General features: G+C 63.7%; 42 protein-coding genes. 18 read left to right on the top strand and 24 right to left on the bottom strand.

Features of this window, described 5'->3' with window-relative positions; genetic code table 11:
• Positions 1-1566: flavin-containing monooxygenase (locus tag AC0L2P_RS29385; RefSeq protein ID WP_473506388.1), on the top strand; the 1566-nt coding region annotated here is incomplete at its 5' end.
• 134 nt (positions 1567-1700) lie between these two features.
• Here AC0L2P_RS29385 and AC0L2P_RS29380 read toward each other — a convergent pair.
• From AC0L2P_RS29380 to AC0L2P_RS29370, 3 genes are all read right to left on the bottom strand, one after another.
• Positions 1701-2930 carry an amidohydrolase/deacetylase family metallohydrolase gene (locus tag AC0L2P_RS29380; RefSeq protein ID WP_473506386.1) on the bottom strand — a complete coding sequence of 410 codons (1230 nt, stop codon included), beginning with the start codon at positions 2928-2930 and terminating at the stop codon, positions 1701-1703.
• Between the two features lie 22 nt (positions 2931-2952).
• The gene (locus AC0L2P_RS29375) at positions 2953-3318 is read right to left on the bottom strand and encodes a RidA family protein (protein WP_254817935.1); all 366 of its coding nucleotides are present in this window, start codon (positions 3316-3318) and stop codon (positions 2953-2955) included.
• 312 nt (positions 3319-3630) lie between these two features.
• Positions 3631-4059, bottom strand: a complete 429-nt coding sequence (locus tag AC0L2P_RS29370; protein WP_473506384.1) for an Lrp/AsnC family transcriptional regulator — start codon at positions 4057-4059, stop codon at positions 3631-3633.
• A 123-nt stretch (positions 4060-4182) separates the two neighbouring features.
• On the opposite strand from AC0L2P_RS29370, the gene AC0L2P_RS29365 reads away from it, so the two are divergent.
• Positions 4183-5286: a saccharopine dehydrogenase family protein gene (locus AC0L2P_RS29365; RefSeq protein WP_473506383.1), complete on the top strand. Its 1104-nt coding sequence runs from the start codon at positions 4183-4185 to the stop codon at positions 5284-5286.
• Between the two features lie 169 nt (positions 5287-5455).
• Here the strand turns inward: AC0L2P_RS29365 and lpdA are convergent, their stop codons facing one another.
• The 4 genes from lpdA to AC0L2P_RS29345 all read right to left on the bottom strand — a co-directional run bounded on the left by lpdA (position 5456) and on the right by AC0L2P_RS29345 (position 10733).
• Positions 5456-6850, bottom strand: coding sequence for a dihydrolipoyl dehydrogenase (gene lpdA, locus AC0L2P_RS29360; protein ID WP_473506381.1), 1395 nt, complete (start codon positions 6848-6850; stop codon positions 5456-5458).
• Positions 6851-7101: 251 nt separating this feature from the next.
• Positions 7102-8475 carry a dihydrolipoamide acetyltransferase family protein gene (locus tag AC0L2P_RS29355; protein WP_473506379.1) on the bottom strand — a complete coding sequence of 458 codons (1374 nt, stop codon included), beginning with the start codon at positions 8473-8475 and terminating at the stop codon, positions 7102-7104.
• 9 nt (positions 8476-8484) lie between these two features.
• Complete coding sequence (locus AC0L2P_RS29350) at positions 8485-9498, bottom strand: alpha-ketoacid dehydrogenase subunit beta (RefSeq protein ID WP_473506378.1); 1014 nt, start codon at positions 9496-9498, stop codon at positions 8485-8487.
• A 2-nt stretch (positions 9499-9500) separates the two neighbouring features.
• Positions 9501-10733: a thiamine pyrophosphate-dependent enzyme gene (locus AC0L2P_RS29345; protein ID WP_473506376.1), complete on the bottom strand. Its 1233-nt coding sequence runs from the start codon at positions 10731-10733 to the stop codon at positions 9501-9503.
• A gap of 648 nt (positions 10734-11381) precedes the next feature.
• On the opposite strand from AC0L2P_RS29345, the gene holA reads away from it, so the two are divergent.
• Positions 11382-12428 (top strand): DNA polymerase III subunit delta, encoded by a 1047-nt coding sequence (gene holA / locus AC0L2P_RS29340; protein ID WP_473506374.1) that lies wholly within the window; start codon positions 11382-11384, stop codon positions 12426-12428.
• 237 nt (positions 12429-12665) lie between these two features.
• Here holA and AC0L2P_RS29335 read toward each other — a convergent pair whose 3' ends face one another.
• The 5 genes from AC0L2P_RS29335 to mnmE form a co-directional block, all read right to left on the bottom strand.
• The gene (locus tag AC0L2P_RS29335; RefSeq protein WP_473506372.1) at positions 12666-13547 is read right to left on the bottom strand and encodes a ParB/RepB/Spo0J family partition protein; all 882 of its coding nucleotides are present in this window, start codon (positions 13545-13547) and stop codon (positions 12666-12668) included.
• A 46-nt stretch (positions 13548-13593) separates the two neighbouring features.
• Positions 13594-14394, bottom strand: a complete 801-nt coding sequence (locus AC0L2P_RS29330) for a ParA family protein (protein WP_084642633.1) — start codon at positions 14392-14394, stop codon at positions 13594-13596.
• A 34-nt stretch (positions 14395-14428) separates the two neighbouring features.
• On the bottom strand, positions 14429-15070 hold the full coding sequence (gene rsmG, locus AC0L2P_RS29325) for a 16S rRNA (guanine(527)-N(7))-methyltransferase RsmG (RefSeq protein WP_473506371.1): 642 nt from the start codon (positions 15068-15070) through the stop codon (positions 14429-14431).
• Positions 15067-16941, bottom strand: coding sequence for a tRNA uridine-5-carboxymethylaminomethyl(34) synthesis enzyme MnmG (gene mnmG / locus AC0L2P_RS29320; protein ID WP_473506369.1), 1875 nt, complete (start codon positions 16939-16941; stop codon positions 15067-15069). The genes rsmG and mnmG overlap by 4 nt, the downstream gene beginning before the upstream one ends.
• Positions 16942-17248: 307 nt before the next feature.
• Complete coding sequence (gene mnmE / locus AC0L2P_RS29315) at positions 17249-18577, bottom strand: tRNA uridine-5-carboxymethylaminomethyl(34) synthesis GTPase MnmE (protein ID WP_473506367.1); 1329 nt, start codon at positions 18575-18577, stop codon at positions 17249-17251.
• Between the two features lie 59 nt (positions 18578-18636).
• Here mnmE and AC0L2P_RS29310 point away from each other — a divergent pair, with 59 nt between their 5' ends.
• Positions 18637-20655, top strand: coding sequence for a thioredoxin domain-containing protein (locus AC0L2P_RS29310; protein ID WP_473506365.1), 2019 nt, complete (start codon positions 18637-18639; stop codon positions 20653-20655).
• Between the two features lie 220 nt (positions 20656-20875).
• On the opposite strand, the gene rho is transcribed toward AC0L2P_RS29310, so the two are convergent.
• The 3 genes from rho to hemE all read right to left on the bottom strand — a co-directional run bounded on the left by rho (position 20876) and on the right by hemE (position 23881).
• Positions 20876-22141 carry a transcription termination factor Rho gene (gene rho, locus AC0L2P_RS29305; protein ID WP_473506363.1) on the bottom strand — a complete coding sequence of 422 codons (1266 nt, stop codon included), beginning with the start codon at positions 22139-22141 and terminating at the stop codon, positions 20876-20878.
• 163 nt (positions 22142-22304) lie between these two features.
• Positions 22305-22850, bottom strand: coding sequence for a protoporphyrinogen oxidase HemJ (gene hemJ / locus AC0L2P_RS29300; protein WP_473506392.1), 546 nt, complete (start codon positions 22848-22850; stop codon positions 22305-22307).
• Between the two features lie 2 nt (positions 22851-22852).
• On the bottom strand, positions 22853-23881 hold the full coding sequence (gene hemE, locus AC0L2P_RS29295) for a uroporphyrinogen decarboxylase (protein WP_473506361.1): 1029 nt from the start codon (positions 23879-23881) through the stop codon (positions 22853-22855).
• Between the two features lie 401 nt (positions 23882-24282).
• Here hemE and AC0L2P_RS29290 point away from each other — a divergent pair, with 401 nt between their 5' ends.
• From AC0L2P_RS29290 to dnaQ, 5 genes are all read left to right on the top strand, one after another.
• Entirely contained in the window at positions 24283-25101 is an 819-nt protein-coding gene (locus tag AC0L2P_RS29290) for a pyruvate, water dikinase regulatory protein (RefSeq protein ID WP_352869666.1), read from the top strand.
• Between the two features lie 171 nt (positions 25102-25272).
• The gene (locus tag AC0L2P_RS29285; RefSeq protein ID WP_473506359.1) at positions 25273-25872 is read left to right on the top strand and encodes a Maf-like protein; all 600 of its coding nucleotides are present in this window, start codon (positions 25273-25275) and stop codon (positions 25870-25872) included.
• Positions 25865-26707 carry a shikimate dehydrogenase gene (locus tag AC0L2P_RS29280; RefSeq protein ID WP_473506357.1) on the top strand — a complete coding sequence of 281 codons (843 nt, stop codon included), beginning with the start codon at positions 25865-25867 and terminating at the stop codon, positions 26705-26707. The genes AC0L2P_RS29285 and AC0L2P_RS29280 overlap by 8 nt, the downstream gene beginning before the upstream one ends.
• Positions 26704-27306: a dephospho-CoA kinase gene (gene coaE / locus AC0L2P_RS29275; RefSeq protein WP_473506355.1), complete on the top strand. Its 603-nt coding sequence runs from the start codon at positions 26704-26706 to the stop codon at positions 27304-27306. Before AC0L2P_RS29280 ends, coaE begins: the two co-directional genes overlap by 4 nt.
• 87 nt (positions 27307-27393) lie before the next feature.
• Entirely contained in the window at positions 27394-28113 is a 720-nt protein-coding gene (gene dnaQ / locus AC0L2P_RS29270; RefSeq protein ID WP_473506353.1) for a DNA polymerase III subunit epsilon, read from the top strand.
• A gap of 87 nt (positions 28114-28200) precedes the next feature.
• On the opposite strand, the gene secB is transcribed toward dnaQ, so the two are convergent.
• Both secB and AC0L2P_RS29260 read right to left on the bottom strand, forming a co-directional pair.
• Positions 28201-28701 carry a protein-export chaperone SecB gene (gene secB / locus AC0L2P_RS29265; protein ID WP_254817954.1) on the bottom strand — a complete coding sequence of 167 codons (501 nt, stop codon included), beginning with the start codon at positions 28699-28701 and terminating at the stop codon, positions 28201-28203.
• Positions 28702-28813: 112 nt separating this feature from the next.
• A complete protein-coding gene (locus AC0L2P_RS29260; protein ID WP_473506352.1) occupies positions 28814-29305 on the bottom strand; it encodes an FxsA family protein in 492 nt (163 codons plus the stop codon).
• Positions 29306-29503: 198 nt separating this feature from the next.
• Here AC0L2P_RS29260 and AC0L2P_RS29255 point away from each other — a divergent pair, with 198 nt between their 5' ends.
• The 4 genes from AC0L2P_RS29255 to AC0L2P_RS29240 are packed head-to-tail and all read left to right on the top strand — an operon-like array spanning position 29504 to position 32267.
• Complete coding sequence (locus AC0L2P_RS29255) at positions 29504-30211, top strand: Tim44/TimA family putative adaptor protein (protein WP_473506390.1); 708 nt, start codon at positions 29504-29506, stop codon at positions 30209-30211.
• 23 nt (positions 30212-30234) lie between these two features.
• Positions 30235-31341, top strand: a complete 1107-nt coding sequence (gene mltA / locus AC0L2P_RS29250) for a murein transglycosylase A (protein WP_473506349.1) — start codon at positions 30235-30237, stop codon at positions 31339-31341.
• Positions 31338-31874 (top strand): Smr/MutS family protein, encoded by a 537-nt coding sequence (locus AC0L2P_RS29245; protein ID WP_473506347.1) that lies wholly within the window; start codon positions 31338-31340, stop codon positions 31872-31874. Before mltA ends, AC0L2P_RS29245 begins: the two co-directional genes overlap by 4 nt.
• Positions 31875-31898: 24 nt before the next feature.
• On the top strand, positions 31899-32267 hold the full coding sequence (locus tag AC0L2P_RS29240; protein ID WP_473506345.1) for a helix-turn-helix domain-containing protein: 369 nt from the start codon (positions 31899-31901) through the stop codon (positions 32265-32267).
• A 9-nt stretch (positions 32268-32276) separates the two neighbouring features.
• Here AC0L2P_RS29240 and AC0L2P_RS29235 read toward each other — a convergent pair whose 3' ends face one another.
• The 3 genes from AC0L2P_RS29235 to AC0L2P_RS29225 all read right to left on the bottom strand — a co-directional run bounded on the left by AC0L2P_RS29235 (position 32277) and on the right by AC0L2P_RS29225 (position 35100).
• Positions 32277-32894: a transglutaminase-like cysteine peptidase gene (locus tag AC0L2P_RS29235; RefSeq protein WP_473506343.1), complete on the bottom strand. Its 618-nt coding sequence runs from the start codon at positions 32892-32894 to the stop codon at positions 32277-32279.
• A gap of 212 nt (positions 32895-33106) precedes the next feature.
• Entirely contained in the window at positions 33107-34384 is a 1278-nt protein-coding gene (locus AC0L2P_RS29230; protein ID WP_473506341.1) for a polyhydroxyalkanoate depolymerase, read from the bottom strand.
• 356 nt (positions 34385-34740) lie between these two features.
• Positions 34741-35100: a septal ring lytic transglycosylase RlpA family protein gene (locus AC0L2P_RS29225; RefSeq protein WP_473506339.1), complete on the bottom strand. Its 360-nt coding sequence runs from the start codon at positions 35098-35100 to the stop codon at positions 34741-34743.
• Between the two features lie 306 nt (positions 35101-35406).
• Here AC0L2P_RS29225 and AC0L2P_RS29220 point away from each other — a divergent pair, with 306 nt between their 5' ends.
• A complete protein-coding gene (locus AC0L2P_RS29220) occupies positions 35407-35592 on the top strand; it encodes a hypothetical protein (protein WP_473506337.1) in 186 nt (61 codons plus the stop codon).
• Between the two features lie 59 nt (positions 35593-35651).
• On the opposite strand, the gene AC0L2P_RS29215 is transcribed toward AC0L2P_RS29220, so the two are convergent.
• From AC0L2P_RS29215 to tauA, 4 genes are all read right to left on the bottom strand, one after another.
• Complete coding sequence (locus AC0L2P_RS29215; RefSeq protein ID WP_473506335.1) at positions 35652-35840, bottom strand: hypothetical protein; 189 nt, start codon at positions 35838-35840, stop codon at positions 35652-35654.
• A 6-nt stretch (positions 35841-35846) separates the two neighbouring features.
• Positions 35847-36713, bottom strand: a complete 867-nt coding sequence (locus tag AC0L2P_RS29210) for an ABC transporter permease subunit (RefSeq protein ID WP_473506333.1) — start codon at positions 36711-36713, stop codon at positions 35847-35849.
• Positions 36710-37483 (bottom strand): taurine ABC transporter ATP-binding protein, encoded by a 774-nt coding sequence (locus tag AC0L2P_RS29205; protein WP_473506331.1) that lies wholly within the window; start codon positions 37481-37483, stop codon positions 36710-36712. Before AC0L2P_RS29205 ends, AC0L2P_RS29210 begins: the two co-directional genes overlap by 4 nt.
• Positions 37484-37593: 110 nt before the next feature.
• Positions 37594-38607, bottom strand: a complete 1014-nt coding sequence (gene tauA, locus AC0L2P_RS29200; RefSeq protein ID WP_473506329.1) for a taurine ABC transporter substrate-binding protein — start codon at positions 38605-38607, stop codon at positions 37594-37596.
• 339 nt (positions 38608-38946) lie between these two features.
• Here tauA and AC0L2P_RS29195 point away from each other — a divergent pair, with 339 nt between their 5' ends.
• From AC0L2P_RS29195 to AC0L2P_RS29180, 4 genes are all read left to right on the top strand, one after another.
• Positions 38947-39138 carry a hypothetical protein gene (locus AC0L2P_RS29195; RefSeq protein WP_473506328.1) on the top strand — a complete coding sequence of 64 codons (192 nt, stop codon included), beginning with the start codon at positions 38947-38949 and terminating at the stop codon, positions 39136-39138.
• 147 nt (positions 39139-39285) lie between these two features.
• A complete protein-coding gene (locus AC0L2P_RS29190; protein WP_023675902.1) occupies positions 39286-39738 on the top strand; it encodes an RrF2 family transcriptional regulator in 453 nt (150 codons plus the stop codon).
• A gap of 49 nt (positions 39739-39787) precedes the next feature.
• Positions 39788-41128: an FAD/NAD(P)-binding protein gene (locus AC0L2P_RS29185; RefSeq protein ID WP_473506326.1), complete on the top strand. Its 1341-nt coding sequence runs from the start codon at positions 39788-39790 to the stop codon at positions 41126-41128.
• Positions 41129-41332: 204 nt separating this feature from the next.
• Entirely contained in the window at positions 41333-41686 is a 354-nt protein-coding gene (locus AC0L2P_RS29180) for a winged helix-turn-helix transcriptional regulator (RefSeq protein ID WP_473506324.1), read from the top strand.
• Positions 41687-41758 lie beyond the last annotated feature (72 nt).

Genomic DNA, 41758 nt, shown 5'->3' with positions numbered 1-41758 from the left:
GAAGCGACTTCGGACGAAGGCACGATCGAAGCCTGGTTTTCTTTCGAGACGTCATCGGCGTGGGGCCAAGGCATCATGCGCCTCAGGGACGGCAAGTGCCGGACGCTGTTTACGGCAATGACCGATCTCAAGGGGTTTGAAGAGCGCAAGGGCCCGGCGCGGCCGCTGGGCGTCCGCCACAAGGCCGATCCCGAGCGCGAAACCTGGCTGGAGGCGAGGCGCCGCGAGGCGCACGAACTCGGCGTCACCGAGCAGCCCTATTGCCTGGTCATCGGTGGCGGCCAGGGCGGCATCATGCTGGGTGCGCGGCTCAGGCAGCTCGGCGTGCCGGCCATCGTCATCGAGAAGAACGCCCAGGCCGGCGATTCCTGGCGCAATCGCTACCGCTCGCTCGTGCTGCACGACCCGGTCTGGTACGACCATCTGCCCTACATCCCATTTCCCGAGAACTGGCCGGTGTTCACGCCAAAGGACAAGATGGGCGACTGGCTGGAGATGTACACGCGTGTCATGGAGCTCAACTACTGGACCTCCACGACATGCATCGGGGCCAGCTATGACGAGGCCGAAAAGGTCTGGACGGTCGAGTTCGACCGCGCCGGCGAGCGCATCACGCTAAAGCCGAAGCACATCGTCTTCGCAACAGGTGCTTATGGCCCGCCCAGGCGCATCGACTTGCCGGGCGCCGAGGTCTTTCAGGGCGAGATCCTGCATTCCAGCCAGTATTCCAGCGGCGAGAAATTCCGCGGCAAAAAGGTCGCCGTCATCGGCGCGGCAAGTTCCGGCCATGACGTCAGCGTCGATCTCTGGGAGAGCGGCGCCGAGGTGACGATGGTCCAGCGCTCGCCGACGACGGTGGTCAAATCGGACACGCTGATGGAGATCGGGTTCGAGATCTTTTCGGAGAAGGCGCTTGCCCGCGGCATCACCACTGAGAAGGCCGACATGATCGTCGCCTCGACGCCGTTCGCGCTGCTGCCGCAAGGCCAGCGGGCGCTTTACGACATCATCAAGGCGCGCGACGCGGCTTTCTACGACCGCTTGCGCGGCGCCGGCTTCGCCATCGATTTCGGCGATGACGAGACCGGGCTCCTGATGAAGGCCTACCGCACCGGCTCGGGCTTCTACATCGACGTCGGCGCCTGCGATCTGATCATCGACGGCAAGATCGGCGTCCGCAGCGGCGTCGGGATCAAGTCGCTGACGCCGACAGGCATCCTCTTCGACGACGGCACGGAGCTGGCAGCCGACGCGATCATCGCCTGCACCGGCTATCTCTCGATGAACGAGACAGTGGCGGCGATCGTTTCGCGCGAAGTCGCCGACAAGGTCGGGCCGTGCTGGGGGATTGGCTCGGGCGTGAAAGGCGACCCGGGTCCGTGGCAGGGCGAATTGCGCAACATGTGGAAGCCGACGGCGCAGGAAGCGCTGTGGTTCCATGGCGGCAATCTGGCGCTGTCGCGCTTCTATTCGAAGTACGTCGCGCTGCAGATCAAGGCGCGCATGGAAGGCATTGCGACGCCGGTTTATGGAGCGCCGGGGCGAAGCGGTGATCTCCCCTCTTGAGGGGGAGATGGCCGGCAGGCCAGAGGGGGTCGCCGCGCGTGGAGCGCCAACCTCCATCCGTTGCAGGAAGGCGAGCCTGGTCGAACCGACCCCCTCTGTCGCCTTCGGCGACATCTCCCCCTCAAGGGGGGAGATCACCCACGCCCGAAATGCCGGCTCGCCACCTCGACATGCGTGTCATGCGCATGCGCCTCGAAGCGCTCGGTTTCGCCGAGATCATCCGCCGTTTCGTTCGGCCACCAGGTCCCGCCGACCACGATTCCATCCGAGACCAGCCTTTGCTCGGCGACCAGCGAGGCGCCGACCGAGTCGACAAAGGTGAAGTGGCCTGGACGCAGACGCAGCACCGCGACGTCACCGACCGCGCCAACTGCCAGCGTGCCGAGATCTGGCCTGGCGATCGCTTCCGCCGGCCGCTGCGTTGCGGCGCGCAGCACCGCGACCAGTGGCATACCGAGCGCCAGCAGTTTCGACATGCAGACCAGAATGTCGAAGGCCGGCCCGTCGACACAGTAGAGATGCACGTCGCTGCTGATCACGTCCGGCGCCAGACCTTCGCTCAGCATTGCTTTGGCCACCTCGAAATCGAACGAGCCCATGCCGTGGCCGATGTCGAAGATGACGCCGCGCTCGCGCGCCAGCCGCATGTCCGGCCGCACCGCCCCCGAGGCGAAGACCGGCGCGTTGGGGAACGGCCGGAAGCAGTGGGTGAGAATGTCGCCCTTGCGCAGCCGCGGCAGCACTTCCGAGCGGCCGGGCGGCGGCTCGTCTATATGCGCCATCAGCGGCAGGCCGGCCTTGTCGGCGGCCTCGAGCGCGAGATCGACCGGCGCGATGCCGCTGGTGCCGCCGGCATGGCGACCCGAGCGGACCTTCACGCCGACGACCACGTCGGCGTGTTCGCGCACCGCCGCCACCGTTTCCCGCGGTTCGCAGAGCCGGAGGTCGCTGCACTCGCCGACCGCCACGGTCTGCGAAAAGCCGAAAATGCCGGCAAACGAAATGTTCACATAGGCCAGGATGCGGACTTTCGAGCGCTCGATGACGTGGCGGCGAAAGCCGAGGAAATTGCCGGCGCCGGCACTTCCGGCGTCGATGAACGTGGTGGTGCCGCTCTTTGCGGCGAGCCGGTCGGCATCGACGCCGAGCGAGGTGCCGCCCCAATAGACATGACTATGCAGGTCGATCAGGCCCGGCGCGACGATGGAGCCCGTGGCGTCGATGACGCGGGCGGCACGTTCGAAGGGGATTTCGGCGTCGATCGCGGCGATACGGCGGTCGGCAATCGCCAGATCGCGTTGTGCGTTAAGGCCGGATGCCGGATCGATGAGGCGGCCGCCTTTTATCAGCAGATCGAATTGCATCGCGCCTGTCTCCGCTTTCCCGTCAGGCCGGCCTGTAGGCGACGGCCTCGACCTCGATCTTGATGTCGATCATCAGCCGCGACTCCACCGTCGTGCGCGCCGGGGGGTCTTTCGGAAAGTGCCTGGCATAGACGGTGTTGAAGATGCCGAAATCGCGCGCGTCCTCCAGCCAGACCGTCGTCTTGACCACATCATCCAGCGTGCAGCCGGCCAGCGCCAGTGCCGCCTTGACATTGGACAGCACCTGTTCGGTCTGTTCCGCGATGCCGCCCTTGACCACCAGCCCGTCGCTGCCGACCGGCACCTGGCCTGAGACATAGACGAAATCGCCGGCCCTGACGGCCGGCGACAACGGCACATGGGATTTTCCGAAACACTGCTTGGGCAAGGAGGCCTCCTCTAGAAATCTTTGCGTGACCGTCCTTATGCCTGCCACAGCGATTTTCATCCAGCGCTTTGCTACAGGAGGGTCAGCTTAGCCACCACGCTCGGTGATTCTTCGCGCCCCCCTCTGTCCTGCCGGACATCTCCCCCACGAGGGGGGAGATTGAATGTCACCGCGGCTTTTCACCTATCTCCAAGATGGCTGAATGGAGGCTGTCAGCGAAGCTGCCGATCTCCCCCCCCAGTGGGGGAGACGCCCGGCAGGGCAGAGGGGGGGCGCTGTCCCGCCGGCATCTCTGGCCGCGCGCCAAGCCGCTCAGCGGTCGATGCGCGTCGACAGGATGATCGACGACGACGTGCGCTCGACCCCGTCCATAGCGCCGATCTGGTCGAGAAGCGTGTCGAGATCCCTGATCGACGGCGCCTCGACGATGACGATCATGTCGAAATTGCCGCTGACCGAGTGCAGCGTGCGAACCGGCGCCAGCGCCCGCAGGCTGCGCACCACCTTGTCGGCAAGCTTGGGGGTGACGGTGAGCAGGACATGCGCCCTGACCAGCCCCTGTTCGTAATCCGGCGAAAGCCTGACGCCGTAGCCGGCGATGATGCCGCGCTGTTCCAGCCGCTCGATCCGGCTTTGCACCGTCGTTCGTGAGACGCCGAGCCGCCGCGCCAGTTCGGCGGTCGAGGCGCGCGCATTGATGCGCAGCAGGGAAAGCAGAGCCTGGTCGGCATCGCTGAGCATTTCGACGAACCTTGTCGGCACATTGCGCAAAGAGAGGCTGCGTTTCGTACAATCTCACGCTTCCTTTCGACAGGCAAGCTGCGAATCTAGCCGTCAATCTAACGTTGGTGCGAGGGGCCGGTCATGAAGGAAATCATCGTCGTCGGCGCCGGCAAGATCGGCTCGACCATAGCCGAGATGCTGGCTTTCACGGGCGACTACCGTGTCACCCTCGTCGACCGCTCGGCGGCGCAACTTGGCGCGGCCGAACTGCCTGAAACGGTCGAGACGCTGGAACTCGACATCGAAGCCGCCGGCAACCTCGAAGCCGCCTTGGCGGGCAAGTTCGCGGTGCTCAGCGCCGCGCCCTTCCATCTGACGACGCGTATCGCCGAAGCGGCGGCGAATACCGGCGTGCATTATCTCGATCTGACCGAGGACGTCGTCGCGACCCGACGCGTCAAGGGACTGGCGCGCTCCGGTAGCAGCGCCTTCATTCCGCAATGCGGCCTGGCGCCGGGCTTCATCTCGATCGTCGCCAACGACCTCGCCAGCCGCTTCGACACGCTGGAGAGCGTGCGCATGCGGGTTGGCGCGCTGCCGCAATACCCGTCGAACGCGCTGAACTACAACCTGACCTGGAGCACCGACGGCGTCATCAACGAATATTGCGAGCCTTGCGAGGCGATCGTCGAAGGCGAGCTGGTCGAAGTGCCGCCGCTCGAGGAGCGCGAGGAATTCTCGCTCGACGGCGTCACCTACGAGGCGTTCAACACCTCGGGCGGGCTGGGCACGCTGGCCGAAACGCTGAAAGGCAAGGTGCGCACGCTGAACTACCGCACCATCCGCTATCCCGGCCATGCCGCGATCATGAAGGCGCTGCTCAACGACCTCGGCCTGCGCCACCGCCGCGACGTGCTGAAGGACATCTTTGAAAGCGCCCTGCCGGCGACGCTGCAGGACGTCGTTATCGTCTTCGTCACCGTCAGCGGCCGCAAGAACGGCCGCCTCCTGCAGGAGACGTACGCCAACAAGATCTACGCCAGGCGCGTCGGCGAAACGGTGCGCAGCGCTATCCAGATCACCACCGCCTCCGCCATCTGCGCCGTGCTCGACATGCTCGCCGACGGCACCTTGCCGGCAACAGGTTTCATCAAGCAGGAGGACATCGCGCTCGACGCGTTCCTAGCCAACCGCTTCGGCCGCGCCTATGCGCAGCATGAGATGGTTAGCCGGCTTGCAGGGTGAGCTGCGTAATCTCCCCCCCTTGAGGGGGAGATGTCGCCGAAGGCGACAGAGGGGGTCGCCTCGCGTAGAGCGCTAACCTCCATCTGTCGCAAGGGAGGTCGCATCCAGCCGAACCGACCCCCTCTGGCCTGCCGGCCATCTCCCCCTCAAGGGGGGAGATCACCTGCCCTCAAACATGCACCGCCCGCCCCAGCGCCTTCAGCGCCGCTTCCTGAAAACCCTCGCCCTGTGTCGGATGGGCGTGGATCGTTCCCGCGATATCCTCCAGCGTCGCGCCCATCTCCAGCGCCAGCCCAAACGCCGTCGACAGTTCCGAAACGCCTTGGCCGACGGCCTGGATGCCGAGCACCAGATGGTTGTCGGCGCGGGCAACGACCCGGACGAATCCGTCCTCGCCCAACTTCGTCATCGCCCGGCCATTGGCGGCGAAGGGAAACAGTCCGACCTTGACCTCGCCACGGGCCTTGGCCTCCTCCGGCGGCAGGCCCGCGGTGACCAGCTCCGGATCGGTGAAACAGACAGCCGGGATCGCTCGTCTGTCCCAGCTGCGCTTGTGGCCGGCGACGATCTCGGCGACCATTTCGCCTTGCGCCATCGCCCGGTGCGCCAGCATCGGCTCGCCGGTGACGTCGCCAATGGCAAAGATACCGCGCATCGAGCTGCGGCACTGGTCGTCGATGCGGATGAAGGGTCCGGCCATGTCGAGGTCGATCTGCTCCAACCCCCAGCCTTCGGTCACCGGCTTGCGACCGACCGTGACCAGCACCTTGTCGGCGGCAATCTTGCCGTTCTTGCCGCCATTCGTCTCGACCAGCAGCGCGTCGCGCTTGGTCGACAGCCCCTTGGCCTTGGCGTTCACGAGCACCTCGATGCCGAGTTCGGCCAGCCGCTTCACCACCGGCCGGGTCAGTTCCGCATCGTATTGTGCCAAAACGCGCGGCAACGCTTCGACCACGGTCACCTTGGCGCCCAGCTTGGCAAAGGCGATGCCGAGTTCCAGCCCGATATAGCCGCCGCCGACCACCGCCAGCCTCTCCGGAACTTCGCTCAGCGCCAGCGCCTCGGTCGATGAAATGACCGACCCGCCGAACGGCAGCGACGGCAACTCGACCGGCGCCGAGCCGGTCGCGATCACCACCGTTTCGGCGCGGATCACCTGCATGCCGATCTCGGTCTCGACGGCAACGGTCTTGCCGTCGCGAAATGTCGCCCAGCCATGCACCGTCTTCACGCCGGCTTTCTTAAGCAGGCCGGCGACACCGTTGTTCAGCCGGCTAACGATGCCATCTTTCCAAGCAATGGTCGCGGCGAGATCAAGCGATGGTGCGGCGATCGCAATGCCGAGCGGGCTTTTGCCACCGGCCATCTGCGAGAGCTTCTCGAATTCCTCGGCGGCATGGATCAGCGCCTTGGACGGGATGCAGCCGACATTGAGGCAAGTGCCGCCGGGCTTGCCGGCCTCGACAATCACCGTGTCGATGCCAAGCTGCCCGGCGCGGATGGCGCAGACATAGCCACCCGGACCGGCGCCGATGACCAGCAGCTTGCAGGAGATTTCCTTCATGTCAGCTGCATCCTTTTGGCGATGGCCGCGGCGCGGCTCCTCTTCTCCCCTGGTGGGAGAAGGTGTCGCCGAAGGCGACGGATGAGGGGTGTTCCAGCGGAGTGAGACGTTGGCGTTCCATGGAACACCCCTCCGTCTCGGCGCTATCGCGCCGATCCACCTTCTCCCACAAGGGGAGAAGGGGGAGCCCGCATTCCAACGCCGGCACTTTCCGACGATTTTCCTCGTGCTTCGCGATCAATTGCATCCCCTCAATCCACAAAAATCAGCGCCGGCGTCTCCAGCAACACCTTTATCCGCTGGATGAACACCGCCGCGTCCCAGCCGTCGATGACGCGGTGGTCGAAGCTGGAGGACAAGTTCATCATCTTGCGCGGGATGAACTGGGTGCCGTCCCATACCGGCCGCACCATCATCTTGTTGACCCCGACAATCGCCACTTCCGGATGATTGATCACCGGCGTCGTTGCCAGGCCGCCCATGGCGCCGAGCGAGGTGATGGTGATGGTCGATCCCGAAAGCTCGTCGCGCGTCGCCGTGCCGGATTTTGCCGCCTCGGCCAGCCTGACAACCTCGGCTGCACAGTCCCAGATGTCGCGCGCCTCGGCGTGTCTTACCACCGGCACCATCAGCCCCGACGGCGTCTGCGCGGCGATGCCGATATGGACGCCGCCATGCTGGTGGACGATGCCGGCTTCGTCGTCGAACAGCGCGTTGACATTGGGCTGGTCGGCGATTGCCTTGACCATCGCCCGCATCAGGAACGGCAGCAGCGTCAGCTTCGGCCTGTCCGCGCCCGGCCGTTTCTCCTTGTTGAGCGCGGCGCGCAGATCCTCGAGCGCGGTGACGTCGATCTCCTCGACATAGGTGATGTGCGGGATGCGCGACTTGGCCAGCGTCATCTTCTCGGCGATCTTTCGCCTGAGCCCGACGATCTTGATGTCCTCGACCGCCTCGTTGCGGGCGAGGCCAGGGGCCTTCGCGAGCTGCGGTCCGCGTGCCAGGAACGCGTCGATGTCCTCGTGCCGGATGCGGCCGGCCGGACCGGTTCCCGGGACCTGCCGGAGGTCGATGCCGGCCTCTTTCGCCCTGAGGCGGACGGCCGGCGAGGCCAGCGGCTTTTCGCCCTCCGGACGCGGCGCGCTGTTGACCTTGGACCTGGCGCCGTCATCCTCGGGCTTGTCCCGAGGATCTACCGACCTCTCGGAACTGATCGCGTCATGTCCGTGTGGGACGGCAGATCCTCGGGACAAGCCCGAGGATGACGGCGCCAAATTGGGTGATGACGGCTCCAAGCCTGAGGACGGGCGAGCCCGCGTATCGTCAGGGGTACCCTTCGCCGTAACGTCTGCAAGCGTCGCGCCAACCCTGACGTTACCCTCGCCCGCCACCTTCAGCCTGACAATCGGCGAGCCGATCGCCACCGTGTCGCCGATCTCGGCGCCCAACCAGACGATTTCGCCATCGACGGGCGAAGGAATTTCGACCGTCGCCTTGTCGGTCATGACAGCGGCAAGCACGGCATCCTCTCGCACGAGATCGCCGACCTTGACCTGCCATTCGACGAGCTCGGCCTCGGCGACACCTTCGCCGACATCGGGCAGCTTGATGACATATTCGCCCATCGTTCCCCCTCAGGCTTCCATCGTTTCGACCAGCGCGCGGCCTAGCCGGGCAGGACCGGGAAAATAGTCCCACTCCTGCGCATGCGGATAGGGCGTGTCCCAGCCGGTGACCCGCGCCACCGGCGCTTCCAGATGGTAGAAGCAGTTCTCCTGAACCAGCGCTGAAAGTTCGGCGCCGAACCCGGATGTCAGCGTCGCCTCATGCACGATTACGCAGCGCCCGGTCTTATTGACCGAGGCGACGATCGTCTCGAGATCCAGCGGCAGCAGTGTCCTCAAATCGATGATCTCGGCATCGATGCCGGTCTCCTCGGCCGCCGCCTGGGCGACATAGACCATCGTGCCGTAGGCAAGCACGGTGACTGCCGCACCCTGCCGCCGGATCACCGCCTTGCCGAGCGGGACCGTGTAGTGGCCATCGGCGACTTCGCCGAGATCATGTTTCGACCATGGCGTTACCGGCCGCTCGTGATGACCGTCGAAGGGGCCGTTGTAAAGCCGCTTCGGCTCCAGGAAGATCACCGGGTCGGGATCCTCGATTGCCGCGATCAGCAGGCCCTTGGCATCATGCGGATTGGACGGGACCACGACCTTCAGGCCGGAGACGTGGGTGAACAGCGCCTCCGGGCTCTGGCTGTGGGTCTGGCCGCCGAAAATGCCGCCGCCGGTCGGCATTCTCACGACGATCGGGCAGGTGAAATCGCCATTCGACCGGTAGCGCAGCCGCGCCGCTTCCGAGACGATCTGGTCATAGGCCGGATAAACATAGTCGGCAAACTGCACCTCGACGCAAGGCTTCAGCCCGTAGGCGGCCATGCCGATAGCAGCGCCGACGATGCCGGATTCGCTGATCGGCGCATCGAAGCAGCGGCTCTTGCCGTATTTCGCCTGCAGGCCCTGCGTGCAGCGGAAGACGCCGCCAAAGAAGCCGACATCCTCGCCGAACACGATGACGCGTTCGTCGCGCGCCATCGACACGTCCATGGCGTCGCGGATTGCCTCGATCATGGTCCGCCGCGGCATGGTCAGACCCCTGCCTGCTGGCGCTGGCGCCTGAGATGCGGCGGCATCTCGGCATAGACGCCCTCGAACATGTCGCGCGCCGAGGGCTTGCCGCCGGCATGCAGCGTGCCGTGACGCTCGGCCTCCCGCTGCGCCGAAATCACCGTGTCGAGGATTTCCGCCTCGGCCTGGGCGTGGCGTTCGTCCGACCAGACGCCGCGCTGGATGAGATGGTTCTTCAGCCTGACGATCGGGTCGCCTAGCGGCCAGGCATCGGACTCGGCTTTCGGCCGGTAAGCCGACGGGTCGTCGGAGCTCGAATGCGCGCCGACGCGGTAGGTGACGTATTCGACCAGCGTCGGCCCGAGATTGCTGCGCGCCCGTTCCGCCGCCCATTTGGCCACGGCATGGACGGCGAGATAGTCGTTGCCGTCGACGCGCAGCGACGGGATGCCGAAGCCGAGGCCACGGGCGGCAAACGTACCGGAGCCGCCGCGGGCGATGCCCTGGAACGTCGAAATCGCCCACTGGTTGTTGACGACGTTGAGCACGACCGGCGCCTTGTAGGTCGAGGCGAAGACCAGCGCCGAGTGGAAGTCGGATTCGGCGGTCGAGCCGTCGCCGATCCAGGCGGCGGCGATCTTTGAATCGTTGCTGATCGCCGAGGCCATCGCCCAGCCGACCGCCTGGATGTACTGCGTCGCCAAATTGCCGGAGATCGAGAAGAAGCCGTGCTCCTTCGACGAATACATGATCGGCAATTGCCGCCCTTTCAGCGGATCGGCCTCGTTGGAATAGATCTGGTTCATCATCGTGACCATCGGGTAGCCGTCGGCGATGAGCAGGCCGGCCTGCCGATAGGTCGGAAAATTCATGTCGCCCGGTGACAGCGCCTTGCGGAAGGCGCAGCTCACCGCCTCTTCGCCGAGATGCTGCATGTAGAACGAGGTCTTGCTCTGGCGCTGCGCCATCTGCATGCGCGCATCGAAGCTGCGCAGCGTCATCATATGGCGCAGCCCCTCCAGCAACTCCTCGTCCGAAAGCAGCCCGGCCCACGGGCCGACCGCCTCGCCGGCGCGGTTGAGCACACGGATGATCGAGAAGGCCAGATCGCGGATGTCGCGTGGGTCGACGTCGATCTTCGGGCGCGGCACCGAGCCAGCCTTGGGAATGCTCACATTGGAGAAATCCGGCGTCCCGCCCGGCCGCACTTCCGGTTCCGGAACATGGAAGCGCAGCATTCCGGCATCGGCCATGATTTCGGTTCCTCCACTGTTGCCTGGCCAGGATATTTGCACACCGCCGGACCAGTGCCAATTCGTCGGGTAGGGCTTCGCTGCCGCCGACGTTGGCTACCCCGGCAGACAAGATGCAGATATGTCGGCGAAATTTCTTGTCGATCTTCCGCACCGGCGCGCAATTTGGCGAATGGTCCGGCCTGATTTGGCGCAAAAGGAGTGAATTCCTGCGGCAAGATTCCTCTGTCGAGTTTCTTCTTATCCCCCTCTGTCCTGCCGAAGATCGCGGCATCATTTCAGCTTGGGTTCCTCGCCCCCACGAAAGTGGGGGAGAGGTGGCTCGGCGAAGCCGAGACGGAGAGGGGGAGCCGCGCTCTACGAAGAGGCCCCCTCTCCGGGGGGGGGGGGGGCCCCCCCCCCCCCCCGGGGGGGGGGGGGGGGGGCCCCCCCCCCCCCCCCCCCCCCGGGGCGCCCCCCCCGCGCTCTACGAAGAGGCCCCCTCTCCGGCCGCTTCGCGGCCACCTCTCCCCCGCTTTGCGGTGGGCGAGGAACCCAAGCCTTGAGAGGCCGGCCCCTTCTTTCGCGCCCCGTCTGCCCAGCCGACGGTCTTGAAACAATACGCTGTCCCTCGTTCACCCCGCGCCCGCGCCATGCTAACCAACACCCATGGCACAGAAGAAAGCTTATGAGGTCGATTCATGGCTCGCGAAGCCGGATCCGCGCGTCTCGATCGTGCTGCTTTACGGACCCGATCGCGGCCTTGTCGCCGAGCGCGCGAAAGCCTTTGCCGTCAAGTCCGGCCTGCCGCTCGACGATCCGTTCTCGGTGGTCAAGCTGGACGGTTCGGAAGTCGACCGCGACGAAGGCCGCCTGCTCGACGAAGCGCGCACCGTGCCGATGTTTTCCGAGCGGCGTCTGCTTTGGGTGCGCAATGCCTCAGGCCAGAAGGCGCTTGCCGACGACGTCAAGGCGCTGACAGCAGAGCCCGCTCGGGACGCCATCATACTCATTGAAGCCGGTGACCTGAAGAAAGGCGTCGGGCTGCGTTCCATCGTGGAGGCGGCGGACACTGCCATGGCCCTGCCTTGCTATGCCGACGAAGCCAGGGACATCGATACGGTCATCGACGACGAGTTGCGCAAGGTCGGCATGTCGATGACGATGGAAGCGCGGCAGGCGCTGCGCCGCAATCTCGGCGGCGACCGGCTGGCCTCGCGCGGCGAGATCGAAAAGCTGGTGCTCTATGCGCACGGCCAGAAGGAGATCGGCCTCGACGACGTCAAGGCGATGTCCGGCGACGTTTCCGGCCTCTCTTTCGACGCGGCAGTCGACGCCCTGCTTGAAGGCAGGATCGGCGACTTCGACAGCGCTTTCACCCGTCATTGCCAGTCCGGCGGCCAGCCGTTCCTGGTGCTTTCATCGGCAATGCGGCAGTTGCAGGCGATCCAGGCCATGCGCGGCCAGATGGACGCCGGCGGCCGCAATGCCGCTTCGGTCGTTGCCGCGGCGCGCCCGCCGGTTTTTTTCTCGCGGCGCAAGCTGGTGGAGAAAGCCCTCGAACGGTGGAGCAGCGAAGCGCTCGGCCGCGCACTCAACCGTCTGCAGACGGCGATCCTGCAGACACGCCGGCGGCCGGATCTGTCGGTCGCGCTGGCACGCCAGGCGCTGCTCGGCATTGCCGCGGAGAGCGCAAGGCTGGCGCAGCGCACCTGATCTCCCCCTCGAGGGGGAGATGTCGCCGAAGGCGACAGACGGGGTCGCAGCGCGTGGAACACCAGCCCCTTCCGCGACGACAGACGGCTTGGGCGCTTGATGTGATACGACCCCTTCTGGCCTGCCGGCCATCTCCCCCACAAGGAGGGAGATGAACTACTTCGACGATTTCGCCAATGACCGGCGCCGCAGAAAAAACGTTGTTTGCCGGCTAAAGACCTCGACGTTTTGGCAACCCTACTCCCGCTTCAGCCTTCGGCAAAGCTCGTCGAGCTGCTCCAGCGTCCGATAGGCGACGCTGATCACGCCGCCGCGCTGGTTGTGCTCGATCGTGACGATCATGCCGATAGTATTGGTCATCAGCTTTTCCAGCGCCAGCGTGTCGGCATCCTTTTGCGGCGGGGGCGCAGGCTGGCGCTTTGCCGTCGGCGCGCCGACCGGCATCTGCGCCAAAGCTTCGGCCTGGCGCACCGAAAGCCCCTCGTCGATGATCCGCTTGGCAAGCCCGGCCGGGTCGTCGGCCGTCACCAGGGTGCGGGCGTGGCCGGCCGAGAGCGCGCCGTCGACCAGCATGTCGCGAATGACGTCGGGCAGCTTGAGCAGTCTCAGCGTATTGGCGACGTGGCTGCGGCTTTTGCCGATCACCTGGCCGAGATCGGCCTGGGTATAGCCGTGATCGTCGATCAGTTGCTGATAGCCGAGCGCCTCCTCGACCGGGTTGAGGTCGGTGCGCTGGACGTTTTCGATGATCGCCAGCTCTAGCGCCGTGCGATCGTTGACGTCGCGCACGATGATCGGGATTTCGGTCAGCCCGGCGCGTTGCGCCGCGCGCCAACGACGCTCGCCGGCGATGATCTCGTAGCGGCCCGACTGCGTTTTCGACGGCCGCGCCACCACCGGCTGCACCACGCCATGCTCGCGGATCGACTGGGCGAGGTCGGTGAGGTCGGCGTCGCCAAAATGCCGGCGCGGGTTCTTCGGGTTGGGGCTGAGGAACTCGATCGGCACCTTGCCGTCTGCCGCCAGGCCCGGCTTTTCCGGCGCCGCCGGGCGATCGATTTCGCCAATCAGCGCCGCCAGTCCCCGGCCCAGTCTTTTTCTCGAAGGGTCTTCGTTCATAGTCCGTCCAGATCGTTTCGGTGTCGAATCGGCTTGTCGTTAACTGTCAGGCGGCACGTAATTTGCGCTCGCGGCGGATCACTTCCGAAGCAAGCTGCAGATAGGCCTGGCTGCCCGAGCATTTGAGGTCGTAGAGAATCGCCGGCTTACCATAGGACGGGGCTTCCGAGACCCGAACGTTGCGCGGGATGACGGTCTCGTAGACCTTGTCGCCCATATGCGCCCGGACATCCTGAACCACCTGGTTGGCGAGATTGTTGCGCCCGTCGAACATGGTCAGCACGATGCCCTGGATCGTCAGGTCGGGGTTGATCGAACGGCGCACCTGCTCGACCGTCTCCAAAAGCTGGCTCAGGCCCTCCAGCGCGAAAAACTCGCACTGCAGCGGCACCAGCACCGAATCGGCGGCAGCCATCGAATTCAGTGTCAGCAGGTTGAGCGATGGCGGGCAGTCGATCAGTACATAGCCGAAATTGGCCGAGCGCTCGGCCGAAGCCCGCAGCGCGTTGCGCAGCCGCAGCACCCGATCCGGCGCCGAGGCGATTTCCATCTCGATTCCGAGCAGGTCGAGCGTCGACGGCACGATCGACAGGCCTGGCACCGCCGTCGGGATCGCCGCTGCTTCGAGATCGAGTTCGCCGGTCAAAACATCATAGGAGGATACGGTGCGGTCGCGCCGGTCGATGCCAAGCCCGGTGCTGGCATTGCCCTGCGGGTCGAGATCGACGATCAGCACCTGTTCGCCTATGGCGGCCAGTGCGGTGGCCAGATTGATTGCCGTCGTCGTCTTGCCGACGCCGCCCTTCTGGTTGGCGACGGTGATGATTCGGGGGCCGTTCTTCATCATGGGTCTATGCCAGAAATTCATTTGGGGTCGCCGGTCACAAGCCAGGGTGCTGTCGCAAGTCGGATATTTCGAGAATGACGCCTTGCGCGTCGGTTGCACTGGCATGTTCTACCAGATCGAAAGACCATCGTTGAGCGCTTTCTGCCAGTTCGGCGCGGTAATCCCGGCCTTTGTGAAACAGGCCGTGCGACCCCTTGGTCAGCCACGGTGCCGCCAGGTCGAGCAAGGCCGGCAGCGAGGCGAGTGCCCTGGCTGTGACGATTTGCGGTGCAGGAACAAGAGGATAGCTGTCATCGATGCGGCGCGCGATGACCTTGGCAGGCAGGTTGAACTGGCCGACGACCGCTTGCAGGAACGATGCTTTTTTTCGGTTGCTTTCAACCAGGTCGATGCCGGCGCCTTCCCGCTCGGCAAGCAGAAAGGCCAGCACGAGGCCGGGAAACCCGCCGCCGGAGCCGAGGTCGACCCAGCGATTCGCCTCCGGTTTGATTCGCGCCAGCTGCGCGCTGTCGAGGATGTGGCGACGCCAGACATCGTCCTGCGTCGATTGCGCGGCCAGATTGATCCGGCGATTCCATTTTTGGAAGACGGCCTCGAACTCGACCAGACGACTGAATGTTTCACGTGAAACCGGGCCTGCCGCCGCTTGCAGGTTTGCCCAGGACGCAGCGCTCACGCGACCTGCTTTCGCGCGGGCGCCTCGGCATTGCGCACATGTGCGACAATAATCGCCAGCGCGGCCGGCGTCATGCCTTCCATACGCTGCGCGTCAGCGATGGAACGCGGCTGGCGTGCCAGCATCTTCTGCTTCAACTCGTTCGACAGGCCGGGAACAGAAGCAAAGTCGAGCGACTCGGGAATGAGCCGGCTCTCCTCGTGCCTGATCTGCGAAACATCGGCCTGCTGGCGGTCGAGATAGACAGAATATTTGGCTTCCGTTTCAAGACGTTCGGCCGTTTTGCTGTCTATCGCGGCGAAAGCCGGCTCGATGCGCGCCAGCCAGGCGATGTCAACGCCGGGATAGGCCAGCAACTCATAGGCCGAGCGACGGATGCCGTCCCGGTTGATCTCGAGCCCATGGCGCGCCACCTCATTGGGAGTCATCGTGGTGCCGAGGGCGAGCTGTCGCGCTTTCTCAAGGTGTTGTACGACATTGTTGAACCGCTCCATTCGCTCCGGCGAGGCAATCCCCAGTCTCATCGCCATCGGCGTCAGCCGCTCATCGGCGTTGTCGGCTCGCAGCGATAGCCGGAACTCGGCCCGCGAGGTGAACATGCGGTACGGTTCGGCGATGCCGCGGCTGGTCAGATCGTCGACCATCACGCCGATATAGGCTTCGGTGCGGCTGAGCACGATTTCGTCGCTCGCCGACGCCTTGCGCGCTGAATTCAAGCCGGCAAGCAGCCCTTGCGCGCCGGCCTCCTCGTAGCCGGTTGTGCCGTTGATCTGGCCGGCGAGGAAAAGCCCGGCGATCCGCTTGGTTTCCAGCGTCGGCTTGAGCTCGCGCGGGTCGACATGGTCATACTCGATGGCATAACCCGGCTGCAACATGGTTGCCCGCTCCAGCCCCGGAATGGTCTTCAGGATGTCGAGCTGCACGTCCTCCGGCAGCGAGGTTGAAATGCCGTTCGGGTAGACCGTATCGTCGTCGAGCCCTTCCGGCTCCAGAAAAATCTGGTGGCCTTCGCGGTCACCGAACTTGACGATCTTGTCTTCGATCGACGGGCAATAACGCGGCCCGACGCCCTCGATCGACCCCGAATACATGGCCGAGCGGCCAAGATTGGCGCGAATCAGCTCGTGCGTCGCATTGGTCGTTCGGGTGATGCCGCAATGGATCTGCGGGTTTTCGATGCGCTCGGTCAGCAGCGAGAACGGCTCGGGATCTTCGTCCGCGGCCTGGCTCTCCAGTGACGCCCAATCGATCGTCTTGCCGTCCAGCCGCGGCGGCGTGCCGGTTTTCAACCGTCCGAGCTTGAAGCCGGCGCGGCTCATCGTCGCCGACAGGCCGATGCTCGCCTGCTCGTTCATGCGGCCGGCGACAATTTTTTTCTCGCCGATATGGATCAGCCCGCGCAAGAAGGTGCCGGTTGTCAGCACCACGGCGCCGCAGGCGAGCCGGCTCCCATCCGCCAGCAGGACAGCCGCCACGCGTCCATTGTCGATCTCGAAATCCAGAACCTCGCCCTCGATCACGTCGAGACCGGCCTGTTGGCGAATCGCCGCTTGCATGGCGAGCCGATAGAGTTTTCTGTCGGCTTGCGTCCGAGGACCGCGCACAGCCGGCCCTTTGCGGCGGTTGAGCAGGCGGAACTGGATGCCGGCCGCGTCGGCAATGCGTCCCATCAGCCCGTCCATGGCGTCGATCTCGCGAACCAGATGGCCCTTGCCGAGGCCGCCAATCGCCGGATTGCAGGACATCACGCCAATCGTGTCGAAGCGCAGCGTCACCAGTGCCGTTCTGGCGCCAGCCCGCGCGGCGGCACTGGCCGCCTCGCACCCAGCATGGCCGCCACCCACCACAACCACATCATAGTGATTGGTCATCTCAGAATCCCGAATTAAGGTGGACCGACACATGTCGCCGAGAACGCCTGCTGTCAAGGACGCAGGGGCAGAGTCGTTTCACGTGAAACAGTCCAAGCGACGCGACAACCCCGGACCTCGTCATCCTCGGGCTTGACCCGAGGATCCGTGCCGTCTCCTTGGAATGGAATAGCGATGCCGGTCTTGCTCCATGGTATTTCGCGCGGACGGCACGGCATGGGAACCTCGGGTCAAGCCCGAGGATGACGAAACGACTATGTTTCACGTGAGTCACCTATCAGGCCGCCGGCCCAATGTTTCACGTGAGTCATTTGCCGATGCAGAATTGCGCGAAGATGACCTCCAGCATGTCCTCGACGTCGACGGCGCCGATAATACGCCCAAGGCGGTCCGCCGCCAGGCGCAATTCCTCGGCCCGCAGCTCCTGCCCGCGCTCGCCACCCGCGACTGCCGCAACCAGGAACCGTCTCGTCTCGTTTAGCAACTCGACGTGCCGCAGCCGCGACGGTAGGATATCGCCGGCGTTGCCGATTTGCGCCGCGGCACGACGCCCGATCTCGTCCAGCAGTTGGGCCAGACCCGTTCCGTCCCGCGTCGAGATGGCGAAATCATAATGGACGGGGGGCGAGGGTGATTTGCCCCTCAACAGGTCAATTTTTGTTCCGACCCTCAGTGCCGGGATGTCGCTAGTCAGCACACCGATCGTGATTGGATCCGCCATATCCTCCAGCAGCAACAGCAGATCAGCGCTGTGCGCCTTGGTCCTGGCCTTCTCGATGCCGATCGCCTCGATCACGCCGGGCGCCTCGCGCAGGCCGGCGGTGTCGGTCACCCTGACCCGCATTCCTTCCAGATCCAGCACCACCTCGAGCAGGTCGCGGGTCGTGCCGGGCTCGTCGGTGACGATTGCCGCATCGCGCCGCGCCAGGGCGTTGAACAGGCTGGACTTGCCGGCGTTCGGCGCGCCGAGGATCACGACTTCGAACCCGTCGCGTATAATTTCGGCAGCGCGGAAGCCGGCGACATGGCGCTCTATTTCCTCGATCATGGCCCGGACATCCGACCAGACCGTATCGGCGACCGAGCCCGGCACGTCATCCTCGTCAGCAAAATCGATTTCGGCTTCGATCATCGCCCGGGCGTGGATCAGCCGTCGGCGCCAGCCCAGATAGAGTTCACTCTGCGCACCTTGGGCATTGTGCACGGCGAAGCGCCGCTGCGCCTCGGTTTCAGCGTTGATGAGATCGGCCAACGCCTCGGTTTCGACCAGGTCGAGTTTGCCGTTGAGAAAGGCGCGGCGGGTGAATTCGCCCGGCTCGGCATGCCTGACGCCGTCGAGCGAGGCGATGGTTTGCAGCATTCTCGCCACGACGGCGCGTCCACCATGGACGTGGAACTCTACAATGTCCTCGCCGGTGAAACTGTCCGGACCGGCAAAGAAGACGATCAGGCCGCTGTCCAGCACCGATCCGTCCGGCGCCCGGAGCTTGCGATAGCTGGCAATGCGGTTCGGCAACGTAGATCCGGAAATCGTTTCGGCCGCGAATCGACTCTGCGGCCCGGAAATCCGGATCACCGCAATGCCGGCTGGCAGGCGCCCGCTCGACAGCGCCACGATGGAGTCTTTTGAAATCATTTGCCCGCTCTGCCGAAGCGCCCTAGCTATGCCTGTTCAATCCGCCATCGAGTTGCGCCGTGACATTGCCTGCACAAAACCTGCTTGCCGAAGAGGCCAGTCCGTATCTGCAGCAGCACAGCGGCAATCCGGTGCACTGGCGACCATGGTCACCCGCCGCTCTGGCCGAAGCAAAGGCGCTGCAGCGTCCGATCCTGCTCTCTGTCGGCTACGCCGCTTGCCACTGGTGCCACGTCATGGCGCATGAGAGCTTCGAGGATGACGGCGTCGCCGCTGTCATGAACCGTCTCTTCGTCAATATCAAGGTCGACCGCGAGGAGCGGCCCGACATCGACCAGATCTACGTGGCGGCGCTATCCTCGATGGGCGAGCAAGGCGGCTGGCCGCTGACCATGTTCCTGACCCCGGACGGCAAGCCGTTCTGGGGCGGCACTTACTTTCCGCGCGAAGCCCGCTACGGCCGCCCAGGCTTCGTCCAGGTGCTGGAGGCGGTCGACAAGGCTTGGCGGGAGAAGAAAGAAAGCGTTAACCAAAGTGCCGACGGCTTGACCGCGCATGTCGAGGCGCGGCTGGCCGGCAGCCATGCCAAGGCCGTGCTCGACCGAGGCATGCTAGCGAAGCTCGCCAACGGCATTGACGGCATGATCGACCGCGATTTGGGCGGCTTGCGCGGCGCGCCGAAATTCCCCAACGCGCCGTTCATGCAGAGCCTCTGGCTGTCCTGGCTACGCGACGGCACCACATCCCACCGCGACGCCGTTCTCCTCAGCCTCGAAAAGATGCTGGCCGGCGGCATCTACGACCATAGTGGCGGCGGCCTCAGCCGCTATTCCACCGACGCCGAATGGCTGGTGCCGCATTTCGAAAAAATGCTCTACGACAACGCCCAGCTCGTGCGGCTATGCAACTGGGCCTGTGCGGCGACCGGCAAGGAATTGTTTCGGCTGCGAATCGAAGAGACGATTGCCTGGCTGTTGCGCGAAATGCGGGTCGGGAGCGGTGCCTTTGCCGCCAGCCTCGATGCTGACAGCGAAGGCGAAGAAGGGTTGTTCTACACCTGGAGCAGGGATGAACTCGAAGCAGCCCTTGGAGACGAATCAGTCTTGTTTTTCAAGTACTTCACGCTTGCCGCCCCGCATGGCTGGGAAGGCAAGCCGATCATCCACCAAACCGAAGCCCAGCAAACACAAAGCGCCGTCGATCGTGCCCGGCTGGTTCCGCTCAAGCAGAGGCTGCTGGTAGCGAGGGAACAGCGCGTGCGGCCCGGACGTGACGGCAAGGCCCTGACCGACTGGAACGGCTTGATGATCGCAGCCCTTGCCGAGGCCGGGCGGTCGCTTGGCCGATCCGACTGGATCGAAGCGGCGGCAGCGGCCTTTGCCGCAATTGCGGGCGCCGGACGTGACGGCCGCCTGCCGCATTCGATGCTCGGCGCAAAGAGGCTGTTCCCGGCTCTGTCGAGCGACTATGCGGCCATGGCCAACGCCGCCATCTCACTGTTCGAGGCGACCGGCAATCCCGACTATATCGATCGCGCCGGGAACTTCATTGAGCAACTCGATCTTTGGCACCGCGACAGCGACAAGACCGGCTACTATCTGACCGCATCGGACAGCGCGGATGTGCCGATCCGCATCCGCGGCGATGTCGATGAAGCCATTCCTTCCGCTACCGGCCAGATCATCGAAGCGCTGGTCCGATTGTCGTCGCTGACCGGCGATCTCGAACTCTGGGAAAAAGCCTGGATGGTCGCAGAGCATGCGGCCGGGCGGGCCGAGCACCAGGGCTATGGCCAGGCGGGCATAGTCAATGCCTGTTCCCTGGCGCTTGAGCCGCTGAAGCTGGTGATCGTCGATATGCCGAAGAATCCAAGGCTTGTTCCCGTTGCGAATCGAAATCCAGACCCCCGTCGGGTGGACATCGTCGTGCCGGCGGGCGCTGCCGAAAACCTGCCGGCCCTTCCGGGCGGCGTCCTGCCGCCAACCGACAAGCCGGGCGCCTGGTTGTGCACCGGGCAGGTTTGCCTGCCGGTGGTAACGGAAGCTGAAGAGTTGGAGCGGCATTTGCGTCCTCAGTAGGCGCAAGGTGCGCAGAACCGGGGAGCGTTGGAGGGACAGCGCCCCCCTCTGTCCTGCCGGACATCTCCCCCACAAGGAGGGAGATTGGCCGTCATCACGGATTTCGCCAACCACCAAGGTTTCAAAAGCGACGCTGTCGGCGAAGCTGCCGATCTCCCCCCAAGTGGGGGAGATGTCCGGCAGGACAGAGGGGGGCGCGAAGGATCGCCGGCCTCTGGTCCTACGTATTCATCGAATCGAAGAAATCCGCATTCGTCTTGGTCTGCTTGAGCTTGTCGATGAGGAACTCGATGGCGTCAGTTGTTCCCATCGGCGCCAGGATGCGGCGCAGCACGAAGATCTTCTGCAGGTCCTGGCGCGGAACCAGAAGGTCCTCCTTGCGGGTGCCGGATTTGAGGATGTCCATGGCCGGGTAGATGCGCTTGTCCGCCACCTTGCGGTCGAGCTGGATTTCGCAGTTGCCGGTGCCCTTGAACTCTTCGAAGATGACCTCGTCCATGCGGCTGCCGGTATCGATCAGCGCGGTGGCGATGATGGTCAGCGAGCCGCCCTCCTCGATGTTGCGGGCGGCGCCAAAGAAGCGCTTCGGCCGCTGCAATGCGTTCGCGTCGACACCGCCGGTCAGCACCTTACCGGATGACGGCACGACGGTGTTGTAGGCGCGGCCGAGGCGGGTGATCGAATCCAGCAGGATGACGACGTCGCGGCCGTGCTCGACCAGGCGCTTGGCCTTTTCGATCACCATTTCGGCGACCTGTACGTGGCGCACCGCCGGCTCGTCGAAGGTCGAGGAAATCACCTCGCCTTTCACCGAGCGCTGCATGTCGGTCACTTCCTCCGGCCGCTCGTCGATCAGCAGCACGATCAAATAGCATTCAGGATGGTTGGCGGTAATCGAGTGCGCGATGTTCTGCATCAGTACGGTTTTGCCGGTACGCGGCTGCGCGTTGATCAACGCGCGCTGGCCCTTGCCGATCGGTGCCACCAGGTCGATGACGCGCGCCGAGATGTCCTTGCCGGTCGGATTGTCGATCTCCATCCTAAGCCGCGAGGTCGGATAGAGCGGCGTCAGATTGTCGAAGTGGATCTTGTGGCGGATCTTCTCCGGATCGTCGAAATTGATCGTGTTGACCTTGAGCAGGGCGAAATAGCGCTCACCCTCCTTTGGGCTGCGGATCGGCCCTTCGACCGTATCGCCGGTCTTCAGCGAAAACCGCCGGATCTGCGAGGGCGAAATATAGATATCGTCCGGGCCGGGCAGGTAGTTGGCATTGGCCGAGCGCAGGAAGCCGAAGCCGTCCTGCAGCACTTCGACGACACCGTCGCCGATGATCTCGATATCCTGCGCCGCCAGCTTTTTCAGGATCGCGAACATCAGCTCCTGCTTGCGCATGACGCTGGCGTTCTCGACCTCGAGCGATTCGGCGTAAGCGATCAGCTCTGGTGGTTTCTTGTTCTTGAACTCGGTGAGTTTCATTTCTTGCATAGACGGACTCTGAATGAGCTTTGGGAGAAATATCGGCGGGATGCGACAAATGCCGGGCGCGGCCGAAAGCGAAAAAGGGGCGGCGCATGACGGGAAGGAAGACCCGTCTTTTATCGTCGGTCGGTTGAAAGAGCAAGCCGCCTTTTGCGGGCAACCGAAGACGTCAGAACGGTTTTACGATAACCAGGACGACGATGACGATCATCAGCAATGTAGGGATCTCATTGACGATCCGCCAGTGCCTTGCCGATTTTTCATTGCGGTCTTCGGAAAATTTGCGGACGGCGCCGGCGAGATAGCCGTGCACGGCCGACAGGCCAATCACTGCGGCGATCTTGGCATGCAGCCAGCCGCCCTGAAAACCAAAGCCTTTCCAGGCGAGCCACAGGCCGAATGCCCAGGTAATCACCATTGCCGGATTGATGATGCCGCGCAGCAGGCGGCGCTCCATCACCTTGAAAGTCTCCGACTGGACGGAGCCTTTCTCGGCATCGGCATGATAGACCAGCAAGCGCGGCAGATAGAGCATGCCCGCCATCCAGGAGATGACGGCAATCACATGGATCGCCTTCGCCCAGGGATAGAAATCATCGGGACCGAAGAGAAACAGCAGCCCGGCCAGCACGAGAAAAATGGCGATCGCAATTGCCGCGCGGCGCATCGCGCTCATGCCGGTGTTGGTGCCGTTCGCATTGTCTGCGCCCATCATCGTCACGATGCGCTCCGCACCAGTCTCACCATCTGCTCGACATGCGCCAGCGGCGTCTCCGGCGTGATGCCGTGGCCAAGGTTGAAGATCAGCGGCCCGTCGCCCAGCGCCTTCAGGATCGCCGCCACGCCGTCGGCAAGCGCCCTGCCGCCGGCTACAAGCCGCAGCGGATCGAGATTGCCCTGCACGGCACCGTCACGCTGCAAATCCTTCGCCGTCGACAAGGGCACGGTCCAGTCCAGGCCCAGCCCAGTCACGCCGGTCTTTTGGCGATAGCTTCGATAGTGATCTCCAGCACCTTTGGGAAAGCCGATGATCGGAACATTGGGATGGGCAGCCTTCACTTGCCGGACGATCTCAGCCACCGGCTCGACGCAGAACGATTCGAAAGATGCTTCGTCGAGCACGCCTGACCACGAATCGAAGATCTGCACCACGTCGGCGCCGGCTTCGATCTGGCGGATAAGATAGGCAGCCGAATGATCGGCGAGCACCTTCAGCAGCCGAAGAAAGGCCGCCGGCTCGCGATAGGCGAACAGCCTGGCCGGCGCCTGGTCGGGCGTGCCGTGGCCGGCAATCATGTAGGTCGCTACCGTCCAGGGCGCACCGCAGAAGCCGATCAGCGTCGTTTCATCAGGCAGTCTGGCGCGCAACCGCCGCACCGTCTCGTAGACCGGCTCGAGATTCACGTGAAACGTTTCGCCGTCGAGAGCAGTGATCTCCACAGCCGAGATCGGCGTCAGCAGCGGGCCGCGGCCTTCCTCGAAGCGCACGTCGCGGCCCAGCGCATGAGGCACGACAAGGATATCGGAAAACAGGATCGATGCGTCGAAGCCGAAGCGTTCGATCGGCTGCAGCGTCACTTCGACAGCGAGATCCGGGTCATAGCAAAGATCGAGGAACGATCCGGCCCTTCTCCTCGTCTCCCGGTATTCCGGCAGATAGCGGCCAGCCTGGCGCATCATCCAGAGCGGCGGCGGAAACACTGCCTTGCCTCCCAATACGTCCAGCACGATCCGGTCTTGAGGCATTGAGCGCTCGCCTTTCAAGGCTTCCCTATAATTAAATATTCTATTTCTAGGAATCTTATGATTCTAAGAGTCTGTTGGTTGTGGTGGTTGTCTCCTGTCCCGCTTTGCCCTCGGAAAGACCAGCCAGCATATTGTCGCGCGCTTCTCCAACGGGATTGCAGGTCTTTGTGGAAAGTCGGGAATTTACGACTGGAGTCAATGCGTTGCCACCAGGCCAGGGAAATTGCCCCTGTGGATGACGCAAAGGCAAAAAGCTCCGTCCCCGGACTTGTCCCCAACCGCCCGGAGAAGCCGACAGCACATCGAATTGTGGACAAACCGACATCTGATACAGTCGCTTCGCGGTGGCTGAGTTTTCCGCTCGGCTTATCCACATCGGCCCACAGCCTGGAACGTATCCTGTGAACAAACCGCAGAGCTTCTTTCACCTTCACCTGATTTCCGACGCCACCGGCGAAACGCTGCTGGCCGCCGGCCGCGCGGCTTCCGCGCAATACAAGGACGCGCGCGCCATCGAACACATCTACCCGCTGATCCGCACCGAAAAGCAGGTGACGAAGGTGTTCGAGGACATCGAGGAGGAGCCCGGCATCATCCTCTACACGGTGGTCGACCAGAAGCTTGCCCGTGGCATCGACGAACGCTGCGCGGCGATGGGCCTGCCTTGCGTCTCGGTGCTGGAGCCGGTGCTGACGGTGTTCCAGTCCTATCTCGGAACGCCGGCCGGCCGCCGCGTCGGCGCCCAGCATGTGCTGGACGCTGAATATTTTCGCCGCATCGACGCGCTCAATTTCACCATGGAGCATGATGACGGCCAGCTGCCGGCCAATATGGACGATGCCGACATCGTGCTTGTCGGCATTTCCCGCACCTCGAAGACGCCGACCAGTATCTATCTCGCCAATCGCGGCATTAAGACCGCCAACATTCCGATCGTGCTTGGCGTGCCGGTGCCCGAAAGCCTGGTCAATGCCAGGAGGCCGCTGATCGTCGGCCTGGTCGCCACCGCCGAACGCATCTCACAAGTCCGGCAGAACCGCATTCTCGGCACCAGCGCCTATGAGCCGACCGACTATGTCGACCGTGCCGCGATCGCCGAAGAGCTCGCCTATGCCCGCCAGATATGCACCCGGCATGGCTGGCCGATGATCGACGTCAGCCGCCGCTCGATCGAGGAGACCGCGGCGGCGATCGTTGCCCTGCGCGGCAAGACGCGCTAGGGCGTGTGATATTCAGGTGATGCCGGCTTGCAAACGGCGGCTTCCTGGCATCCGGCGCTTACGTACGAAAAAGTACGCTCCGCTCCGGTTCTCGGAAGCCATCATTTTTTCGGCTCGGCCTGACCTGAATCTCGACACACCCTAGTGAGCGCCAGGAAACGGGCGAAAAAAATGGCCGAAAAAATCATCCTTGCCTCGGGCAGCCCGTTCCGCAAGGCGCTGCTCGTCAATGCCGGTGTCACTGTCGAAGCGGTTCCGGCTTCTGTCGATGAGCGCGCGCTCGAGGCGCCGCTGCAGAATAGTGGCGTGTCGCCGGAGGACGTCGCCCTGGTGCTTGCCGAAGCCAAGGCCACCGAAGTCAGTGAGCGCAAGCCCGACGCCCTGGTGCTCGGCTGCGACCAGACGCTGTCGCTCGGCGACGAGCTGTTCCACAAGCCGGCCGACATGGAAGGGGCGCGCCGTCATCTGCTGGCGCTGTCGGGCAAGACGCATCATCTCAACAGCGCCGTCGTGCTCGCCCGTGACGGCCAGGTTCTGTGGCGGCATGTCGGCATCGCCAGTCTGACCATGCGCAAGCTCGATCCGGCCTTTATCGGCCGCCATCTGGCGCGCGTCGGCGCCAAGACGTTGTCCAGCGTCGGCGCCTATCAGATCGAAGGCGAAGGCATCCAGCTGTTCGAAAAAATCGAAGGCGACTATTTTACCATTGTCGGCCTGCCGCTTTTGCCAGTGCTGGCCAAGCTGCGCGAGCTCGGGGCGATCGATGGCTGAGGCCCCGAAAAAAGCCTTCGTAACCGGCCACCCAATCGCGCATTCCAGGTCCCCGAAGATCCACGGCTACTGGCTGGGGAAATACGGCGTCGACGGCGTCTACGAGGCCATCGACGTTGCGCCGGAAGCATTTGCCGAATTCCTGCAGACGCTGCAGGCACAAGGCTACCGCGGCGGCAACGTCACCATCCCGCACAAGGAAGCCGCCTTCGCACTGGTGGCGCACCGCGACGACGCGGCCGAACAAATCGGTGCGGTCAACACGCTGTGGTTCGAGGACGGCGAATTGTGGGGCGGCAATACCGACGCGCATGGCTTTGCCGCCAATCTGGACGAGTATGTAGTGGGCTGGGCGGCCAACGGCCCGGCCGTGGTGGTGGGCGCCGGTGGCGCCGCTCGCGCGGTCATTCATGCGCTGAAGCAGCGCGGCATCAGCGACATCCGCATCGTCAACCGGACGCTTGCGAGGGCGCAGGAGCTGCGCGACCGCTTCGGTACAGGCGTTTCCGCTCATGGCATGACGGCGACCGGCGAATTGCTTGGGGATGCCGGCCTGCTGGTCAACACCTCAGCGCTCGGCATGCATGGCAATGAAGGCCTGTCCGCCGATCCGGACAGACTGCCGGACCGCGCCATCGTCACCGACATCGTCTACGTGCCGCTGGAGACGCCGCTGCTTGCCGCGGCCAAGGCGCGCGGCCTGAGGACCGTCGATGGGCTCGGCATGCTGCTGCACCAGGCGGTGCCCGGTTTCGAACGCTGGTTCGGCACCAAGCCACAGGTCACCACCGAACTGCGCCAGCTGATCATTGCCCATATCGGTGCGATAAAATGATCGTGCTCGGCCTCACCGGATCGATCGGCATGGGCAAGTCGACCACGGCCAAGATGTTTGCCGAAGCCGGCGTGCCGGTCCATGATTCCGACGAAGCGGTGCATCGGCTTTATGCCGGCAAGGCCGCGCCCTTGATCGAGGCGGCCTTTCCCGGGACCACCAGATCCGGTGCGGTCGATCGCCCAAAGCTGGCGGAACGGGTGCTCGGCGACGCAACCGCGCTGAAACGGCTGGAAGCGATCATCCACCCGCTGGTCCGTGCCGATGCCGATGCGTTCCTGGCTGAAAATCGCGCCGCCGGCGCGCCGCTTGCCGTGCTCGATATCCCGCTGCTGTTCGAGACCGGCGGCCGCAACCGCGTCGACAAGGTCGTGGTCGTCACCGCGCCGCCTGAAGTCCAGCGCGCCCGCGTGCTGGCGCGGCCGGGCATGAACGAGGAGAAACTGGCGTCGATCCTGGCCAGGCAGGTTCCCGATGCCGAAAAGCGCCGGCGCGCCGACTTCGTCATCGACACCGGTCAGGGCTTTGACGCCGCTCGCGCCGCCGTCAAGGCCATCATCGCCGAACTAGTCGGGGATAAGCCTGCCAGGCCTGCGTAAAAGGCTTGCAGCCCACTTTTATCTGTTGCCATTTTGTTCCGGGTGTGATTCGGCTTAGAATGTCGCCGGAACCAATGGACTGATTCGATGCGCGAGATCATCTTCGACACGGAAACCACCGGCCTCGACACGCGCGAGGACCGCGTCATCGAGCTTGGCGGCGTCGAGTTGGTCAACCGTTTCCCGACCGGCCGCACCTTCCACAAATACATCAACCCGCAAGGCCGCCAGATCCATCACGAGGCGCAGGCCGTGCACGGCATCAGCGCCGCCGATCTTCAGGGCAAGCCCACTTTCATGCAGATCGCTGAGGAGTTTCTGGCTTTCATCGACGGCGCCAAGCTGGTCGCGCACAATGCCGGCTTCGACATCGGCTTCCTCAATCTCGAATTCGGCCGGCTTGGCCAGCCGGCGATCGATCCGGGGCGGATCGTCGACACGCTGGCGCTGGCGCGCCGCAAGCATCCGATGGGTCCCAATTCGCTCGACGCGCTCTGCCGCCGCTACGGCATCGACAACGGCCGCCGCACCAAGCACGGCGCGCTGCTCGATTCGGAATTGCTGGCCGAGGTCTACATCGAGCTTATCGGCGGCAAGCAGGCAAGCCTCATCCTCGACAGCATCACGGCGCCGGCGGGCGGGAGGCAGAATGTCGACGACATCGACATTTCGATCGGTGTGCGGGCAATCGCCTTACCCCCGCGCCTGACCGATGCCGAGCGCGCAGCACACACAGGCATGGTTGGCACATTGGGCGAAAAGGCGCTTTGGTTGCGCGTCGCCCAGGAAGCGAGTTCCGCAGCGTAATATTTTGACGGTAGCGTTCCTTCGCCGGCATCCAAACAAAAAAACCCGGCGCAAGGCCGGGTTTTCCACTCTATCGAGACAACCGCTTCAGCTCACCTTGACCTTGGCGGCAGCCTGGTCCTCGGCCAGCTTCTGCTGGAACATCTGCGCGAAATCGATTGGGTCGAGCATCAGCGGCGGGAAGCCGCCATTGCGTGTTGCCTCGGCAATGATCTGCCGGGCGAACGGGAACAGCAGCCGCGGGCATTCGATGAACAGGATCGGCAGCATGTGCTCCTGCGGGAAGCCACTGATGGCGAAGACGCCGCCATAGACCAGTTCGACGTTGAACAGCACTTCCTGGTCGAACGACGCTTTTGCGTTCAGCGTCAAATTGACGTCGAACTGCTTGTCCGAAAGCGGGTTGGCGTTGACGTTGACGTTGATGGCGATGCCGGGAGCCTTGTCGCGGCCGCGCAACGAGTTCGGTGCGCCGGGGCTTTCGAAGGACAGGTCCTTCACATATTGCGCAAGCACGTTGAGCGAAGGCTGCGCCGCATTTCCATTACCGTTGGCCGCGCCGGTCGGCGCGTCGTCGTTGCTGGCCATAAGCTGTGATCCTTTTGCCTCGGCAGCGTTGCTGACCGGATTGAAATTCGGGCGTTCGCTATCATGGCCGGCCCGACAAGACAAGTTTGCAAAAGACGCCGATTGCCTTGGACTACTCGTCCTTGAGGCGGCGCCAAGGGGAATCCGGTCCGCGCGTATGGTCGTCGGCGCGCGAATAGTCGCCGTCGCCGAGATCGATGGTCTTGCCGCGTTGCCTTGCCCGCAAGCCACCGCTGAAATCGGTTGCCAGTACGATGCGGCCTTTCAGCATTCGCCAGGCAAGATCGCGCACCGGTGGCAGGAACAGCAGAATGCCGAAAATGTCCGAGATGAAGCCGGGGATGATCAAAAGGATTGCGGCCAGCACGATCATGGCGCCATGCGCAAGCTGGCCGCTCGGATCACGCCCGGCATCCATTTCGGCACGCACCCTGGCCATGACGCCAAAGCCCTGGTGTCGAAGGAGCAAGGCTCCGGCGACGCTCGAGGCCAGCACCAGCCCGACCGTCGCCAGCGCGCCGATCTGGCGGCCGACAATGACGAAACCGGCTATCTCCAGCAGCGGAAGCGCGAGCACAAACAGGGGAAACAGCGAGATACGCAAATCTTGACCGATCGTTTCGATGTTTTGCCGACCGGCGAGCAATCGCCGCTGGCACCAGAGCTGTTAGATAGGTATGGCTGCCTTTGATTTGAATGATTGCGCCATGCGTTCTATATGCTTTGGATACTGAACGCTATGTGATCGGGGCCCTTGCTTGGCCGCTGGTCCGGCCAAAGCAGGGATTGATTGGCGCAAGATATGGGCTTCTTCGACTTCGGCACGATTTTCTTTCTGATAGCGGCGGTGGTGATCTTCTTCCAGCTGCGCAACGTGCTTGGCCGACGCACGGGCAACGAGCGCCCGCCGTTCGATCCATATACGGCAGCGCGCAAGAACGACAAGGATGCCGCCCAGAAACCCGAGAACGTGGTTTCGCTGCCGCGCAAGCGGCTGGCGGGAGAGCCGGCGGCCGATACCTATGCGGCTATCGACACCTTTGCCAAGCCCGACACCGATCTCAACCGGGGCCTGCGGGCGGTCAAGGACAATGATCCGACGTTCGATCCGAAGACCTTCGTCGACGGCGCCAAGATGGCTTATGAGATGATCGTCATGGCCTACGCCGATGGCGACCGCAAAACCTTGAAGAACCTTTTGTCGCGCGAGGTCTATGACGGCTTCGTCGCGGCCATCGGCGACCGTGAGGCGAAAGCCGAAAAGATCCAGTCCTCCTTCGTCGGCATCGACAAGGCCGACATCGTTTCGGCCGAGATGAAAGGCAGCGAGGCGCACATCACGCTGCGCATCGTCAGCGAGCTGATTTCGGCGACCCGCGACAAGGCCGGCGCCGTCATCGACGGCGACCCCGAAACCGTCGCCGAGGTCAAGGACGTCTGGACCTTCGCCCGCGACACGCGCTCGCGCGATCCGAACTGGAAGCTCGTCGCCACCGAAGAAGAAGACTGAACTGGACGGCGGCGGGGGCTGTCGTGTCGCTTTCCAGAGCCTTCAGCGAAAAATCCTTTGGCGGATTGCCGGGCTGGGGCGAGGACGACCATCTCCCAGCCTTTGACGCCTTTCGCCGCTCGGCCTTTCATGTGCTGACCAAACCCTACCGCTCCGGCGCGCTCGGCGTCGATTACAATGGCTTTGCCGATGCATATGCCGACGCGCGTACCGTTTCGCCGGCGAATCGGTTGCAGGCCCGAAGCTTTTTCGAGCGCCATTTCGTTCCGGTCCGTATCAATGCCGAAGATGGTGGTCCCGGCCTGGTCACCGGCTTTTATGAGCCGGAGGTCGAAGCCTCGCCGGTACGCACGCAACGATTTTCGGTGCCGATGCTGTCGCGCCCGGCCGACCTTGTCGACGTCGATAACGGCAATCGTCCTTCAGGCTTCGATCCTTATCTCCCCTTTGCTCGTGCGGCGCCGAACGGCGCGGTCGAATATTTCGACCGCGGCGAGATCGAACGCGGCGCGCTTGCCGGAAAAGGGCTGGAAATCGCCTGGCTCGCCGACAAGGTCGATGCTTTCTTCATTCACGTGCAGGGCGCGGCGCGGCTCAACATGACCGATGGCCGGATTTGCCGTATCACCTATGCCGCCAAATCCGGCCAGCGCTTTACCGGGCCGGGCAAGATCCTGAGCGAGGAAGGTGAGATCCCGCTGGAGAAAGTGACGATGCAGTCGATCCGTGCCTGGTTCAAGGGGCATCCGGAGCGCGTCGACGAGATCCTTTGGCGCAACCGCTCCTACATCTTCTTCCGCGAGATGGGCGTCGCCGACCCAGAGCTCGGCCCCATCGCTGCCGCCAAGGTGCCGCTGACACCCGGCCGCTCGATCGCCGTCGACCGGCTGCTGCACACATTCGGCACGCCCTTCCATATCGATGCGCCGTCGCTGACCGCCTTCGACGGAAAACCGTTCCGGCGGCTGATGATCGCGCAGGACACCGGCTCTGCGATCACCGGGCCGGCCCGCGGCGATCTGTTTGCCGGGTCGGGCGATGCGGCCGGCGAGATCGCCGGCGTTATCCGCAGCGCCGCAGATTTTTATGCGCTGATCCCCCGGTCGCTGGTTTCAGGAGCAGGCCGATGACCCGGCGCATCGACAGGCTGAACGAGGACGACCGGGTGCTGTGGAACCTTGTGGCGCGCACGGCAAAGCCGCTGAAGGGCAAAACCGCCGTCGACATTGCAGACGTCGGGCCGGAGATCGACGGGGCCAGGCAGGCGCCGCCGCCGGCACAGGTCGCGGGCAATGCTGCCACGGCCGCAAAGCCGAAGGCGCAGCATGTCTCCCACGCACTCGACGAACCGACGCTGGACAAGCTTTCGAAGGGCCGGCTGCCGATCGAGGGCCGCGTCGACCTGCATGGCCTGACCCAGGACGAAGCCTATTCCCTGCTGTTTTCCTTTCTGCACCGGGCGCATGCCGGCGGCATCCGCTATGTCCTGGTGATCACCGGCAAGGGCTCTTCATCGGGCGGTGATGGCGTTTTGCGGCGTGCTGTGCCGTCATGGCTGTCGACACCCGCCTTCCGTCCACTCGTCTCCAGCCACGACCATGCCGCCCGCAAACATGGCGGCTCGGGTGCGCTCTATGTCCGCTTGCGGCGGGCGCGCTCATGAGGATGGGCCCATGAAGGTGCGCTTATGACGCCGTTCGGTGAAAAGCTTCGCGTGCTGAGAAACGAGCGCGGCGTCAGCCAGAAGGACATGGCCAAGGCGATCGGCGTCAGCGCAGCCTATCTCTCGGCGCTGGAACACGGCCGCCGCGGTGCGCCGAGCTGGACGCTGATCCAGAAGATCATCGGCTATTTCAACATCATTTGGGACGACGCCGAGGAACTGGCGCGGCTGGCCGAAACCTCGCATCCGCGCGTCAAGCTCGACACGTCGGGCCTTAGCCCGGCGGCGACCGAGCTTGCCAATCTCCTGGCCGACAACATCGAAAAGCTCGACGAAGCAGAGCTTCGCCGCATCCTTGCGTCGCTCCGCGCCGCGCTGAACCGGCCGAAATGAGGTGTTTTGTTACTGAACCGAGCCGACCAGAACCTGCTGGCCGCCGCGGATGGAAACCCAGCGGCCGGTATTGTCGACCGCCTGCCGCTTGAGGAAACGATAGCCGGTCTGGTCCCAAGAACGGACCTGGTCGGTCAGATTGTCGAGGATGTAGTCGCCCTTGTCGGTGCGCACCGTCAGTACGGCGTGGCCTTCGCCATCCGGCTTGCGCACGACGGTCATCAGCAGATCGGCAAACGAGACGCCCAGCCGGTTCAGCTCACGGCGCTTTTCCAGAACATAGTCCTCGCAATCGCCGACGCCCTTGTCGGGATAGGCCCAGACCTCGTCCTTGCCGTAGATGTCGAAGTCGCTCTCCGGCTTGACGGCGGCGTTGACGTTTGCCGTGACGCTAAGCAGCTTGCGCCACAGCGAGCCGGTCAGGCTGGCGGGCGACTGATCCTTCGGGCGGATCGAGCATTCGGACGAGTAGCTCTTGCAGAAATCATAATGGCCGATCGGCTGCGAGGTCGGGCCACCTGTTATCATCGGGCTGGCTGCCGAGGCCGAACTGGCCCAACCTGCCGCCACAGTAAGTCCAGCCAGCGCACACAGGCGCAGCGTTCTCGCCATTGGTGAGGAAATCATTGTCCCCGCTTGTCCCTTGTTGTTAACGAAACGTTAAGGGGTATTTACAGTCCGTGTCAATTATGAGGATGGATTGATTTTTGCGGCATGGTTACTCGCGTGGCGCCAACGCGACTATTGTGCAACAGGTTGACCGGCCGCACGGCCCCGCCAAGCGATGATTTTGGCATTCACCGACCTGATGCGGATTGACGGGCATCATCGCTGGTCGCTTATTTCTTGCCGGTCCTGACCAGCTTGGGCTTCACCGCAACACGGTTCTGACGGCCATAGCTGGTAATGAAATCGACGATGCGCGGCACGATTTCGGAGCGGAAGCGCGAGCCATTGAACACACCATAATGGCCGACCGCCGGCTGCATGTAATGCGCGTGCCTGTCGGCCGGGATGTTGATGCAAAGATCGTGCGCGGCCTTGGTCTGGCCGAGGCCGGAGATGTCGTCGTTCTCGCCCTCGACCGTGAACAGGGCGACATTGCGGATCGCCGAAGGGTCGACAGCCACGCCGCGATGCGTCATCGTACCCTTGGGCAAGGCCTGGCGGACAAACACGGTGTCGACGGTCTGCAGATAGAACTCCGCCGTCAGATCCATCACCGCCAGATATTCGTCGTAGAACTCGCGGTGCTTCTCGGCGCTGTCGCCGTCATGCTTCACCAGATGCATGAAGAAGTCCTTGTGGGCGATGATGTGGCGGTCGAGATTCATGCTCATGAACCCCGAAAGCTGCAGGAAGCCGGGATAGACCTCGCGGCCGAAGCCCGGCACCGGCCAGGGCGCGCGCATGATGACGTTGTCGCGGAACCAGTCGATGCCCTTTTCCTGGGCGAGCAGATTGACCGCCGTCGGATTGCGGCGCGTGTCGATGGGGCCGCCCATCAGCGTCATCGTCGAGGGCACGAATGGATCACCCTTGGCTTCCATCAGCGCCACCGCCGCCAGCACCGGCACCGAAGGCTGGCACACCGCCATCACGTGGGTATCGGGACCCAGCGCATGCAGCATGTCGACGATGTAGTCGATATAGTCGTCATGATCGAAGCTGCCGTCGGCCAGCGGCACCATGCGCGCGTCGACCCAGTCGGTGATATGCACGTCGGCATAGGGCAGCATCGCCTCCACCGTGCCGCGCAGCAGCGTCGCATAGTGGCCCGACATCGGCGCGACGATCAACAGCTTCGGATCCGGCCGGCGCCCGGCCGGAACCGCCCGTTCGAAACGAACCAGATTGCAGAACGGCCGCGACCAGACGGTGCGTTCGCTGACCTCGACGGTTTTCCAGTCGACCACGGTCTTGGCCAGGCCGAATTGCGGTTTGCCGTAGCGGCGCGTCGTGCGCTCGAACAGTTCGGCCGTTGCCGCAACCGAGCGGCCCCAGGACGTATGTGAGACCGGATTGAGCGGATTGGAGTAGAACAGGCGCACCGCATCGGCATAAAGGCGCGCCGGCTGCAAGGCGGCGTGGTTCAGTTCGTAGAGCTGATAGAACATTGAGACCCCGCTGCCGACTGCGCTTTGAAGGGCCGACGAGCAGTGCCGAGCCTTGATTGCTTTGCGAGGAAGTTAGCAACAATCTGCTGCGATGCAATACGTCAACTTGCGTGATTTATGCTCGTTCTTTCGTCCAAGGCGTTGGGAATCCGCCTGGAACGGCAACAGCCGGCTCAATGTGCACCTGCGAAGGCCTGGCAAGGAGCACGCTATTGGGACGATCGTCGGGGCGGTGTCCGGCCGTGGCTGCCGGACCCCTAGAAGGGTTCCAGCGTTCATAGAAAACGCCGAACCGATCCATCTTTTGTTTAACGCAATTTCGGACGGAAACCGTTTCAGACTTTTCCTGGATTACTCTAGACGCGTGCCATGCAGACAGCGGTGTGGCCCGAGCTGATGAAGCCAAGCTGGCTGGCTGCGCCCTTCGACAGATCGAGCATCCGGCCCCTAATAAACGGGCCGCGGTCGTTGATGCGCACGACGACGCTGCGGCCATTGTTGCGGTTGGTCACCTTCAGCTTTGTGCCGAACGGCAGGCTGCGATGCGCGGCGGTCAGCGCCGACGGGTTCATGCGCTCGCCGGAAGCGGTTCTGGAATGCAGTGAGTACCAGGAGGCACGGCCGCACTGCGCGGCGGCGATGGCACTGGATGCGCCGACCATCAGGCCGGCCGCGATCGTGGCCGCGACAAGCGCGGTCTGGCTGCTTTTGTTCATGTGTTGGGGACTGGCTCCGTTGACAGACCCACAGCGGTTAGGGACGAATGAGGCAGCAAATGCGGCAATGATCTGTCGGTTCCATGGCAATGTCACACGTTTGGAGTCGGCGCGAAACAATTTGTCAGAGATTTCCCGCAGACCGGCACAGCTTCCTTGATGATCTCTGCACCGATCTCCGCATGTCTTGCACAAGATCAGAGGTTAGCATCTAAGTAGAAGTTGGCGTGACCGGACCGCTTCTTTTTAGCTGTTCCATTTCGGTCGGAACGCGGCTGATGATCGACTTGGAAAGGAGTTCTAGCAATGAGATTGCTCAAAAATCTGCTGGCCTTGATTGTGCTCGCCATCGGCGTGCTGTGGACGTTGCAAGGCATCGGCTTCATCGGGGGCAGCTTCATGACCGGCCAGTCGCAATGGCTCTATGTCGGCATCGTGACGGTGCTGGTCGGCTTGGTCGGCCTGGCCTGGGCGAACCGTTCGCGCGTTTGAGCAGGCGTCGGTCCTCAGGCTCCCTCCAGAGCAACGCGCAGCGGACCCGTGGCGGCCGGTCACCGCGACCAGTACTGCCAGCCCCAGTAGAAACTTTCGTCGCGCGGCGGTAAGCGGTTGCGCTTCGCGTCCAGCTGCACGGGCGTCGGCGTTTTGCGTTCGTCCCCAGGCAGCTGTTTGTCTCCGGCCTTGATCAGGCGGAGCCAATGGCCGAAATCCGCAAACAATACAGCGATGGAATGGGGCATTGTCGGTCACTCCCGCCCTGCCCACGGGACGAGCACCCGCTCGATCCTGCGGATGATGAATTCAAGCACGAAGGCAATGGCCGCGATCACCAGTATGCCCATCACCACCACGTCGGTGACGAGGAACTGGGCAGCGGACTGGATCATGAATCCGAGCCCGCGTGTCGCCGCCACCAGCTCGGCGGCAACCAGCGTCGACCAGCCGGCGCCAAGCGCGATGCGCAGACCGGTCAGGATCGAGGGCAGCGCGCTGGGCAGGATAACGTGCCTGATCACTTGGCGCCGCGTGGCGCCAAGCGAGCGCGCTGCATTGATGCGTTCCTGCGAGACACCGCGAACACCCGATGCCGTCGACAGCGCAACCGGCGCCAGCATGGCAATGGCAATCACCAGGATCTTGGACGGCTCGCCAATGCCGAACCAGATAATGATCAGCGGCAGATAGGCCAGCGGCGGGATCGGCCGCAGGAATTCGAGCAGCGGATCGAAGATGCCGCGCCCGATCGTGCTGATGCCGATAGCCAGCCCGATGGGAACGCCGACGAAAACGGCCGCGATCAGCGCTGCAAACACCCGCCACAGGCTGGCGGCGATATGCTGGAGCAGCGTCGCGTCGACAAAGCCGTCACCGGCGACGACGACAAATTTGTTCCAGACTGCCACAGGCGACGGCAGGAAAACCGGCGACACCAATTGCAGGCGGGCCGATGCCGTCCACGCCGCCAGCACCATCAGAATGGTGATCGCGCTGACCACGCGGGCCGAAACGCGGCTGCGTCTCGGCCGCGGCCGCGACCATGGCACCGACAGCGCGTCGGCTCCGTCGTCGACCTTGGCGCGCTGCGGCCGCTCGGTATAGGAGGTAACGGTCATGCTGCCTCCCCTTCGAAGATCGCGTCGGTCAGCTCGCCGCGCGCCGCAGCGAAGGCGGGATCGGCCTTGATGCTGCGAATGGCCTCGCCAGCTGCATAGCGCCGGCTGAAGCCGGCCCCGAAACTCCGCACCACCCGGCCAGGGCCGGGAGCGAGCACAATGATACGGGTTGCCAGCACCAGCGCTTCCTCGATGCCGTGCGTGACCATCAGCACGCCGACCTGGCTTGCCGTCCACAGATCGAGCAGCGTTGTCTGCATGCGTTCGCGTGTCAGCGCATCGAGCGCGCCTAGCGGCTCGTCGAGCAGCAGGAATTGCGGCGCGGCTGCCAGCGCCCGGGCCAGGCCGACGCGCTGGCGCATGCCGCCGGAAAGCTCCCAGATGCGCTTGTCGCCGGCGCCGTCGAGCTTCACCAAAGTCAGAAGTTTGTCGGCGCGCCGCGCCCGTTCACTTGGCGCGACACCGCGCAGCCTGAGAGCAAAGGCGACATTTTCCCGCGCGGTCAGCCACGGAAACAGTGCGTCGTTCTGGAACACGACGGCGCGGTCCGAGCCTGGCGCCGTGATCGGCCTGCTGCCAATCGTGGCGCGTCCGCGCACAGGCTCGACCAGGCCCGCAGCGACATTGAGCAACGAGGTCTTGCCGCAGCCGGAGCGGCCGACCAGAACAACGAAGTCATCCTTGGCGACGTCAATCGACACGTGTTCGACTGCCGGCGCCGGCTGGCCGTCATAATGAATCGAGACTTGGTCGAGCACGAGATGCGTCATGTGGGGTCGCCGATATTCTGAATCTGCCTGCCCCGAAGCCGCTCCTCGTCAGCGGCTCCGGGGCAGGCAACGCGCGTCAGGGAAGGGAGGAAGCGCGCATTGAGCAGCCGCTAATTCGAGGCCAGCGCCTCGCCGACATATTTCGACGACACGTATTTCGAATAATCCGGCAACACGGCGTCAATCTTGCCCTGCTCCTTGAGGAAGGCCGATGTCGCCTTGACCGCCTTGACCGTGCCGGCACCGAGAAACTTGTCCGCGGCCTGCTCCTCGAGCGTCGGGAACACATAGCCCCTCAGCAGTTGCGGCACGTCTTCGAGCTTGGCCCCGGTGATCCTGGCGATCTTGGCCGCTTGTGACGAGGACACCGACCATTGGTCCGGCTTGGCCAGGAAGTCGGCATAGGCAGCGCCCGTCACTTTGACGAAATCGCGCACCGCTTCCGGGTTTCTTTCAGCGAAGTCGGTTCGCACGATCCAGGCGTCGAAGGTCGGCGCGCCCCAAGCGGCGACCTGGGAGGAATCCAGCACGACCTTGCCCGTCGTCTTGATCTGGCCGAGTGCCGGATCCCAGACATAGGCGGCGTCGATGTCGCCGCGCGCCCATGCCGCCGCGATCTCCGGTGGCCGCAGATTGAGAATATCGACCGCCTTCGGGTCGACACCCTCATGCTTCAGCGCGGCAAGCAGGCTGTAATGCGTCGTCGAGACGAAGGGCACCGCCACCTTCTTGCCGGCAAGGTCGGCGACCTTCTCGATGCCGGCGCCGTTGCGGGCGACAAGGGCCTCGGATTCGCCGATCAGCCCGACAATGAAGATTGTCTGGATGGGAAGCTCGCGGCTCGCCGCCGCCGCCAGCGGGCTCGAGCCGACATAACCGATGTCGACCGAACCGGAAGCGATGGCGGCGATCACGTCGGCGCCGGAATCGAATTTCCGCCAGTCGATTGCCGCCTTGGTCGCGCTCTCATACGCGCCGTCGGCCTGCGGCACCTTCGAGGGTTCGACGACCGTCTGGTAGCCGATAGTGATCTTGAGGTCCTGCGCATCGGCTGGGCCGAGAAAGGCGGCACCAGCCAAGGCCGCCGAGGACAAGAGAACGATACGTCGCGAAATGGTGGACATGAAAGGCTCCTTGGAAAACGAGAAAAACCGGATTGCGCTTCATCGTCACCTAAATCTATCATTCTTGTAGAGTTAAACCTTTCCAATCAGTTCGGTGTTGTTAGAAAAAGTCATCTGGCTATGGCAGTTGCCCATTCGCACGCTTCTGCGATGCCCGGGTAAGAACCATCGTCAGTGCCCCGGAACCTCTTTCACGTTCCCACGCCCAACAAGAATTTCCCGATTTTGCCCCTGCATCGGCAAACCCATGCTGTGGATAGGCAAAAAATTGGAAATAAGTTCCCTGTGTTCGCCGTTAAGTCTAGTATCCTTATCGATATTGAAGGATTGGAGAGGACGATGAGCGACGCCACCCTCCTTGTTGCCGCGCGCGGCATGCTTTGGCCTTCAAATTCAGGGGCAGAAGCTGCTGTTCGGATTCTCGCCGATCGGGACATTCCTGCCGCCAGCCAGTTTGGCGGTGTGCCATTGGCGGCGGCTTCTGTGCTTCCAAGAGCACAAGCCCCGGCCAAAATGGCCATTGCGGCTTGAAAACGAAGCAAAATCAACGTTTCTCGGCTTGTATATCATGTCACTAGAATTTATCTGTAGTGACAGCTTGGACGCGGCGGGGAGGCACGCCAGGCGTTTCGCAACCGGTGGCCTTGCGCCATCGCATGACAGAGAAACGTTCGGGTTATGCTCACGAAAAAAGGTAAATACGGCCTCAAGGCGCTCGTCCATCTGGCGCGCCTGCCGGTTGGACAGCTCGCCTTCGTCAACGACATCGCCACAGGAAACAATATTCCGAAGAAGTTCCTCGATGCCATTCTTGGCGAATTGCGCAATGCCGGTTTCGTCCAGAGCCGCAAGGGCAAAGAGGGCGGCTATCGGCTGGCACGCCCAGCGGACGAGATCAAGGTCGGCCACGTCGTGCGCGTGCTCGACGGACCGCTTGCCCCCATTCCTTGCGCCAGCCGCACCCAGTATCAGCGCTGCGAAGATTGCAACGAGGCGACATGCCAAGTCCGACACCTGATGCTGGAGGTCCGGCAGGCCATCGCCGAGGTGCTGGATCAGCGCAGCCTCGCCGAAATGCGCGACATCGCCGGCGACGAAGATTTTTCGGCGGCGTTGAAAATCCAGGCCTGAATCAATCTCTCCTGAGCCGGCGACGATCGCCAGGACAGCTGGTGTGCGCATGACCGGGCGCGGTACGCCAAGTTCGATCATCATTGTCGGTGGCGGCGCCAGCGGCGTCGTGCTTGCGGCGCATCTAATGAAGTCGTCCAATCCCGATCTCCGCGTCAGCCTGATCGAAAAACGCCCGCATTTTGGGCAAGGCATGGCCTATTCAACGCTGCTGTCGGCGCATGTGCTGAATGTCAGCGCGTCGGGCATGAGCGCCTATGCCGACGATCCCGGCAATTTCTCGCGCTGGCTGCTTGAACGCGGCCTGGCAACGCCGGAACAGGCGCCGGTCTATGCGCCGCGCAGCGTCTACGCACGCTATCTCAAGGAACTGCTCGACGAGCTCGAGGCGCGTGAGCAGCAAACAGGCCGGCTGCGACTGATCCGCGAGGAGAGCCTGTCGATTTCGCCGACCGCATCAGGCGTCGAAGTGGCGCTGGCCAACGGCACCAGCGTGGTTGCGCACCTTGCCGTGCTCGCCACCGGGCATGACGAGGAGCCGGGGGCGGGGCAGGGCCATGCGATCAGGATGGGCTCCGAGGCCGACACTGCGCTTGACTCCGAAGCCCCAGTCCTGGTGCTGGGCACGGGCTTGAGCATGGTCGATGCCTTCCTGTCGCTCGAGCAGCGCGGCCATCGCGGCGAGATCGTCGCGGTGTCGCGGCGCGGCCTGCTGCCTTCGCCGCATCGCAAGGGCAATCCGATCAAGCTCGACGTCGCCGATATTCCGCTCGGCACCCAGCTTTCCTATTTCGTCGGCTGGTTCCGCGACCTGATCCGGGAAAACCAGAAGGCCGGCATCGACTGGCGCGATGTCGTCGACGGTCTGAGACCCTTCAACCAGAAGATCTGGCAGAACTGGCCGTCCTCGGCCAAGCGCCGCTTCGTCGAGCACACCAAGGCGTGGTGGGACATCCATCGCCATCGCATGGCGCCGGAAGTCTACGGCCGCGTTGCCGAGGCGGTGCAAGCGGGCCGCATTCGCCTTGTCGCCGGGCGCGTCGTCGACATCGCCGCAGGCTACACCGTGCACGTCCAGTCGCGCCACACGCAGCGCCTCGAAAAGTTCGACGTTGCTCGCATCTATGATTGCACTGGCATTGCCAGGGACATCTCGGCCACCTCGAACAGTGTGGTACGGTCGCTGGTCGGCCGTGGGCTGGCAAGGCCGGATCCACTGCGACTCGGCCTCGACGTGACCGCGAACTGCGAGGTCGTCGCCGGCGACGGCACGGTATCGGCCAAGATCCTCGCCGTCGGGCCACTGACGCGCGGCACCTTCTTCGAGATCGACGCCATTCCGGATATTCGCGTGCAGTGCGCGCGGCTAAGCAAGCGATTGCTTGGATGAGAACCTCTTTGTCTGGGCGCAATTCCGGATGCAACACCGCTGTCGTCGGGGGAAAAGACCTCGACCGCGTAACCTCTCTCCGCCAAAAGCCGACCGGCCAGCGCGTGGTGGTCGAGACAGCCGGGTTGGCGATGACGCGACCCTGGCCAGATGACCGGGCAAATTCTGCTTCCGTCGCCATCGTGCCTTGCCTACGATGGGCGTATGACGCAACGCGGAAGACTCTACGGCTGTCCGGTCGAGTTCGCGCTCGACGCGCTCGGCGGCAAATGGAAGACGGTGATCCTGGCGCGCATCGAGGAACAGCCGATGCGCTATTCCGACCTGCGCCGGCTGATCCCCTCACTCTCGGACAAGATGCTGACGCAGCGCCTGGCCGAGCTTGTCGAGATCGGCTTCGTTACGCTCGAAACGTCGCCGGACGGCAAGGGACGCTACGCCTTGACCGGGCGCGGTCAAGATCTCGCCGCCGCGCTCCAGGCGCTCTACGACTGGGGAAGCGTGCATGGCCGCGCCGAAGGTGTGCGTTTTCGTACCGACAGCTCAGCCACCACCTAGATGTTTGATCCCAGGCTTTGATGGGGCATCCTTGTCCTCCGAATCAAGGGATGCGCTATGGGCCAGGTTCTT

The sequence above is a fragment of the Mesorhizobium sp. WSM4836 genome, from assembly GCF_055811815.1.
Note: the sequence above shows the minus strand (reverse complement) of the source record. Positions and strands in the feature narration are given on the sequence as shown.

Excerpts from the sequence above, each read along its gene's own strand:
- AC0L2P_RS29380 (WP_473506386.1), bottom strand. The coding sequence starts at position 2,930 with ATGCAATTCGATCTGCTGATAAAAGGCGGCCGCCTCATCGATCCGGCA.
- AC0L2P_RS29370 (WP_473506384.1), bottom strand. The coding sequence starts at position 4,059 with ATGCTCAGCGATGCCGACCAGGCTCTGCTTTCCCTGCTGCGCATCAAT.
- AC0L2P_RS29365 (WP_473506383.1), top strand. The coding sequence starts at position 4,183 with ATGAAGGAAATCATCGTCGTCGGCGCCGGCAAGATCGGCTCGACCATA.
- lpdA (WP_473506381.1), bottom strand. The coding sequence starts at position 6,850 with ATGAAGGAAATCTCCTGCAAGCTGCTGGTCATCGGCGCCGGTCCGGGT.
- AC0L2P_RS29355 (WP_473506379.1), bottom strand. The coding sequence starts at position 8,475 with ATGGGCGAATATGTCATCAAGCTGCCCGATGTCGGCGAAGGTGTCGCC.
- AC0L2P_RS29350 (WP_473506378.1), bottom strand. The coding sequence starts at position 9,498 with ATGCCGCGGCGGACCATGATCGAGGCAATCCGCGACGCCATGGACGTG.
- AC0L2P_RS29345 (WP_473506376.1), bottom strand. The coding sequence starts at position 10,733 with ATGGCCGATGCCGGAATGCTGCGCTTCCATGTTCCGGAACCGGAAGTG.
- holA (WP_473506374.1), top strand. The coding sequence starts at position 11,382 with ATGGCACAGAAGAAAGCTTATGAGGTCGATTCATGGCTCGCGAAGCCG.
- AC0L2P_RS29335 (WP_473506372.1), bottom strand. The coding sequence starts at position 13,547 with ATGAACGAAGACCCTTCGAGAAAAAGACTGGGCCGGGGACTGGCGGCG.
- AC0L2P_RS29330 (WP_084642633.1), bottom strand. The coding sequence starts at position 14,394 with ATGATGAAGAACGGCCCCCGAATCATCACCGTCGCCAACCAGAAGGGC.
- mnmG (WP_473506369.1), bottom strand. The coding sequence starts at position 16,941 with ATGACCAATCACTATGATGTGGTTGTGGTGGGTGGCGGCCATGCTGGG.
- mnmE (WP_473506367.1), bottom strand. The coding sequence starts at position 18,577 with ATGATTTCAAAAGACTCCATCGTGGCGCTGTCGAGCGGGCGCCTGCCA.
- rho (WP_473506363.1), bottom strand. The coding sequence starts at position 22,141 with ATGCAAGAAATGAAACTCACCGAGTTCAAGAACAAGAAACCACCAGAG.
- hemJ (WP_473506392.1), bottom strand. The coding sequence starts at position 22,850 with ATGATGGGCGCAGACAATGCGAACGGCACCAACACCGGCATGAGCGCG.
- hemE (WP_473506361.1), bottom strand. The coding sequence starts at position 23,881 with ATGCCTCAAGACCGGATCGTGCTGGACGTATTGGGAGGCAAGGCAGTG.
- AC0L2P_RS29285 (WP_473506359.1), top strand. The coding sequence starts at position 25,273 with ATGGCCGAAAAAATCATCCTTGCCTCGGGCAGCCCGTTCCGCAAGGCG.
- AC0L2P_RS29280 (WP_473506357.1), top strand. The coding sequence starts at position 25,865 with ATGGCTGAGGCCCCGAAAAAAGCCTTCGTAACCGGCCACCCAATCGCG.
- coaE (WP_473506355.1), top strand. The coding sequence starts at position 26,704 with ATGATCGTGCTCGGCCTCACCGGATCGATCGGCATGGGCAAGTCGACC.
- dnaQ (WP_473506353.1), top strand. The coding sequence starts at position 27,394 with ATGCGCGAGATCATCTTCGACACGGAAACCACCGGCCTCGACACGCGC.
- secB (WP_254817954.1), bottom strand. The coding sequence starts at position 28,701 with ATGGCCAGCAACGACGACGCGCCGACCGGCGCGGCCAACGGTAATGGA.
- AC0L2P_RS29255 (WP_473506390.1), top strand. The coding sequence starts at position 29,504 with ATGGGCTTCTTCGACTTCGGCACGATTTTCTTTCTGATAGCGGCGGTG.
- AC0L2P_RS29245 (WP_473506347.1), top strand. The coding sequence starts at position 31,338 with ATGACCCGGCGCATCGACAGGCTGAACGAGGACGACCGGGTGCTGTGG.
- AC0L2P_RS29240 (WP_473506345.1), top strand. The coding sequence starts at position 31,899 with ATGACGCCGTTCGGTGAAAAGCTTCGCGTGCTGAGAAACGAGCGCGGC.
- AC0L2P_RS29235 (WP_473506343.1), bottom strand. The coding sequence starts at position 32,894 with ATGATTTCCTCACCAATGGCGAGAACGCTGCGCCTGTGTGCGCTGGCT.
- AC0L2P_RS29230 (WP_473506341.1), bottom strand. The coding sequence starts at position 34,384 with ATGTTCTATCAGCTCTACGAACTGAACCACGCCGCCTTGCAGCCGGCG.
- AC0L2P_RS29225 (WP_473506339.1), bottom strand. The coding sequence starts at position 35,100 with ATGAACAAAAGCAGCCAGACCGCGCTTGTCGCGGCCACGATCGCGGCC.
- AC0L2P_RS29220 (WP_473506337.1), top strand. The coding sequence starts at position 35,407 with ATGAGATTGCTCAAAAATCTGCTGGCCTTGATTGTGCTCGCCATCGGC.
- AC0L2P_RS29215 (WP_473506335.1), bottom strand. The coding sequence starts at position 35,840 with ATGCCCCATTCCATCGCTGTATTGTTTGCGGATTTCGGCCATTGGCTC.
- AC0L2P_RS29210 (WP_473506333.1), bottom strand. The coding sequence starts at position 36,713 with ATGACCGTTACCTCCTATACCGAGCGGCCGCAGCGCGCCAAGGTCGAC.
- AC0L2P_RS29205 (WP_473506331.1), bottom strand. The coding sequence starts at position 37,483 with ATGACGCATCTCGTGCTCGACCAAGTCTCGATTCATTATGACGGCCAG.
- tauA (WP_473506329.1), bottom strand. The coding sequence starts at position 38,607 with ATGTCCACCATTTCGCGACGTATCGTTCTCTTGTCCTCGGCGGCCTTG.
- AC0L2P_RS29195 (WP_473506328.1), top strand. The coding sequence starts at position 38,947 with ATGAGCGACGCCACCCTCCTTGTTGCCGCGCGCGGCATGCTTTGGCCT.
- AC0L2P_RS29190 (WP_023675902.1), top strand. The coding sequence starts at position 39,286 with ATGCTCACGAAAAAAGGTAAATACGGCCTCAAGGCGCTCGTCCATCTG.
- AC0L2P_RS29185 (WP_473506326.1), top strand. The coding sequence starts at position 39,788 with ATGACCGGGCGCGGTACGCCAAGTTCGATCATCATTGTCGGTGGCGGC.
- AC0L2P_RS29180 (WP_473506324.1), top strand. The coding sequence starts at position 41,333 with ATGACGCAACGCGGAAGACTCTACGGCTGTCCGGTCGAGTTCGCGCTC.